Below are 54,058 nucleotides of genomic sequence, written 5' to 3' on the forward strand. Positions count from 1 at the left end.
GGATTTGTCTGTATCACACCAAACTCCTTTGGATAAGATACACCAACCAGATATAAACCATAAGGCGGTGCTGTTTCAGCACCCAATCGTCTATCTTTAGCCTGTAAAACTTCATTAACCCACTCTGTGGGCTTTTTACCTGAACCAACAGCAATCAATACACCAGCAATATTTCTCACCATATGATGCAGAAAAGCATTCGCAGCAATGTCAATCATAATCAAATCCCCCGTGCGCGTTACTTCCAGATGATGAACATTGCGCATCGGTGTATTGGATTGACATTCTACAGAACGAAAAGACGTATAATCGTTCTCTCCCAGGAGAAATTGCCCTGCCTCCTGCATGGCCTTGTGATCAAGCTGCCGATACTGCCATGTTACACTACTTCGCAACAGTGCGGGACGAATTGGCGTATTGTAAATAATGTAGCGATATCGCCGCGCCACAGCAGAATAACGAGCGTGAAAACTGTCTGGCATCTCACGCCCCCATTTTACACAAACATCTTTGGGTAAAAATGAATTGGCACCATGTATCCAGGAACGGATGGTCCGCTCTTTCTCGCAATCAAAGTGAACAATCTGGCTCGTGGCATGAACGCCAGTATCTGTCCTGCCAGCACAGACAACACTGATTCGAGTATCCGCCACCTTTGTTAAAGCTTGCTCTAACACATTCTGTATCGTATGCAAACCAGTCTGTGCCTGCCAACCATGATATTGGCTACCATCGTATTCAACCCCTAAGGCAATACGCATTAGCATTTCCTGCTGAAAACGGCCAATGTATAATACCGTGATACATTTGTCTAGTGGGATCCATAATGCCAACAGGGCCTACATACCCTGTTTAGACCGCAATAAATTGATTTGAGTTCGCCATTATTCAAAGCGCCTTGATGAGAAGATATACCTGTTCCATCAAGTACTGCCTTAACTGCCTCTTTTTTCTGTTTGGCAGAATAGCCATAGTTAATAGTATAACCGAAAGTCCTAAAAGACTTAGTCATCTCGCTAATATAATCAGTCTAAGTAATAATTATATAAAAATGTCTGCTATAATGCCGCTCATCTGATTTTAATACCAAATAAGTACATGACCGCACTCCTTCTCGATGGTAAAAAAGCAGCGGCAACGCTTCAGAATGATGTCAAACTAACGGTTGACAATAGGTTAGCTCAGGGACAGCGAGCGCCTGCATTAGCTGTTGTTTTAGTAGGAAATGATCCCGCTTCTCATATTTACGTTAATAATAAACGTAAAGCCTGCCTTGAAGTGGGAATTAGCTCCCATGCTTATGATCTTCCTGAAAATACGTCAGAAGAGGAATTATTACAGTTAATCCATACTTTAAATCATTCTGATGAAATTGATGGTATTCTAGTCCAATTACCCCTTCCCGCAACAATTGATACGAATAAAGTAATCGAGTGTATTAATCCAGCCAAAGACGTGGATGGCTTTCACCCTTATAATATGGGACGGCTTGCTCAAAACAATCCTCTATTAAGACCCTGTACGCCCTTTGGGATTATTAATTTACTCGAATTTTACGAGATTCCACTGAGAGGGAAGCATACGGTAATTATTGGTGCCTCAAATATTGTAGGTCGGCCTATGGCATTGGAATTTTTATCAGCAGGAGCGACTGTTACTATCTGCCATCGTTATACCTCCAATCTGGAACAACATGTAAGAATGGCCGACCTGATAGTAGTCGCTACGGGTGTACAAGATGTTATTGATGTAAAATGGCTAAATTTAGAGCAAATTGTTATTGATGTAGGGATGCACCGCTTACCCGATGGCACATTACGTGGTGATGTTGATTTTTCGAGAGCAAAAAATAAAGTGGCCTGGCTCACCCCGGTGCCTGGTGGCGTAGGACCAATGACCATTGCTACATTATTGAAAAATACACTCATAGCAGCGGATAGATAAATTAATAGAATGCCCACGCAAATCAGATTTAACGATTAAGCTCTTCCCAATCAAAATCATCATTTAATTCATCAAATTCATCTTTAAATTCTTCTTTTAAACGCTTGCGCTCCAGGTGCTCTTCCAACATTTTCCGTACGCGCTTTTTATGAGTTAATTGCTCTGCGTCCTCTTCATAAGAATAATCTGAAAAAGAAGCATTTTCTTCATAGTCTTTTTGTAAGCTCATCACTGCCTCCAGCTGGACTGATTCTCGCTCAGCTTAAGTATAGTTCAAGAGATTCTATATTTTGATAAAAATTTTCCTGCGGTAAAGAATAGTGAGAACCAATAACCAGATTAACGTGTAACTTAAAGCATACAATAAGGAGCCATTTTTTAAAGACATCCCGCCAAAAAAATACGCCGTAATAAATACGCGCAGATTATCGGTAAAGCCATCATGCGGAATGGAAATCATGGCTTGTATTTTTAAGAAAAAAACATGGAGCACATAAGCCGCCATCGCATTAACACCAAACATTTCAAAAAGTCTGGACCATTTTTTCCAACCTTTTATTTCAATCAGCCAATAACAAAAAGCTAACCCAATAAGAGCAAATCCTCCCGTCCATAACACATAGGAGCTTGTCCACAAGGTTTTGTTAACAGGAAACCATAATCCCCACACACCCCCTATTAACAGTGCTAACAGACCAGCAAAGGCCATTCTTGTCATTTTTTCCCAGGCACTATAAGAAGAAAGCAACCACATTCCTGTTAAATTTCCTATTAACGTCGTAGCAATAGCTGGAAATGTACTCAATAATCCTTCCGGATCATAAATTTTCCCATATAAATGAGAAGGAGAAAAAAAGAGTCGATCGAGGTAAGCGGCTAAATTTCCCTCCACCGTCAATTGATTGGTACCATAACCCGGCACAAAAACGAACGTCATTATGAACCAGTAACCAATAAGCAGAAGTCCTGCAATAGCTGCCTGAATTTCCATGCGTGTCGTCAAAAACAGTAACGACGCACAAAAATAACAAATTGCTATGCGTTGTAAGACACCCAATATTCGAAGAGTAGATAAATCAAAGTGATAAGGAAAGGCATTAAGAAAAAGCCCTATCGCAAACATAAAAATGCTGCGCTTTAGCACTTGAATAATTAATGAATTTAAAGATAAATCAGGGTTATTTTTTGCCTTTGTTAAACTAAAAACCGCAGAAATACCGACAATAAAAATAAAAAAAGGAAAAACGAGGTCAGCAAGCGTACAGCCATTCCACGTAGAATGCTTCAACCAGGGGTACACTACATGATTTCCCGGGCTATTTACTAAAATCATTAATACTATTGTAATTCCCCGAAAAACATCGATGGATAATAATCTGTTTATATGCATAACACGAGCTGAGTTCTTACCAGAAGTTCCTAATTTATTTATTCGAAATAGTATATTAACTGCTGATTAATCAAATCTATAATGTTTTAATTTAAAACATGTAGACTAACATTTAAACTGTTAGTCTACATTATTTTTAAGATTTTTTAAACCACGTACTGGAATATCAATATGATAAATATAATGCTGAATAATCTGCTTGGCTTGCTCGCTCGTTAGTGGCTTGGTAAGCGCACCTTCCATGCTATAATCGATACAATCATATTTAACAATGTCTGCTTCATAGCCAGTTAATGCAATAATAGGAACATGATACGAAGTACCTTTCTCCAACTGACGAATTTTTTTTGAGATGACATAACCTGAAGTATCTTCCAGACCAATATCCATAAAAACAAGATCATACTTGCCTGGCGCAAAAAGTGCTACTGCTTTATCGCCTGAATCAGCAATATCCACATGACAGTCTAATTGCATTAATAAAGATTGCGCTGCTTTTTGTGCAATAGAGTTATCTTCTACCATTAATACCTTGGGCGGTTTCTGATCCTCTTTATTTTCTTTTTCATGGGTTTCCAATACCGCTTTCGTTTCCGTCTTCATATTATTTAATTGCAATTGTTCCTTAATTTTTTTCAATTGCTCTTCCATTTTTTTACGTTCAGTAATATCCGTGAGAATTCCAACCAGGCCAATGATTTCATTATTTCGATCAAATAAGGGGACACGTGTTGAAAGATAATAAATAATCCTATCGTTTTTATCAAAAACAGGCGCTTCAACCACATCATAAGCAGGTTTGTCGGAAAGCAACGCATTAATATCGTCTTTTTTCAACATTTCAGCACGCTCTTCTGACCAATGCGCCAGAGAAACCAGTTTTTTATAAGGGGATTTTCCTATCAAATCATCCGCCTGATTAATGCCCAACATATCCCGAAAATTTTTATTACAGCCAGTCAGGGTGCAGTTTCTATCAAGCAGGTAAACAATATTTGGCATACAATCAACAACATCCTTATAATATTGATGTAAGTCATCAAGATCTTTTTGGTCCCTGGATTTTGTACGTGACATACTACATCTCCTTAGGATTGGTTGCATTTGAAGTATAGTACATCTATGGTATAGAAGAGCGTTTCCTCACGTCTTAAGTTATTATTAAATAAGCTATTATCAAAATTAACGCTTTATCGCTCCTTCAGTCAAATAGTCAACATTGTACTATATTGGATAGTAGTATACCCAATCTGTCATTGAACCAGACACATTAGCGTACTGATCCTTGTTCTGTTTATTGCAAAGGAGCTTACAAAATGAAACAGAATTATATTTTTAATGCTTCAAGTGAAGGCTATTACAAAATAGCCTATACAGAATGGGGATATTCTCATCCAGGATCAGCCGCAGTTATTTGTGTTCATGGATTAACCCGTAACTGTCGTGATTTTGATGCTCTTGCCAGATTTTTAAGCGTAAATGGTCATCATGTATTTTGTCCCGACATCATAGGACGAGGCGATAGCAGTTGGTTGTCCAATTCACAACACTATAATTTTAAACGCTATGCAATGGATATGAACGTTCTCATAGGCCGAACAGGAGCAACCCAGATTGACTGGCTTGGAACATCGATGGGTGGACTCATAGGAATTTTAATGGCCTCCTTACCCAATACCCCCATTCGTAGCTTGATTTTAAACGATGTAAGCCCTCAAGTCCCTATTCAGGCTCTATGGCGCCTGGCAAAATTTGCCGGGAAAGATCCTGAATTCAGCACTAAAGAAGAGGCCAAAAAACATTATAAAAAAATTTACGCGGAATTCGGTCATTTAACCGAAGAACAGTGGAATTACTTTACTGAACACAGTATTAAAGAAAAATACGCTGGTACTTACATTAGCAAATTTGACCCCAGCATCCATGATTTCGGATTTAAATGGCAGACTGTGAAAGAGTTATTTTATAGTCCCCATAAAGCCTTGGAAGGGGTACTATTTGATGTTGATTTATGGGACGTATGGCGGAATATTCACTGCCCGGTTCTGGTTATTCGAGGTCATCATTCCAGCCTTTTATTACCAGAACATATAAAAAAAATGCAGAGAACTCATCCACATGTTGATTTTTTTGAAGTAGAAGATGCAGGCCATGCTCCCGCTTTACTTAATGAAGAAGAGCATGAAAAAATTCTTGATTGGCTTGATTATATAGAAGATGAAATATACTCTTGAATGATTGCTTCACACAGGCAATGTCGAAATAAAACCGATTTAATTCTCTTTATTTAACATAAGCTTGGCTTTATTTCTCTAAAAAAAACGTTGCACTTAATTCTATTTCGTGTAAAATTTGTCCAGTTATGAAAAGAAAATTACTTTATCTGATTATTGGGACTGTTCTATTTATTCTTGGTTTCTTCTTGTGGCGTCATTGGTCACAACAACCAGCAGCTATTGTATTAAAGCAGAAAACATTTACTCAATTACCAGGTTGGGAAACAACAAAAGTTAAAAAATCGCTTCTTGCTTTTCAGGTGTCCTGTAAAACCTTTTTAAAGCAAAATCCTGAACAGTTTGTTGGCAGTCAGCATATCAGGTTAAAGGCAAAAGACTGGCAACCTGCCTGTCAAGCCGCTTTGGCAATTCACCCTGTCTCGGAGAAAGCTGCCAGACTCTTTTTTCAACAATGGTTTACTCCTGTTGAATTTAATGATCAGAAACCTGTTCGTGGTTTATTTACAGGCTATTACATGGCCCTGTTACATGGCAGCAAAACAAAAACCAAAGAATATAATGTGCCTATTTACGGTTTGCCTTCCAATCTGGTGACTGTTAACCTTGGTTTATTTGATCCTGCTTTAAAAAACCGACATCTTGTGGGACGCATGCAAGGAGAACGGCTTGTACCTTACTACAGCAGGGAAGAAATTAATAAAGGTGCTATTGCAGGCAAAGCACCTGTTCTAGTCTGGGTTAACAGTCATGTTGATAGACTTTTTCTGGAAATTCAAGGTTCAGGCACCATTGAACTGAATGATGGAACACGAATGTACGTGGGTTATGCGGGTGAAAATGGCGCGCCTTATACTGCCATCGCGCGAGTACTTATAGATAAAGGGGTGATGACGAAAGACAACGCTTCCATGCAACATATCAAACGCTATTTGGAAGCCCATCCTGAAGAAATGGATAACGTTTTAAACCAAAACAAATCTTTTGTATTCTTTCGCTATTTGAAAGATGATGCTGCTCAAGGGGCACAAGGCGTTGCATTGACCCCAGGCTATTCCCTGGCGATTGATCGCAAATGGATCCCGTTAGGAGCGCCTCTTTGGCTTCATACCACACGACCTGACAGGCATCAGCCCGAACAGGATAAAACGTTTCAACGCCTGATGATCGCACAGGATACAGGAGGTGCGATTCGAGGACTGGTAAGAGGGGATGTGTATTGGGGCGCAGGAGAAAATGCTACCTTTATTGCAGGCCATATGAAAAATCCAGGGCATTATTGGTTGTTATTGCCGCGTCACACGGTTACCCGCTTACAAAAAGAATTTGCTTAATTATAAACGAAGCGTCTCGGACACAGGATATGCAAATTTTCTCTTCCAGACTTTGTTCCATGACTTGTCTTTCCCGTGCAGGCGGAAATACATCCATAAAATTAGCACCGTGTCTAATTTGTAGATAGTTTCCCACCTGCGCAGGAAAGACATTGACGTTATATACTTCTTATTTACCTATTACGTGACACTTACGATTATTATTCAGATTTCAGATAATTTTTTAGCGTTAAATTCGAAACCGAAATGCTTGGGCCCAAGTGACTCTATAGCGATAGGAGTCCTGAAATTCTCTGGCGCTGCGATACCTAACACTATCACATTAGCACCCTCATATAGCTTACCAATAATAACTGGCTCAAACGTTGTTTGATCGATCATCGTAATTAAATCAGGACATGCAATATAGGGTTCATCATTTAACCAGGATAAAATATTTTCATTTTTAACCCATAGTTTAAATTGATCATTTTTGAATTTACCTAATCCATTAATAGTAACATGACCTACGTAATATCCATCTTGAACTTCTGCCTTACGCTCGGTCACTTTGCCAATAAATAGAGTCTTGGCTTGAGTTAATTCAATTACTGATCGAAAATTATGATCTTTCGCTTTTCTTGCTTCTCTCAGTGCCATGCCTACAGATAATGCTCCTGACAAGGTATTAAATAACATGAACGATTTAACATGTTTCAGTTGTTTTAACAATGTTGCCTGACCTACCAAACCTAATGATGCCACCGCCATAATTTTACCTAATCTTTCGGTCATAGAGAGACCGGTTGTTTTTTTTATAATGACTTGATTACCATAAGAGTCACAACTTGCGATAGGTAATAAATTAACATCATTAATTGCCGGTAAAATCTGAGCAACCTCAGGTAATGCACGACCCGCATAATCACCATCGATGACAGGCACCCCGAGCCAGGCAGCGGTAGCAACTGCGCTGGAAGTCGCCGCGGCCCCCAGTTCGAGAGGAATCACAGCATTAAGTTTAATATGTGCTTCTTCAAGCAACAGTTGCGCGGCAGCTGCGGGCATGTTTGATACGATTTCTTGTGTAAGACCATAATTTTTTCTTGCCTGTTTTACTTCTTCGGATTCAGGGCCTGGTGCTGGTCCCATTAAATAGGGACATATCGTCCAATCATCGTTAGAAAACTCTTTCACATCAAGAATGCGAATTTCTTTCCTGGCATTTAGCGCTTCACGTAACATTTTTTGTCCAAAAAGAGGATCTCCCCCACCTCCCGTTGCGAAAAAGCAACATCCAAGCGTGAAATCTTCAATTTGTTCATTAGTGGTAATTGTGATCATATCTTCCTTAATTTTATTATCGTGAAAATTGCTCACTTGATTTTACTGTAATTAAATCAATTTTTCCCTCTGGATCAAGATGCATGATTCCTATGTTTTCCGCTTTTTTAATAGAATTTGCTTTGTTGGTAAATTGAAATTGAATACGAAAGGCGATCTTATTATCTGCCGCCACAACATCAACAAACGCAAATTGGGTAATTTTTTCATTATCTTTTCCCCAGGCGCAGTGTTTTTCCAACTCCGCCCGAGAAAGAACCTCCCCATTGAATTCTCCTGTGACCGAGGCGGCATAATAACGTCCCATATTTTCTACGGAAGATAAAACCCATACATCATAAAACCACGACTCAAGAAATCGCTTCGCAATAATACTCATATTAATCCCTTATTAAATAACTTTAGCAATACCTTTAAATGAAGCAAATAAGAGGCCACTGAATTTTGACGTCTCATTGTTTTTTAATATAATTCCAGCCATTGTAATTGCCATAATTCAAATAAAAAATTCAAGTTGTTTTTATCTTTCAAAAAAGGATGCAGTGTTTTGCAGGTCAAAAAACGATTGTTCGCAACCCATTTAATTAAATCAGGAGAAACGCCCTGTATATTCCATTCCTTACCATTTATAAATAAAGTAATAAAATTCTGCTCCTGGTGGTAAGCAAAACGACAAACCGCGTTGCGCATAAGCCCGTTATTGCCAGCTAGCTCGCTAACGAAATTCTCTTTATTGCATTCACTGGCTAATGGGCCGGGTAATAACGTTTCAGCCTGCTCATCAAGCTGGGTAATAAAACAGCCAAACCAGGATTTTAACAAGTTTTCATCATTAAGCGACTTTTGCAGCAGATCTCTTGCATTAAGCCAGGCTTGGCGGGGTAATTCAGCAGGATTATGCATGTCACTCCAATCAGGATCCTCATACAAAACAGTTGATGATCTTTCGGTTAAATAATCCGCGAAGCTGTTCCACAACTCCTGCCCCTGATAACTTCGATAACCAAACGAATAAGTCATACAATCTTTAGTGGTCGCTACACCATAATGACCAACATGAGGAGGAAGATAGAGCATATCACCTTCTTCAAGAAGATATTCTTCTTCAGTGTCAAACTCTGCCATAATACGAAGCGCTGTGTCAGGCAAATAATTCGTTTGTTGGCAGTTTTTAGTCGTTAAAGACCACCTACGCTGTCCGATAGCCTGATATAAGAACACATCATAATTATCATAATGAGGCCCTACACTGCCATATCGGGCCGCGTAACTAATCATGACATCATCCACACGCCACTGAGGAATAAAATTAAAATAATCAAGCATGGCAGCAACTTCAGGTATAAAACGATCGACTCCTTGCACAAGTAACGTCCAATGTGTTTCAGGTAAACCTGTGAAATCTTTTTCTATAAAAGGCCCTCGTTTTAACCGCCATGATGGCATTTGGTTAATCGCTTCAAGCACAATCCGGCTTTCAATTTCTTCTTCCATAGCCAATCCTGCCAGTTCATCCGGTGTCAGTGGATTAATGAATCCCGGCAAAGCCTTTCGAATAACCAAAGGTTTTTTTTGCCAGTATTCCCGCAAGAATTGCTGGCTATCTATTGATCCAAAATTAACCCTCATAATCGCTATTACCTTCATGAAAAAGATTTTTTTTTATACAAAAAGAACTTTAAATGTCTATAATTTTATTTATCCAAGGGAAAGAGCAAGGATAGTAACTATGGAAAATCGTTCTGGCAAATACATTAAATTTTTACCTGCTTTTGCTATCTCATTGTTAATACTGGCTTTAAGTATTACTTCAACTGCCATAGCAGCACCTTTGAATAAACCATTTCAATCAAAGGTAAGCAACACGATTGAATTAGCTTATTTTAAAGTTTACCGCGCTAACCCACGATGGGGGTACAAACGACCTGCTTATCGAGGTCGAGGCTATTTTAACCACAGACCTGTTTGTAAAAGACGTTGTCTGGTTAACCAATACGGCACTCCAATTCGTTGTAAAGTCCGTTGTTATTAATCGACAACAGGCGTTATACATGCACCTTTCTCATGCGAAATAATCAACAAGCCCTTTACTGGATTTACTTATGCGGGGTAAAGGCTTATCTTCCTCTCTATCCGGTCGCTCTTCCGTTGCACGTTGTAAAGAATTGTGCGATTCGGGCTGCTTCTGATTATTATTTGAATCAATATTAACCTGAGACAGGTTGAGACCTTGTTCGCTCATCATCTCGCGTAACTGAGGGATAGTATACTCAATTGCATCGCGTACAAGAACAGTATGAGTAGTAATATTAAGTGTCGCATTCTCTTTAACGACATTCACGCTTACTTCTATAGGACCTAGTTCCTGAGGATTTAATTTGATGATCGCTGTTTTAATGTTCTGATGACCCAACCAGACAATCTGTTGATTAAATTCATTAGACCACTCAGGATCGGTAATATTTTTGGCCAATTCAAATTTGCCTGATTCAGGGACATACTTTGGGACTGTGATCTCCTGACTCACCATTGCAGGATGAGAAGATAATGCAGGCGATGAATCTACTTTTCCTGTCAGAATATTTTTTTCAATCATTGCTATCAATTGGCTATTATCTTTTTTTATAGTTGTTGCGGATGATTCGGTTGCTTTCCAATTAGAAACAGCATTCAGGTCGACTGGAAGTTCATTGATTTTGTGAAACTCGCTCAAGTCTGTAACAATATCCATGCTGTCAATCGATAGCTTGTTCTTACCATTCTCTGATACAGAACTTCCAGAGAAGGGTACTGGTTCTGAATACACAGTCTTGTCCTTATTAAGATCCACATTACCCTTACTATCGGGGCTAACTAATTCGCCAGCCTCATTTTTTTCAAAATTCACCTGTGTTTCTCTGGCAGAATTCTCTTTCTGCTCGTCCTGTTGCAGTCCATCAGACTTTGTTTTTGAAGGTGGCTCAAACAATTCAGCAGTAAACCAGGCGAGTTGAACAGGCTCATTGATTGGCAAATCCATTTTATGATCTAATGACGGATCGTCATCCGTTTCTTCAACCTCTTCCTGTAGCGAATGGCATTCCTGCATCTGCAAATTTCCAATGTCTGTTTCATCCTGATTAGCAAGCTCGGGGAGAGCAACCTGTTCGGGCAAAGAGGCAGAAATTGGCTCGCTTTCCAAAAGAGTCTCCATAATTAATGGAAACGCGGCATCGTCCTGCTGACTACTACTTTCATTAATCTCCATCAGATTTACACTGACATCTTGAGGAGTCACCTGAGCAGGCATTAACTGAATTAAATCCATATTCTTTAGCTCCGTAGTCAAGTAAGTCATTAAACGATAACCATATCTCCGTTAACTGAACTCAGGAAAGATATTTCTTACCCTATGAAAATTTACTCAATTTCAGCTATCATTACCGTTTTGCAGACAACGGAGTCGGTATATGAAAGTGGGTCAAGACAGTCTCTCAACTAAATGTCAGTTAAAAGTAGATAATAAAACCTATCACTACTATAGCCTTAAAGAAGCCGAGAATAAACATTTTAAAGGAATCAGCCGTTTACCCTATTCTCTTAAAGTACTGTTTGAAAATTTATTACGCTTCGAAGACGGTCATACAGTAACTACGGAGGACATCAAGGCTATCGCTGACTGGCTGCATACTAAAACATCACAACATGAAATTGCTTATCGTCCCGCTCGTGTCCTGATGCAGGATTTTACAGGTGTTCCTGCAGTAGTGGATTTAGCCGCCATGCGTACTGCGCTTGAGAAAATGGGTGGTAAAGCCGAAAAGATTTCCCCTCTTTCACCTGTTGATTTGGTCATCGACCATTCAGTAATGGTTGATAAATTTGCCAGTCCTGATGCACTTGAAGTGAATACCGATATTGAACTTCACCGTAATAGAGAGCGCTACGAATTTTTACGCTGGGGACAAAAAGCATTTACTAATTTTCAGGTAGTTCCCCCGGGAACAGGAATTTGCCACCAGGTCAACCTGGAATATCTGGGTAAAACCGTTTGGTCCAGTCAACAAGATGATATCTGGTATGCCTATCCTGATACCCTGGTAGGCACCGACTCGCACACTACCATGATCAACGGGCTGGGTATTTTGGGCTGGGGCGTAGGAGGTATTGAAGCAGAGGCTGCCATGCTTGGCCAACCTGTTTCCATGTTAATTCCGGAAGTGATTGGTTTTAAATTAACAGGGAAACTTCGCGAAGGTATTACCGCAACCGACCTGGTATTAACAGTCACTCAAATGCTCCGCAAAAAAGGAGTGGTCGGCAAATTTGTTGAATTTTACGGCCCTGGTCTTGCTGAGCTACCTCTTGCAGACCGTGCTACTATTTCCAATATGGCACCTGAATATGGCGCCACCTGCGGCTTTTTCCCTGTTGACAAAGAAACCCTTCATTATCTCGAACTCACAGGTCGTGATGCCCATACCATTGCTCTGGTGGAAACTTATAGTAAAGCCCAGGGACTGTGGTATGACAGGGAAGCAGAAGATCCTGTCTTCACCGATAGCCTCAGCCTTGACTTGTCCAGTGTTGAACCATCCCTTGCCGGCCCCAAACGTCCACAAGATAAGGTTAATTTAAAAACTTTACCGCTGGAATTTGATAACTTCCTCCAGGAAACAGGCAAAGCAGAAGAAAAAACGACACAATTTCCTGTTCCAAACAAACCATATACGATGCAACATGGTCATGTCGTCATTGCTGCAATTACCAGTTGTACCAATACGTCAAATCCCAGTGTTCTTATGGCTGCCGGTTTACTGGCCAAAAAAGCTGTTGAAAAAGGACTGACTCGCAAGCCTTGGGTTAAATCATCACTGGCACCTGGCTCAAAAGTAGTAACTGATTATCTCAAAAATGCAGGCTTACAAACTTATCTGGACAAACTGGGCTTTAATCTGGTCGGTTATGGCTGCACTACTTGCATTGGTAATTCCGGTCCTTTACCTGACGCTATTGCGCAAAGCGTGAATGATCATGATCTGGTTGTATGTTCTGTTCTTTCAGGTAATCGTAACTTTGAAGGGAGAGTCCACCCTCAGGTACGTGCTAACTGGCTAGCCTCCCCTCCTCTCGTTGTTGCGTATGCTTTATGTGGAACAACCTGTATTGATTTAAGTACGGAGCCACTAGGTCAGGATAATCAAGGTAATGATGTTTATCTTAAGGACATTTGGCCAAGTAATGCCGAGATAGCTGCAGAGGTAGCTACAGTAACAGGTTCAATGTTTCGTAAAGAATATGCGGAAGTTTTTCAGGGAGATGCCCATTGGCAAGCGATTGAAACCGGTAGCGGTTCGACTTATAAGTGGGATAGTAACTCTACCTATATTCAGCATCCGCCTTTTTTTGATAATCTTTCAGAGAAGCCTCTCTCTATAACGCCTATAGACAAAGCTTATATCCTCGCTCTTTTAGGGGATTCAATTACCACAGATCACATTTCGCCAGCCGGTTCCATTAAAGCAAACTCACCAGCCGGTCTGTATTTAAAATCCAAAGGAGTCAAGGAAGCTGATTTTAATTCTTACGGTTCAAGACGAGGTAATCATGAAGTAATGATGCGGGGCACCTTTGCCAATATCCGTATTCGTAACGAAATGACTCCCGGTGTTGAAGGTGGCGTCACTCGTTATGTTCCTTCTGGTGAAATCCTCTCTATTTATGATGCATCCATGCGTTACCAAAAAGACCATCAGCAGCTGGTAATCATTGCAGGGAAAGAATATGGGACCGGTTCTTCTCGTGATTGGGCAGCAAAAGGTACTAATCTATTAGGAGTAAAAGCAGTAATTACAGAAAGTTTTGAACGTATTCATCGCTCCAATCTTATCGGTATGGGCGTATTACCTCTCCAGTTCCAGGAAGGTACTAATAGAAAAACCTTACAACTGGATGGCAGCGAGCGAATAAGTATTGACGTGGATGACTCATTAAAGCCTGGGGCAAAATTGAATGTGATTATCAGCAGACAAAATGGTCAGGAAGAGAAATTACAGGTAATTTGTCGGATTGATACGACCAACGAGCTGGAATATTATCGCCATGGCGGAATATTGCAGTATGTCCTTCGTAATTTAATTTAAAATCTGATTTTTTCGATAAATCTTACTCTATCCAATAGAAAGTCGATGATCCCTGCCCAAGTGGGGATCTATTTTTAAATAGAGAATTAGCCATGCCTGATCAGAACTACTATCTTCGCATTTTAAACAGAATCTGTCGTTTTTGGCTTTGTACCGGATAAACCATTTAAAGAGTGATTTCCTTTTAAATCCTGTACAATTCAATTGATTTTGCTTAGTTAAACTGCTAAATTGCCACGTTTGTTAATTTATCAGTTTATCTGCATGGCTGGCATTCAGGTTTCTTTATTACCAGTTTTTGTCTTAGGTTCTGTTATTTACTCTTTAGTAAGGACTTTGCATGCACCCTTCTAAAAAAGTTTTGTCGGTTTTTTCTTTAGTGATGATCAATGTCATTGCTGTCGATAGCCTACGGACTCTCCCCATGAGTGCAAAACTGGGTTTACCGCTGGTCTCTTATTATCTGGTCGCTGCCTTTGCTTTTTTTATTCCCGTGGCACTGGTCGCTGCTGAACTGGCCACCGCCTATCCGAATACAGGAGGACTTTATGTCTGGGTACGGGAAGCATTTGGCAGAAGGGCCGGGTTTATTACCATCTGGCTTCAATGGATTTATAATGTAGTCTGGTATCCGACTATTCTGGCTTTTATTGCTGCAACGTTATCTTATCTTTTTGCTCCTCAGCTTGCCAATAATAAATTTTATATTTTAGCGACTGCTTTAAGTCTTTTCTGGCTTTTTACTCTGCTAAATTGTTTCGGAATGAAAATATCCAGTATCGTTAGCATTATAGGCGCCAGCATAGGAACTATCCTGCCCATGGTGGGTATAAGTTTTCTGGGAGCCCTTTGGGTTTTTCAAGGGAAACCCATTTCCATCAATATGCCATCCACCTGGATACCCGATTTTGGTTCTATAGGAAATTTATCGCTTTTTTCAGCTGTTTTATTTGGTCTTATTGGTATGGAAATGTCAGCTGTACATGCCGAAGAAGTAAAAAATCCACAACGCGATTATCCTCGGGCCATTTTATATTCCACTATACTTATTTTCGCCACCTTGGTTTTTGGCTCCCTTGCAATCGTCATAGTGGTACCTAATCAACAACTAAGTGTAGTTTCCGGCCTGATTGATGCTTATACCGTTTTCTTTGCTGCCTACCATATGCCCTGGATGACTAAATTAATTGCTGTTTTAATTATTCTTGGTGGTATAAGCGGAGTTTCTGCATGGATTATTGGCCCTACAAAAGGTTTACTTGTTTCTGCTCGCGATGGCTCTTTACCGGAAGTATTTGCCAAAGTGAATCGTTATGGTGCTCCCGTAGCTATTTTGATTACTCAAGGCGTAATTTTTTCTCTATTAAGTTCTGTGTTTATCTTGCAAGATTCTATTAACGCGGCTTATTGGCTTTTAAGTGATCTTAGTGCCCAAATGGCTTTATTGGTCTATGTTTTTATGTTTGCTGCCGCGATTAAATTACGTTATAGTCAGCCTGATCAACCTCGCAGTTATAAAATACCAGGAGGTAACCTGATCATGTGGCTGGTTTCAGGTACTGGCATCTTATGTTGTGTTGCCGCAATGCTTATCGGTTTTGTGCCGCCTACTCAAATTCCCATTGAAAATATTTATTTCTTTGAAACTTTTTTAATTGGCGGCCTGTTTTTATTCGTTGTCCTGCCGTGGCTATTTGCCAAAAAACATGAAGAAATTTTTGATAGAGAACATGGGATTGATTCAAAAGAATTCGATTTACACGGAAATAGTACTATCGACTGATCGGAGAAAATACATAGGCATCATTTTATCTATTAGCCAGACCGCACAGTAGTCTGGTGACTTTGTACTATTCCATCTAGCTAATAGTCATAAACTTATCAACGCAAGCAGCAACAGGAGAATAACTTTTACGATGAATGGCACAGGGGCCTATTTCTTGCAATCGATGAAGATGAATCGCAGTAGGATAGCCTTTATGGGCAGCAAAGCCGTAGCCGGGATATAGCAAATCCATCTCTTCCATTTCTGTATCACGTAATACTTTGGCCAAAATAGAGGCAGCGCCAATCGCTTGTACCAAGCTATCCCCCTTCACAATTGCCTGACAGGGCATCATTACAGCAGGAACATGTAAACCATCCACTAAAACGCTGGCAGGCTGTATTGGGAGTGCCTCTATAGCTCTTTTCATTGCCAGCAACGTGGCATGATGGATATTTAATCGATCAATCTCCTCCACTTCGGCGCGCCCATAGGCAAAACAAAGCGCTTCCTGTTTAATTTTTATTGCCAGTTGCTTACGTTTCGCTTCTGTTAATTTTTTTGAATCAGTAACTCCCTCAACAGGAGCTTGCAAAATTACCGCAGCCGTTACAACAGGTCCTGCCAAAGGCCCTCGCCCTACTTCGTCCACACCAGCTACCCATTGCTCCATTATTTTAATTCCCGTCCGGTAAAATAAACTGCGATAATACCTTTTTCAAATTGATTTATCACCTGGAAAATGAGATCATGCGCACAAATTATTACCAGTTATTGGACTATGAGTATTTTAAAATGTGCCGTTATTGGAGTTGGCTATCTGGGACGATTCCACGCCCAAAAGTACCAGATGCTTCCAAATGCAGACTTGATTGCTGTCTGTGATGTGAATGAAGAGGTTTGCAAAGCGGTAGCAAAAGAACTTCAGATACCTGCTTATTCTGACTATCAACATTTATTTGGCAAAGTTGATGCAGTAAGTATTGTCGCAACAACGAGTAAACATTATGAAATAGCTAAGGATTGTCTGAAAGAAGGTATCCATGTTCTTATTGAAAAACCCATCACAGAGACAGTAGAACAAGCCAATGAGTTAATTGCTTTGGCCAGACAGTATCATTGTAAATTACAGGTCGGTCATCTGGAACGTTTCAATGCTGCTCGTTTGGCTCTCGATGAATATCTTGAACACCCTCTTTTTATTGAATCTAACCGATTAGCACCTTATAACCCACGAGGTACGGACGTTAATGTCATTCTTGATTTAATGATTCATGATATTGATCTTATTCAAACCATAGTGCACTCACCCATAGCTGGCATCGAAGCCCAGGGCGCCCCCGTTTTATCGAAATCCATTGATATTGCCAATGCGCGAATCACCTTTGAGAATCATTGTGTTGCAAATGTCACAGCCAGCCGTGTCAGTTTTAAAACAGAGCGTAAAACTCGCATATTTCAACCGAACTCTTATATTTCCATTGATTATCAGAACAAACAATTTGCGGTATTCCAAAAGGGAGAGGGTGAAATGTTTCCCGGTATTCCTGAAATTACCCGTCATCAATCTATTTTTGAAAAAGGCGATGCCCTACTGGAAGAAATCAAAGCATTTTTATCCTGTATTGAGAACAATACTACTCCTCTTGTTACAGGTGAAGAAGGCCGCGATGCATTGGCAACAGCCGCTAAAATTACGTCCTTAATTGATTCTAACCTGCTCTCACGATACGTCACACATGCTTAAGCGTCTCGTCATTGTTGCAGGAGAAGAATCAGGAGATTTTCATGCCGCCTCTCTGGTAGAGCAGTTACGCATTAAAAATAAGGCTCTTGCTATTAGTGGTGTCGGTGGACGGCATATGGAAAAAGCAGGTGTTCATCTTGTAAGTGATTTAGCTCGCTATGGTGCCACTGGACTTTCTGGAATTGTTCGCCATTCCCGGGTAATTTATAAAGCGTTTAAGGCCATTAAGAAACACCTGCAAACTACTAAACCAGACTTATTGGTTTTAGTGGATAGTCCCAGCTTTAATTTACGCTTGGCCCAATTTGCCAAAAAGCTCGGCATTCGAACCGTCTATTATATTAGTCCACAGATATGGGCCTGGAAGGCTAATCGTATTGAAATAATTCGTGCCTGCGTTGATCACATGGCAGTTATATTACCATTTGAAAAAGCAATCTATCAACGCGCCACTATTCCTGTCTCTTTTGTTGGTCATCCTCTTATTGAGAAAGTAACTCATTGTGAGGACATTAGCAAAGCACGCAACCTGTTTCATTTACCCGTTAATAAACGCTTAATTGCACTCCTGCCAGGCAGCCGGGTCAATGAAATAGAAAAACACATGCCTGTTTTACTGAAAACAGCAGAAATACTAAGCCAGCAAACAAACGATTTACATTTTGTTATACCAATCGCCGGTACGTTAGATCCTGCTGTCATTAAAGCTTATTTTACTCATTCCCAAGTCAATATATCATTTATATCGGGTAAGGCTACCGAGATTGTTGCCTGTAGTGATTGTGCTGTTGTTGCATCAGGTACTGCCTCTCTTGAATGCGCGTTGCTGGGAAAACCCATGTGTATTATTTATAAAACCTCCCTGCTTTCCTATGTGATTGCAATGAAGTTAATCAAGGTAAAATATTTGGGTTTGTGTAATCTTTTACAAAATGAAATGATTGTTCCAGAATTGTTGCAATATGATTGCAACCCTGACGAACTGGCACGAACTGTCAATGAGTTACTTTGTGATAAAGAAACTATCGCTCGTATGCAAAAACGCCTTGGCGCCCTGAAAGAGTCGCTTTCATCCAAACAAGCCGATTGCTCCATCGCTGAACTTATACACACCGAATTAACTTTTTCTCAAGATCCCTCCATTCCTTTGCGAAGGGAGTAGATTATCAATTAACCTTCATGTACAATTAATTTTGCTTTCATCCTCTGAAAGCAATTGGATAAAATGATTTAACTAGAATAAGGAAGTTACGATGAATGTTATTGAAACACAAACATCCACTCAAATTACAAAACAAGACCAGGGCCTGCAAGATCTGGTTTATAGTTTAGTAACTCGCTTTCTTGCTGAGAATAAAGGCAAGTCTATTGATGATCTCTATGACATGATTCTTTCTGAAGTTGAACCACCCCTTTTACAGGCTGTAATGGAAAAAAGACGCGGTAATCAATTGCAAGCAGCTAAAATGCTGGGAATTAGCCGTGGTACAATCAGAAAAAAATTACAACGTTATTTTGGTACCAAATATTTTCGTTTAACTGATGAGTAAACTTTTCCATAGTTTATAATTAAATACAAACTGCCGTCATTGCGAACGAAGTGAAGCATCCAGTACAGAACTTGAATAAAATACCAAACTGGGTTGCTTCGCTAGCGCTTGTAATGACGCCTGCCACACAACATTGGAAAAATGACTAAAGTTGAGCCTTCCATGTCTTGTCTATCTCCGGGTTGGTGATTTCTAACTACATCTTAAAATGATCGACAGCCAAATACTCCATAAACCCCTCTTCAGTTGTTGTTTGTTGTAGAGCATATTGTTTGTAATTATTACGATGAGAGTGAACTGGATGAGTATGGTTATTATTTGAATGAGCCGTGCATTCAGTTGTGTTAATTAGCTCAATCTTATTGTTTAATTCTTCTGTAATATTATTTAAATTTTCTTGCAAATTTTTTTCTATCTTAAATTTTTCAGATCGGAGGAATTTTAAAGCAATCGTCACAGCGACTATTAACAAAACACAGACAGGAATAATCAATAAAGGCAAAGACAAGAAAGGCATAAAACAAATTGCAACAATAGCCCCTATAAAGATTGGAAAAAGGATAGCAGTAAAGATGCCGTTCTGACGTAATTTGTTATTAGCCCGGTGTTTCACGCGCTCTTGCTCTATCACTGCCTCTTTTTGTAACCGCTTTTTTTTATCCTCTCTCTGAGGAAAGGCCGTAGGGTCAACATAACCTGCAATCTGTTTACGCAACTCACGAGGCAAATTTTTCATGTATTCACTCTGTGAAGCCAGACGAAAAAGTGCTCTGTCAAAAGGTTTGGAGAGGGTTGCCAGTGCGTTTGTGAGTTCTTCTTTTGAGTGAAACAACGCGGGTGGCAAGACTAAATGAGTTGTGACAATGTCTTTGCGCCAGTCTATAATATCATTATTTAAATGGGCCAGTTGATAATAGTGTTCTTCGTATATATAATTAAATCCAGTTTCATAATTTGTGATAATTTTTCCTGCATTGTTTAATTCTGGCTGAATTGCCGGATAAGATTTTGCTTTTTCATATAAACGATTTGCAATCGTCCCTATAAATTTCTCTTTTGGATATTCATCTAATCGTTGGTAAACTTTATGTAGATTGGTTTTAAGAACTGCAGATAATGCAATACTTGCTTCATTAATATCGAAAATTGATGCCTCTTTATGTCCGTCAATTTCAGCTATACGATATAGAATTTTAATTGCTGTATCTTCTTCAGAGGTAGATAAAAACTTAAAAAATCTCATTGAGCATTGATGTATACAAAATTATCCATCCATTAGACATAAAAAACATACAATTTGTCAACTATTATAACATTATTAATTAGTAAGCGTCACGGATATGCAAATTTTCTCTTCCATCCATAAAATTAGCACTGTGTCTGATTTGCAGATAGTTCTCCACTTGCGCGGGCAAGACATTGACGTTATATACTTCTTAATTATATATTCCGTGAACACTTACCATTATCAGGTATCTTTTTCATCAATCTTTAACTTGAACACAGGTAGTTAGAAAAGCTTTGTCCCGGACAAAAAATAACCATTGACGCGAATTGCCGACGAAAATCGACAATTCGGTATTTTTTGATTTCTTGTCCGGTACAAAATAGAAAAAGATGACTTGCAACTCTTCTTCCAAATTAAGCTTCTAATAATAAATTATTAACTCGATTGACAAAATCAGCAGGATTATCCAATTGACCGCCTTCAGCAAGAACAGCTTGTTCAAAAAGAACAACCACCCATTCAGCAAAACGATTATCGTCCTGAATTCCGTGTAAGCGTTTTATTAAGGCATGTTCCGGATTAATTTCAAAAACAGGTTTAGAAACAGGCACCTGCTGGCCTGCGGCCTGTAAAATACGCTGCATTTCCAATCCCATATCCTGCTCATCCGCAATAACACATGCAGGTGAACTTGTCAGGCGATGAGTAAATTGAACTTCCTTGACTTTATCACCCAACACCTCCTTGATTTGTTTAAGCATTGGCTCCAACGCTTTTTCCTGCTCTTTAACTTCTGGCACATCTTCTATATCCAGATCAATTTTTCCCTTGCTGATTGACTGTAATTTTTTACCTTCAAACTCACTGAGATAACCTGCCAGCCACTCATCGATCCGGTCACTTAATAATAAAACTTCAATACCTTTTTTCTTGAAGATTTCCAGATGAGGGCTATTTTTAGCGGCATTGTAGCTTGAGGCAGTAATATAATAGATCTTATCCTGCCCTTCTTTCATTCGGGCAACATAATCAGTCAAAGACACTGTCTGCTTGTCAGACCCGCTCGTAGATGTTGCAAACCGCAGTAATTTAGCAACCGCTTCACGATTTGCATAATCTTCAACAGGTCCTTCTTTAAGCACCAAACCAAATTCATCCCAAAAACGCTGATAGGTTTCAGGTTCCTGATTACTTAGTTTTTCAAGTATTCCTAAAACGCGTTTGGTACAAGCCGTTTTTATCGCCTCTACCTGTTTATTATCCTGTAGAATTTCACGAGAAATATTTAATGGTAAATCACTTGCATCAACGATACCTTTTACAAAGCGCAGATAACGTGGCAGAAACTGCACGGCATCGTCCATAATAAATACACGCTTGACATACAATTTTAATCCGTGTTTCGATTCCTGCTGCCATAAATCAAAAGGAGCATGAGCAGGAATATAAAGCAAGCTGATATAATCCTGTTTACCTTCAACGTGATTATGGGACCAGGTTAAAGGATCCTGATAATCATGAGAAATGTGCTTATACAGTTCTTTATATTCCTCATCACTTATTTCAGATTTTTGCAAAGTCCACAATGCGGTCGCTTTGTTGACTGTTTCAAACTCATTAGCTTCCTTGCCTTCTTCAACCGCTTTTTTCATTACTATTGCCCAACAAATATGATCAGAGTATTTGCTGATGATCTGACGTATTCGCCAATCGCTTAAGAATTCTTCGTCATCCTTTTTTAAATGTAAAATAATTTCTGTGCCTCTATCCGCTTTCTTTTCCTGAGCAATAGTAAATTCACCATCACCCGTTGATTCCCACACAATACCATCATCTGCACTTAAACCTGCACGTCGGCTCTTTAATGTTACTTTGTCTGCCACAATGAAAGCAGAGTAAAATCCTACTCCAAACTGACCAATCAAGTGCGAATCTTTCGCCTTCTCGCCGGTCAGATGACTAAGAAATTCTTTAGTCCCTGATTTGGCAATAGTACCCAGATTTTCAACTGCCTCATCCCAGTTTAAACCAATCCCATTGTCTTTAATCGTGAGTGTTTTCAGTTTTTCGTTATGTTCAATCGTAATCCGAAGATCGGAGTCATTTTCGTATAAAGAAGCATCGGCAAGCGCTAAAAAACGAAGTTTGTCCAAAGCGTCAGACGCGTTGGAAATCAACTCACGTAAAAATATCTCTTTATTTGAATAAAGCGAATGCACGACAAGATGTAACATTTGCTTCACTTCAGTTTGAAATCCCATGGTTTGTTGCTTTGCCACCATTTAACTCTCTCCCACTAATAAAATCACTTATACCTTCTCGTATATAGGGATCTAATAATAAAATTCAAGAGATAAATTGTATTATTAATTAAAAATTAATAATACAAAAATTATACAAGGTAGAGTTAAAAAAATGCTTTATGATCAAAAATTTAAACAACAAATTGATGAAGAATTTTCAATTATAAAAGAAAATGTCAGGAATTCTGCCATCCAACAAATCAAGAAAAAATTTAAAGAAGGAGAATTCCAGCCAATACTTCAGCCAACCATGGAGTTTTTGAATCATAAACTATCATTAACTGTAAGTATTTTAGATGAATATCAAGCGTTTTTAAAAAAGAGCAACTTACTGGAACGCGATCTTGCCTTAAAAATAGCAAAAAAATTATCAGAGGCTATCCGTATTATGTCAGATGAAAAGGCTAGTTCTGAACAGATAAAACACGCCGTTCTTGCATTCGAGCAACAGACAAAGTCACCTACAAAATTAGCGATATATAATTCGCTACTAACTTTATTACTTTTTATTGCCAGCCTGATAATAGTAGTCATAACAGCATTTTTCCTGCCTTTTTCTGCTCTACCATGGGTAGTCGGGTTACCACCGGGGCTCTTATTATTACGTACAATGATAGATTGTATCGACACGTGCTGCCAACGAAAAGAAGGTCATAATAAAATTATTTTACACATGAAAACCGCAAGAAAAGATGAACCTTCACGGAAAAATAACTACATCCTGAATCATAAACCAAGTAAAGCAAGTACTGTTAAAAGACGTTCTTTATCTTCAATTGATATAAATAACACATCCCCAACAACACACTCCCAACAAGATCTGGTAGAAGAAAATTTATTGCAACATACCTCTCCATTAAAGAACGCAAAATCATACTTGCTTTTTCTAAATTCAAAACCTGTCATCCCCGCGAAAAGCGAGGATCTTCTCTTAAGCAAAGTGATGAGGTAAGTTGAGAATAGATTCCCGTTTTCACGGGAATGACTCCATTTGTGCCGATGGCATGTATTATTTTAATTTAAAATGATCTGATATTGCCCTGCCCATTAAAGACTATAATACAGTTCAAACTCATACGGATGTGGAAGCGCTCGAAGCTGCGCGATTTCAGTTTCTTTCAGCTCGATATAGCTTCGCATAAAATTGGGAGTAAACACATTCCCTTGTAATAAAAATTCGTGATCGTCTTTTAAATGTTGCAATGCCTCTTCCAAAGAAGAACAAACTGTCGGTACATCAATTAACTCCTCAGGCGGCAAATCATATAAATCCTTATCAATGGGTTCACCGGGATGGATTTTCTTTTGAATACCGTCCAATCCCGCCATCATCATCGCAGAAAAAGCCAGATATGGATTTGCCATCGGATCAGGAAAACGGACTTCGATACGGCGTCCCTTGGGATTGTAGACATGAGGGATACGAATAGCAGCCGAACGGTTACGAGCTGAATAGGCCAAAAGCACAGGGGCTTCAAAACCAGGAATCAGGCGTTTATAACTATTCGTTGCGGGGTTAGTAAACGCATTCAAGGTACGAGCATGTTTAACAATTCCACCAATGTAGTAAAGTGCCGTTTCTGATAAACCCGCGTATTGATCACCCGTAAAGAGATTCACTCCATCTTTCATTAAAGACTGATGACAATGCATTCCATTGCCATTGTCCCCCACTAGAGGTTTAGGCATAAAAGTCGCTGTTTTACCATAATTATGGGCGACATTGTGAACCACATATTTCAGAATCTGGAGTTCATCTGCCTTATGCACCAAACTATTAAAACGGGTAGCTACTTCACATTGGTTTGCTGTAGCAACTTCATGATGATGCGCCTCAATGACAATACCTAATGATTCCAAAGTTAAACACATTGTGGAGCGTATATCCTGAGATGAATCAACAGGCGGTACAGGAAAATAACCGCTTTTAATACTGGGGCGATGACCAATATTCCCTCCTTCAATGACCTTACCTGAATTCCAGTGTCCTTCTTCAGAATCCAATTTGTAAAAGGAACCGCTCATACCTGTTTCTGAACGAACATCATCAAAAATAAAAAACTCAGGCTCAGGCCCGAACATGGCTTCATCCGCAATACCGGTGGATTTCAGATAAGCCTCGGCTCGCTGAGCAATAGAGCGGGGATCACGCTCATACCCTAACATCGTTTGTGGATCCACCACATTACAACGTACAATGAGAGTATTATCCTGATAAAAAGGATCAGGAAGTATTCGGCTCAGGTCAGGAACGAGAGCCAGATCAGATTGATGAATTTTCTGCCATCCTTTAATGGACGAACCATCAATCATTTTACCATTTTCAATAAAATCATCATCAATGGCGGAGACAGGAATAGTAATATGTTGTTCTTTACCGCGTGTGTCCGTAAAACGCAAGTCAATAAACTTGGCATCATGTTCTTTTATTGATGAAATCAAATCACTTTTACTCATTATCATCTCCAAGATTGATTACAGACAGTCTACCCTAAGTGACTTATTAAAACCAATAGATTAAACTGGAGTCTGTTGATATTTTTACTATTTTGGCTCAAGTCAGCAAACCTCAACAGACCCTGACTTGGAGTAAACTTCAGGTTAAATAATTATGAGCGCCTATCATTATCAAGCGCTAACCAAATCAGGCTCTTCAACCAAAGGAGTTATAGAGGCTGACTCTGAACGCCAGGCGCGTCAATTATTGCGCGAGCAAGGTTTGATACCTACGCAAATTCGTACGTTTGCAAAACAACAATTACGCAATAAAGATAAATTATCAGCGCAGGATTTAGCCTTGCTAACCCGTCAACTGGCTACTTTACTGGCAGCTGGCATCCCTGTGGAGGAATCTTTACGCGGTGTCAGCGAACAAACAGAAAAAAACAAAGTGCGCAGCCTGATTATTGGCGTACGCTCTAAAGTGCTTGAAGGCTATGCTCTGGCCCAGGCGATGGGTGAGTTTCCCAATGCGTTTCCCGAATTATATCGGGCGACAGTGGGTGCTGGCGAACAGACAGGGCGTCTGGATATAGTTCTGGAAAAATTGGCCGATTATACCGAAAATCAGCAAAAGACTCGGCAAAAAATTCAACAGGCTCTTATTTATCCCACTTTAATGATTATTGTTTCAACAACAATTATCAGTTTTCTACTCGCTTTTGTAGTTCCCAAAATTATTGAAGTGTTTAGCAACAGTGGTCAAACACTGCCAGTCATGACAACGCTGTTAATTAACCTCAGTGAGTTTATTAAGACCTATGGCTTACTGGTTCTTTTGGCGATTATTGTTTTTACTGCTGTTTTTAGAAAAAGCCTTGCCAACATGAAAATTCGTACTGCATGGCACAATATTTTATTAAGCCTTCCTGTCAGCGCTTATCTGGTTCGTTCAGTCAATGTAGCCCGTTATATTCATACCTTTGGTATATTATTCGCAGCAGGAGTGAGTGTTCTGGAAACCATGCGCGTATCAGCAAGTCTGGTAAATAACATCGTTATATGTGATGCGTTTGACAAAGCAGCTATTCGCGTGCGCGAAGGCAGCGCAATCAGTCAGGCATTAAAAAATACGGGTTATATCAGTCCCATGGCAATCCATTTAATTGCCAGCGGTGAAAAAAGTGGCCAGTTATCCCTTATGATGGAACGGGCGGCATCTCATTTGGATAATGAAGTCAAACGATTGATTGATACTGCTTTAACACTTCTCGAACCAATGGTTATTTTAGTAATGGGTGCAGTCGTTTTGTTTATTGTGTTAGCAACCCTGCTTCCGGTCTTCTCCATGGAGCAATTGGTGTAGAACAAACCCGGGCGTATTTCCATATCAAGAAGTGCTACCTTGTAGTAGAATCTGTTTCTGTATTTTCTTACAGGAGATTTAATGAATAAACAAAGTGGTTTTTCTTTAATTGAAATCATGGTAGTCGTTGTCATTTTAGGTATTCTTGCCTCTATTGTAGTACCTAAAATTATCAGCCGCCCCGATGAAGCTCGTGTGGTCAAGGCAAAACAGGATGTCCTCGCCATTCAAAATGCTCTGGATCTCTATAAATTAGACAATGGTTTTTACCCTGCCAGCGATCAGGGTTTAATCGCTTTAGTTGAAAAACCAACCACAAATCCCATACCAGGAGATTGGAAACAATACCTGAAATCGTTGCCTAAAGACCCATGGGGGCGAGATTATTTATATTTGAATCCCGGACAGCATGGTGAAGTGGATGTGTATACGTTAGGTGCTTCCGGTGAGCCAGGAGGAACCGGCATCAATGCAGAAATAGGCAATTGGGATGCACGCTGAGCGTGGATTTACCTTGATTGAGATTTTGGTGGTGATTGTTATTATTTCCACCACCATTAGTTTTGCTCTTCTTGCTTTTGGCGATTTTGGTACTGGCCGCAAGGCCATTGTAGCGGCCGAAGAATTCTCTTCTTATTTAAAACTTGTCCAGCACCGCGCTTTATTGGAGGCAAATGCATTGGGTCTTGTTGTCAGTAAAGATCATTACGAAACTTATCGTCTTATCGATAACACTTGGCAAGCCATGCCTGTAAAAAGCCTTTTTCATAGGCGAAACTTACCTGCCTCCATTATTTGTACGCTCCATGTACATACTAAAAATCGACGGGGAAAGCCGGACATTGTTATCAATACTGCCGGTGATATGACAGAATTTACAATGGATTTTGGTACACTCAATCAACCAACTATAGTTACTCTACTAGGCAAACAGAATGGTCAACTCATCCTCCAATCTCAAAAATAGAGGGAAATATCTACCCGGGAAAAAATATTCAGGCTTTACTCTAGTCGAAGTGCTGCTGGCTCTATCTGTGATTGCGATAGCATTAACCGCTTTATTAAAAGCAACCGCTCAAAATGTTTCTAATACTCAACGTATAAAAGAAAAAACAGTCAGTCACTGGATTGCCCTGCAAGGTGTAACCATGATCCAGCTTGGACTGGTCCAGGTGCCTCCTAATCAGACCATTACGAAAGTTACATCAATGCTTGGACAACGCTGGTACTGGCGTGCCAGTAGTAGTCAGACACCGATAAAATTCATGCAACAAATCACCATTACAGTCAGTAAGAATCAGGCAGGACCTTTTACTGACCCTTTGATTGCCTTTTGGTATCCCGCATGAGAAAACAAACAGGCTTCACGCTTATTGAAATTTTAATCGCATTGGCAGTTTTTGCCCTTGTCGCAACCATGACGTCCTCGGTGATGTTTTATGCTTTTAATACACGAGCACGCGTTGCTGAGCAAGCCGATCAACTCAATGATTTACAACTTACCATAACGCGCATGATGCAGGATACCGAACAGGCCGTACCCAGACCTGTACGCGGTAATGACATGCAGAATTTCCCCCCATTTATAGGTGAGTCTCACTATTTCGAATTAACACGAGGCGGACTTGTCGGAACAGACCTGGAAGAAAAACGTAGCACCATGCAACGTATTGCCTGGGTATGTCATAATAATCAATTAATTCGCCGCAGTTGGGCTAATCTGGATACACCAGACCGAGAAAACCATGATACCAGAATCATGCTTGACGGATTGACTCATTGTCAGTTTACTTATTTAAATCATAATTTACAGGTTTTGTCTGAATGGCGAGCCAACGCCATACAACAAAATCAGCATGCAGAACCGTTACCTGAAGCGATACAAATCAAATTAACACCAAAGCATGGGGGAAAGATGAGTTTTCTTTTCATTATTCCCGGAGCATTCTATGCAGAAAAATAATAGCATCTCCAAGGGTAGCGCTCTCCTTTCGGCTCTTTTCATCATGACACTGGTTGCAATTGCTGCTATTGCAATGACTACCCGCTTACAGCTTGATATTTATAGAACCCGATTAACCATTGTCAGCGACAAACTTACCCTGGCTTCACAGGCAGTAACTTTTTGGGCGATGAGCGAGTTGACCAATAAAAATCAGGTTACTTTAAGTAACAGACAGGGCAAGCTGTCGGATTTTCCTGATAAATTCAGCACTATTTATCCCAATGCTCTCATTCGTGGCAGTTTATATGACTTACAAGCACGATTTAATTTAAATAATTTAGCCGATAAAAAGTATCGGTTTCTTTTTTTTAAGTTGATTGAAAATACAGTGAAAAACTTGCCACCCGCCACCCATCGCATACTGGTTCTCGCGCTGGAAGACTGGCTCAGCCCTTATCAGCCTGGACGTGGCTCCCAATCGTTTTTCAATTATTATTTAAAACAAAAACCCCCCTACTACCCTTCTCACCAATTCATGCAAAAAGTATCTGAATTCAGATTGCTGCAAGGAATGACTCCTTCAATCTATCAGGCCCTTCTTCCTTATATTACAGTGCTTCCCGACTCCCCTACGCCTATCAACATCAATACCGCATCCAAACCGGTTCTCATGGCACTTGGTAATGGTTTGAATGAAAACCAGGTTGATGAGCTAATAGAAGCTCGAGGAGAAAAAGGTATTCAGGATCTCAATCGTATTAGCCTTTTGCTCCAAAAATTAAACATTCGCCATGAAGATATTACCGTCGAGAGCCAATACTTTATGAGTGTGGCAAAAATTACTATGGAAGATTTACATCTCACCACTTATGCAATACTTAAACGAAGTAAAGATAAAAACGGTAAAATTTCTGTAAGTCTGATTAGCCAAAGCCGCAATTCATTTGAGTAAACCATTTATTCAATAGCACCATCCCCTACAGTCCCCTTTTATCTTATAATCATAGTCGTCTTTTCTGATTCCTCATGATCAACACTGATTTTTTCTTCTTCGGAACAGGATTTCGATAATGTTTTTCTATCCCAGGTAACATTTTTCTGAGCATGGATAGAGGAATTGGATTGCGTCATCCCGCTTAAACCCTCTATCATTTTTAGAGAAGAATCCTTCTCTGCCTTCTTGTCGACGTTAATAGCGGGCTCAGCTGTTTTTGTAGCTTGAAGATCAGCATCTAATTGCTTTGTAATCCCTTCTAAATTGTTCTGTAGCTCTTTATTAATCGAAGAATTGGATACTTTGAGCACTAACGTTTTAATCGCATAAACGGCCACAATTGCAGCTATGCAACCAACCGTAACAAAAAGTGCAGGAGGAAAAAAATTCCATACAGCTATCACACCCACTATGCAAACCGCAGCAGTGAAGTTGGTGAAAAAAGATCGCCAGTGGAGTTTACTATTGGCTTCATGTCGTGCGCGGGCTTTATCTATCAACGCTTCTTTATTTAAAGCTTCTGCCTTGTCTACAGGCGTTTTGCGAAAGCCCAGGGGGTTTATCTTCCACTCATTCAATTTCTTGTATTCTTCCTGATATTGTCTTCGCTCTCTTATTAAGGAAACGACTTCTTTAAAAACGCTTACTGAGGAAGCAGCAACCGATAAACCGGCCACTAAAGGAGTCATTATCGCCGTGGCTGCCGCTATCCATAAACCATAGCTGGCCACATTGAATGCATTTTCAGCAATTGAAAATACATTATCCACTACACGCCTCCAGAAAGGTTTGGTAGGATTATAATTGTATTGAACCAAGGTAACCGCAAATAATGAAACGGTACCCACTAAACCTATGACAGGCAGTCTACCGACAATTGCAGGAATCAGTCCTTGAACAAAATTGGTTATATTGGTCAATAATCCTTGAGAAGTCATTAAACCTGACACTACTGTAACAAACACCGTACCCGCAACCAGCCCCATGAGCGCAAATTTTAATTTTTGTGTGGTTTTTACACTCTGAATGACTGCTACAATGTGCTCAAATTGTTGGTGTGTCTGACACAGGTTATCGTCCATTAACTGATTAAATAATTGATGAACAGTCAATTGTTGTTTACGATAATTTTCTCGTTGACCAGATGTCGCGCCTATTGCATCAAATAACTTATCAATATCAGGAATATCATTAATTAATAGCAGATCATAATCTTTATGAAACTTTATTGGATTGGCATAGTGTTGCTTTATATTATCTTCCAGTTCTGCAAGATTATTTTTACCTATAAACTCAACAAAGATCTCAATGAATGTTTTCATTTTATTAACCATTTAGTGTCTTTATTAACCAGTATAAGGTAATATTATTAATAAAATATTAAATGGTTTAGATTAATAAATGATTAACTTGGTACCAAACAAAAAATTCAAAAAGTCGGTTTATTTTTTATAAGTAATTGCCCGGTGAAACTACTACGTAAATAAAAACCGCGAGGAAGCGTCAATATTTTATTTCCATCGTTATCAAAGCCATAACAAAGAGAGCGGCCATTGGCAGCCTTGGGCCTTACTTGAAGATACTGTCCCATGCTTGCATTAACCTCATCCAATCGCCCTGTACTCATCATTGCAACCAATTCTTGCCAGTCATTTGCTAAAATTGCTTCCTCCTGCTTATCAGGTGACCATAAAAAGCCTCGACCTATTCGGCGATGCTCAAAGGGGATTGTTTTATCTCCTTCAACAGGTAACCAAAGCACGCGTTTTAATTTGCTATAACATTGAGAAGTTAACCAGCGTTGTTGGTGAATGGTTAACAAAGGAATACTCGTAACAAATGTTGATTCTGAGGGGTTGCCCTTCGCATTAAGCGGCAATGTTTTAAGCTCAATACCAAGATGAATAAAATCGGGAAGTTGCTTCGTGCCGGCTGTGGTGCCAAGGGCCAATTCCATGGCAAGACCTGCCCAGCCCTTACGTTTTTGCGGTTCAGCAGGCATTTTTAAATCCAGGGAAGCCGCTAGCTGACTGAAACTCATTCCTTCAATATGCTGACATCGCCTTATAAGTTCTGTCTCATTATTCAGCCTTTTTTTTGCTGATAACAGGTTCATATTCACCTTTTTTTAATTCAATACTGAAGGGTGGTACTGGCGCTTGCACACCGGCTGCTTTAAATTGAGCCATAATTGCAAATAGAACTTTTGAACGCACCTCAACCCGAGTATGAATTTGCACATTGATAAAATAACGAATCTCAAACTCAATGAGTGCGTCATCGATTTGTTTTAAAAGAACCTGAGACGGTGGGTCTTCAACGATTTCGGGAATAATAGCCAGCACATCCAGGATTAATTGCTGGATTATCACCGGATCGTCCGCACGGCTGACTTTAACCGGAATAACGGTTCGTACAATACTATCCTGATGAGTCCAGTTAGTAAAAGGTTTATTAAAAGTTTCCGCGTTAGGGATAAGTACTTCCATATTATCCCAGGAAGATACACGCATGGAACGGATACCGATATGTGAAACTCGCCCTTCATGCGTCCCTAAGGTAATTAAATCCCCTTCCCGTACCGGTCTTTCAATAAGTAACATAAGTCCGCCAATGATATTCGATGCAAAATCGCGCAGACCAAAACCCATACCCACAGCAAGGCCACCAATAACCATTGACATACCACTGAAATCCAACCCTAAAACCCGTAAAGTAATAAATCCGCCAATGAGAATCACTGCATATTGAGTAAAAACCGATAAACTATTGCGAATGCCTGCGTCTCGAGCATCTCGATATAGCCAGCGATAACAAAATTCGCGTGTCCATTTTGAAGCCCAAATGAAGACAGAAAGTAAAATAAGAAACTCAAGTATACTGACCGGCGTAATATGTATCCCTGATAGATTCACTAATGGATACTCGCCAAACTGACGTATTCCTGCTCTTATCGCAGAATCGGAATACCAGCCCAAAAGCTGGAAAACAACAAAAAGACTGGTAATAAATAAAGTAACTCGAAGTATTTTATCCAGAGGTTTCAATACAACTTCGATCCATAACCAACCATTACGCAGTGATGAGATCATCCACTCTGATAAAAGATCCAATGCATCAAAAATTAAACCATGAATTAAGACATAACCGGTAATAATTAAAAGAACTTGTATCTGGTAACGGCTCATTGTCCAGGCTAAATTGATATAACCGATTAAGCCAATAATTGCAGTAGTAAATATTGTTAAAGGAATAAGAACAACTAATAACATAATTGCATTACGGAAATATCTTTTTTTACTTTTTAATAAAGGATGAAGCAAATGGGTAATCATCTCTTTACTCTTCCATCCTACTATCGAAACAGCCAGCAAAAACAGCATAAATAAGCGGCTAAAAATATCCTGTAACAGTAAAGATAAAGGTAACTCATGACTGATAGTCATTAATGTGGTTGTCCACCCGCCAATTAAGAGAAGCCATTTAAGCCGATGATAGAGATTGACATCCTGACCTGAGGCATCGCTGATCCTTTCTAACAATACAAGACGAGCGATAAGGATTAATGCTCGAAAAGTCAACCAGATAAAAATGAGATTGACTAATAAATGGTAATGCACAAAAGGAATATGATTGAGATGAAGCAAAACGATGATTGCAGCAGCAATAGCTAATTGCGAAATATTACGGCTTATCAGAATTAAAATACCATCGTATAAATGCCCTGATAAACGTGAACGCTCTTTGTCATGGGTCAAGCGTTTCAGTAGTTTATGCAAACTGACCGCCACAATACCAATAACCCCCAGAGCAAGCCAGATAAAGGTAGCAGGCAATATATCCTGCCACAAATAATTATCCCGTACTTTAAGCGTCAGGGACTTAACATAATTATAAAATTGGCCAGGAATTCTTGTGAATTGCTCCAGAATAGAAGTCCAACTATCCAGACGATATTCTGATAAAGTCTGTCTTACGGACAATTGTTTTTTGAGTTCTTGCTCATGATTTTCAAGATCTTCCTGTAGGGTTTGCTGTTGGATAGTAATTCCTTCTATTCTGGAATTAACGATACGGATTAGCGCTGAATATTGCTGCTTTAAACGGTTATCAAATAAATGACGTTGACCATTGCTTAACAGAAGCACCATTTTTTTTAGTGCCTGCTCTATATCCGATAACTGGCCAATTGCATTTTTATAGGTTTCAGTTACTGCTTGTAAAGTTCTTATGTCCGGACTTTTTTGAAGTAAATAATCAGCTTTGGCAAGTTTTTTCTGTAGATCAACTTCGGCCATTTTATGCTGAGTTAAATTGATAATCTGATCATTTAATAATAACTTTGCCTCAAGCGTAGAGTTTGCATTGGATTCCTGCTGTAATTTAATACTACTTTGATAAAGCTTATCCAATGATTCATTAAGCCTGTTTTCCTGATCACGAAGTTTTTCTAATTGCTCATGAAGATGGCTTTTGGATTTCCACAAATCGAGTTGTTGATTTTGTAAAATTAATGCATCCTGATAACGTTTAGCTAAAACCATATTCTCATTGATTAGATTGATGGTCTTTTTATTGATCTCATTAAGGGTATTAATTTTGCTGATTCGTTGCTGTGAATTAATCGGTGTTGTAGCCGCCAAAGGCGTTTGCTGCAAACGCTTTAAGCGCTGGGTAAAATCATCCTGTAATTTTTTTTGAGTAGCAAGAAAGTTTTCAAAGCTAGTGATTTTTCCCTGATTTAAAACAATCATTGCCTGATTTTCATGCAATCGCTTAGTGTATTCTGCCTGACTTTCTGGCGGCGGCAATAATTTTGATTCGTTCAGAACCTGGGTTAAATTATTCTTTTCCTGTACCAGGTATTCAATTAGTTTATTGGCGCCAGCATCTGGCTGGGCAGAAACCGCTACAGTACTTGTTAACAGGAATAACGCTAAACAACAAACAATCCACCATTGCGCATGAGAAAACAAATTGCCTGGACCAATTGTCAGGCAGGCAGATAATAAATTTTTTTTAACCGCTTTTTGTTTCAATATTACTCACTCTCATAACCTGCGTGCCACGGCCTACCTCAGCACCAAGGAATGCTGGTATTGTGCCTCAAGCGCCGGATACAGGGACAAACCGCGGCATATATCGTTATAAAGTCAACTAAAACTGAGAAAGTTGCACAAACTGAGACAATGGAATTAGATACTACATCATACTCCTTGAATACTTATCTGCCAAGACCTATCATGTCTTCCTACCCTGGATAGTTCGAATAACGTCAATAAGCTATTTCAAAAAAATAGCTTATTGACGAATTTATTTCGCTGTCGGTGCAATACGAATAGCTAATTCATTTAATTGAGCATTACTTACCGCAGCAGGTGCATTTGTCAGAAGACAAGAGGCTGATTGTGTTTTAGGAAATGCAATAACGTCACGAATTGAACTGGAATCAGTCAATAACATTGCCAGACGATCCATACCTAAAGCAATACCTCCATGAGGAGGACAGCCATATTGTAAAGCATCCAGTAGAAAACCAAATTTCTCTTTGGCCTCTTCTTCTCCAATACCCAGCATATCAAATACAGCTTGCTGTAATTGCGGTTGATGAATTCGGATGGAACCGCCTCCAATCTCATAACCGTTAATAACGATGTCATAAGCTTTAGCCAAGGTTTTGGCAGGATTTTGCCTTAATGAATCAATAGATAACTCTTGAGGGGAAGTAAAAGGATGATGCATGGATTGCAATTGATGAGTTTTGCCATCCCGTTCAAACATTGGCCAGTCAATAACCCATAATAACCGCCACCCTGCTTCAACTAATTGGCGATCATGCCCCAATTTGACACGTAAAGCCCCCATGGATTCATTAACCAGTTGTTCATGCCCGGCACCAAAGAAAATAACATCACCCGTTTTAGCATCAACCCTATCCAAAATTGCATTCACACTGGCTTCTGACAGAAATTTCAAAATAGGGGATTGCAAGCCCTGCATTCCCTGTGATTTATCATTAACTTTGATATACGCAAGCCCTTTTGCACCATAGATAGCAACAAATTGTCCATAATCATCGAGCTCTTTCCGACTCAAAGTACATCCATCAGGCAATTTTAAGGCAACTACTCTACCGTCCTGATTATCAGCTGCCTCCGCAAAAACATTAAACTCAGAATTTTTAACCAAATCAGCGATATCAATCAACTCCAAGGGAATACGCAAATCGGGTTTATCGCTCCCAAAACGTCGCATCGCCTCGGCGTACGTCATTCTTGGTAGTTTTTCAGGCAACTTCACCTGTAAAATGTCATGAAAAACTTTTTGCAACATGCCTTCAATAAGATGTTGAATGACGTCTTCATTGATGAACGCCATCTCAATATCAAGTTGAGTAAATTCAGGCTGTCGATCAGCCCGCAAATCTTCGTCACGAAAGCAGCGTACAATCTGATAATATTTATCAAAACCGGACATCATCAGTAACTGCTTGAACAATTGCGGTGATTGAGGTAACGCATAAAATTTACCGGGATGCACACGGGAAGGGACCAGATAATCCCTCGCTCCTTCTGGGGTTGCTTTGGTTAACATCGGTGTTTCAATGTCAACGAACCCCTGTGCATTAAGATATTCACGTATACAACGAATCATATTGTGTCTTAAAGTGAGATTACACTGCATCTCGCTACGTCTTAAATCGAGATAACGAAAACGATAACGCAAATCTTCATTAACGAACTGGTGATCATCCGGTAAAAAAGGTGGGATCTGAGCTTGATTTAATATTTCAAGTTCACTCCCAACAATTTCAATGGAACCTGTCGCCATATTTTCATTAATCATACCTGCTGGTCGCTTGCGAACCGCTCCTGTCACACGCACAACAAATTCATGGCGCAATTTTTCCGCACTGGTAAAAACTTCAGCAAGTTCTGGCTCATAAACAACCTGAAGCAGACCCGAACTATCGCGTATGTCCAAAAATATAACACCACCGTGGTCACGACGGTTATGAACCCAACCACAAATACGAACGGTTTGTCCAATCATGGTTTCATTAACATTGACACAATAATGTGATCTCATAAACTACCTGTTTAAAAAATTAGACGTTTACTTCCGTCATTGGAGGGGTTGGAGGAGCCACGACACCTAAAGAAATAATAAATTTTAATGCTTCCTCGATTGACATGGATAACTCGATAGCATTTTCTTTGGGAATCATCATTAAAAAACCCGACGTAGGATTGGGTGTTGTTGGCACAAAAAGAGATAACATTTCCTCGCCTGTTCGCGAAAGCACTTCAGGATGCGATGTACCTGTGAGAAACGCAAGACTCCACAACCCTTTACGCGGATATTCGATTAATAACACCTTGCGAAATGCCTGGCTGTTAGTTGCAAATACAGCCTGTATCACCTGCTTGGACGCATTGTATATAGAACGTACTAAAGGTATTTTTGCTAATACGGCCTCTCCCCAGGCTACCAGATGCTGTCCCAAAAAATTGGTGGCCAGAACGCCGGTTGTTATCAATAAAATCAGCGAAATGATCACACCCAAACCAGGAATATGCATGCCAACCAGCTGCTCAGGTCTGTACGCCGCAGGCAATAAAGCCATCGTACCATCAAGAAGCTCCACAATAAAACGCAGCACTACGATAGTCACCAGAATGGGTAACCAAACTATTAAGCCAGCCAGGAGATACCGCCGTAAGGATTTTGAATTCACTCTTTCTCACCTTTCGTTTTACTTGCTGACGACGTATTCGACTCAGATTCTTTTTTTGCCGCAGGTTTCGCTTCACTTGTTACAGCCGTATCAGAACCGGTTTCTTTTTTATGTTCGGATCTACCCTTATTTTTAAAATCAGTGACATACCAACCACTTCCCTTTAATTGAAAACCCGCTGCAGAAACCAGCCGTGTCGCTGTATCTTCACAACAACGAGGACATTGCTTAACCGGTGCGTCATTTATTTTTTGCATTAAATCAAAATGATGATGGCAACTGGTACATTCATATTCATAAATTGGCATCAACTTATCTCCTTGACAGATAAACTCGAAAAAAAACGGATAGTAATAATTCTACTTGGTAGCTATTACCTATTCTCTTCTCATGAGTTATGAAGAATAAACCAGGGATTATAGCTAACATGCGAAATATGGACAATCCATCTGATTCTGAATTTAGTTTCTGGTCAAACTCTATACATTGCTTATAATTATAATCAGATAGAAATATCACAATTGTCCAGGACTTATTTGAGATTGATTGAATACTTCAGGATGCTCTTCTCGGAAAGCTTTGATCTTCTTTTCCATATCCTCATCCTTTTTAAGAACATCTTCAATGTTTTGATATTCATGCATTTTTATACGGTTAATTGGTGAATCTCTACGTAGAGATAAATGCTCCATAATGGCCTTTTTCTCATAAGTTCTTTTGTCCATTGATAAAATTACTGGCTCTTTCATAATTTCCCACGTGATAAGACAACACAATTCATCGGGGATCTCTTGCACTGATTTTTCGGAGAAAGAAGTTGTGGTTGTTGTCGTGGTGGTGGTGGTAGCTTTTGCTTCCTCTCTATTGAATTCAGAAAAATCAGGTTCAGGCAAAGAAATAGGCCAACGAAACTTCGAAATGATGGATCTCGATATGGAGAAAAAAGAGTGCGAATTAGCATTGGCAACAGACATTCGTTCAGTGGATTGTGAAGACCAGGGACTATTGTTGTTTGATTCAACTCTTTTTTCTTTATCTCGACCTTCTTGTTTTTGAACGTTCTGCATAATTTGATCGTGAATACGCTGTTGTTCTTCTATGTAAGCTTGCTCGCTTGCTTCAAGCGCCCACTTAAGTTCTTTGTCTTCTTCTTCAAAAACGCCGTCCGGTTTCGCGTTGGTGTCAGATACTGCCTTTTGGGAAGAAGATTTGATTTCCTTTTGCATCATCTCGTCTGCTGAAGGAGGCTGCATGTATTCTGTTGTGTATTGGATTCCCTTTATATGGGGTCCCTTTACTAGCTTGCGGACTTCGCGCTGATAAATTACAGGCGGGTCCAACCGATACATCTCTTGAGCTTCTTCCATTGAACAAAAACCAAGGATTCTCACCTGTTTATCATCAATGTTTTCGTATTCTAAAATGTACCAATATTTTCGCCTGTTTGGCCATTTCATTGTATGATCTTTAGCATCCTGGATCGAACTAAAATCTAACAAAGTGTTCCTTGTAAAAGTCTCTCCGGCCGTAATCTTTTTGACACAATCTTCGTTTGTAAATTTCGCACCTTTAAAGTCTATTTGAGCAACAAAAAATTTAGAATCAGGGCTTATAGGGGAAATGGAAGGCATTATTTTTTCCTCAGTATGTTAATAAACCATTTGAATACAAAAATACATCTTCATAACAACATGATGACTTAAAAAAAGCGATTAAAAATCAATAAATACTCCAGTTAATCAAAGTTGTTAATCCAACTTCCTTCATAAGAAAGCGTCGCTAAAAGAGGTCCATACATTTTTGCCGATAATGTTGAAATATTATCAGACAAAGCCAGCATTTCTTTATCGAGGCAGTTAGCCACCCAACCAGCATAATGAATCTGATTGGTCTTTAATACTGAATCCGTGAGCAATGCATGGTTTAAACAACCAAGACGCATCGCTACGACTACAATAACCGGTATTTGTGTCAACTTTAAAAAATCAAGCCAGGTTTCTTCCTCGTTCAAGGGCACCAATAAACCACCGGCTCCTTCTACCAATAAATAATCTAATGAGGAAAATTGCTCATTGCAACAAAAATCAGCGATCTCCTGACTGCTTAATCGCTTGCCAGCTTCTTTTGCAGCGAGATGAGGTGAGACAGGCGAAACAAATTGCCAACCATTAATCGGATAGTTGGCATGATTATATTGCTGTAATTTTAACAGATCTGCGTTTTCCAATTGATCGTTATTTACCAGACAACCACTTGCTACGGGTTTTATAGCCAGAGCACTTTTTTTCTTTTGTTGTAAATGCTCCACTAACCGGCAAGTTACGTAGGTTTTACCGCAATCGGTATCCGTACCAGTAATAAAATAGGTTTTCACAGGAGCCGCCTTAAAACAGTGATCAACTCATCCGGATGCGATAAAAAAGGGAGGTGAGCTGCTTTTGTAAACATGAAATAATCAAACGCAGAATAACGCTTTTGCATTGCTTCCATGGTGGTTCGCGGTACAATAGCATCCAATTGTCCGAAAATAAAACAGGTCGGCCTGTTGAAATCTTGCAAAGACACTCTCAGATCCCATTGCGCTAAAATTTGCAAACCTTGTTGCAGACTGTGCGGTGCAAGTTTTTGCTCATGGGGATACTCATAAGTCTGGCCATTCAACTGTAATCGAATAAATTCAGACAAGGTTGCTTGCGGGTTTTTTATCAAATTAGAGTAAAAACCAGCAAAAACAGTTTTAGTAATACCCGGCCAATTTTGTTCTTTTATAAAATAAGGCGAAGTCGCGATATTCATCAGATGACTTATCCGGGAAGGTTCTTCAATAGCCAGCCTTGTGGCAAACAAACCGCCCATAGACCAGCCAATGAGTGCAAAGGAATCCGGCAATTGTTGCAACAATTTTTGTTTAAAAAAAACCCAATCCATGGGCGAGCTAAGACCAAACCCGGGTAAATCCACCAAATAAAGCTGATATTCTTTTTCAAGACGAGTAGCCAGCGGTAACCAAACGCGATGATCAAAACCCCAGCCATGAAAAAGTACCAGCGGTTTTCCCTGTCCTCTAATTTCAATATGTAGATTCATAAATTTGATGAAGTTGTGAAAATAAATAATCAATCTGATCAGAGTTATGATGATAATTGATTATTATTCTTAAGCCTGTGTGTTTTTTAGTGACGGTAGGTTCACGTATAGCCTGACAAAAAATACCTTTACTCCGCAACACCTCTGCATAGTGTAACGCTTTATGAGGACAGCCTAATTGCAATTGCTGAACAGGCGTTTGCGAACAAACCCATTTTAAAGGTGAATGACTACAGGCTTTCTGAAAATAATCAATCAATTGATGGAGTTTTCGTCGCTTATCATCAGACTTTCGAATAATAGTTAACGTTTCTAATAAGCCATAAGTAAAAGCAGGACTTATCGCTGTCGAATAAATAAAGGAACGTGCAGATTGCAGCAACGCATCAATCCATTCTTCAGAGCCTGCTACTACCGCACCCTGCGCTGCAAATGCCTTGCCAAGCGGTATAATTCGTAAGGGAATATGCCGTTGCGATAAACCATAATGCACCACAGCTCCTAAACCCTCGCGACCCCATACACCAAAGGCATGCGCTTCATCAACAAGGCAGTCTGCACTATGAGTAGCACAAAGCGTTGTCATTTCATGCAGGTTGGTCATTTGACCACTCATGCTAAATACACTTTCCGTAATAACAACGGGATTAGAAGGCCGTTTTTGTAATTTTAACGCAAGATTTTGAAGATTATTATGCAAGTATCGCGTATAACGAACATTCGTCAAACGTAAACCATCATAGAAAGAAGCATGTAGCGCTTTATCAAGGAGCAGATGCGTTTCAAATTGGCTTAATAACGTGATGATAGCCAAATTAGCTGCATAACCTGAACTAAATAAAAGCGCATCATCTACTTTTAAAGCCTTTGCAAAAGCTTGCTCCAATTCTTTATGAATTCCATGATAACCGCACACCACCATTGAGCCACCGCTCCCTGATGGGTAGTCAGCAAAACCTTTTTGAAACGCGTTGCTAATACGCGAATCAAGGCTTAACGATAAATAATCGTTGGAACTGAAGTTCAACCAATCATCATAAACAGACAAACGTTTACGATGTAAGCCTTGTTCTTTCAGTCGCGCTGTATGATCAATAAGCCGGGAATTTATCATATTTCGGTAAAAGCCTTTAATCCTAATTTATCAAAAAGGATTTGATCGTCATCTTGTTCTGGATTAGCTTCTGTTAATAGCTTGCCACCAATGAATACAGAGTTAGCCCCCGCGAAATAACATAAAGCCTGTAACTCATCACTCATTTCGGTTCGCCCGGCTGTTAAACGAATAACACTGGTCGGCATGATTATCCGCGCTGTAGCAATGGTTCTTACCAGCTCAACGCCTTCAACCTGTTTAGCTTTTGCTAAAGGCGTACCTTCCACCGGAATCAGGCGATTAATCGGTATGCTTTCAGGAGGCGTTTCCATAGTTGCCAGAGTCCATAAAAATTCAATTCTATCTTCGCGGCTTTCACCGAGTCCCAGAATCCCGCCACAACAAACCCCAAGCCCCGCTTGCCGTACATGATCCAATGTTTCCAAACGTTCGCTAAAACGGCGCGTAGTCACTACCTTGTCGTAATAAGAAGGAGAGGTATCGATATTATGATTATAAAAATCCAGTCCTGCTTCCTTTAAAGCCTGAGCCTGTTCAGGCTTTAACATACCTAACGTCATGCAGGCTTCCATATCCAGTGCTTTCACGCCCGCAATCATTGCAGTTAAGTCTGCCATGGCCTTCTCAGGAGGACAACGCCAGGCTGCTCCCATACAAAAACGTTGGGCACCATTGGCTTTCGCTTCTCTCGCCTTAGCCAATACCTGTTCAACCGACATTAATTTTTCTTTTTCAACACGTGTCTTATGATGACCACTTTGTGAACAGTATCCACAATCCTCAGGACAAGCTCCTGTCTTAATGCTAAGTAACCTGGCTAATTGTAACGTATTTTCAGCATGATTTTGCCTATGAACAGCATGAGCGTCATAAAGCAGATTATTAAAGGGCTGAGTATAGATACGTTCTATTTCCTCCAAATTCCAGGGCTTATTGTTTTTGGTCATTGTTTCTCACATTCTTTTATTTTAGCGAACATGATAAAGTGACATCAGTTCTTGTCAACCAAAAAATTAAATGATGGTTAACGTTAATCAACTCATTGAAAATGATTTAAATCATATCTGGCATCCTTGCACACAGATGAAAGATTTCCTGGAGACTCCCCCGTTAGTAGTTCACAAAGCGCAGGGCAGCTATCTTTATACTGATAAAGGGCCAGTTATTGATGCCACATCAAGTTGGTGGTGTAAATCTCTTGGTCATGGCCATCCTGCGGTTATCGAAGCCATTAAAAAGCAACTGGACTGCTTTGAGCATGTTATCGCAGCCAACACCACTCATGAGAAGCTGGTTGAGTTAGGAGAAAAACTGGCCAAAATCAGCAACAAACAACACCTCTTTTTTGCGTCTGACGGTTCCAGTGCCGTGGAAATTGCCATGAAACTGGCTTTGCATGCCAGCCAATTAAAAGGACAAGCTCATCGTAATGAATTTATTGCATTGAAAAACAGTTATCATGGTGAAACATTGGCCACTTTAAGTGTTAGCGACACAGGACTTTATAAAAAACCTTACGAGGGTTATGGGGTAACTTGTCATTTCATTCAATCCATTCCTTATGTCTCTGGCAGTGATGATCCCTTGTGGCAAGATGCTGGTGTTTATTGGCCCTCAATGTTGACCGAACTTGAAAAAATCAAGGAAAATACGTGCGCACTTATTGTGGAGCCTCTTGTGCAAGGCGCTAACGGCATGAAATGTTATAGCGCTGATTTTTTAACTAAACTAGCGCATTGGACTAAAGAAAATAATATTTACTTCATTGCTGATGAAATTATGACGGGACTGGGAAGAACAGGACAATGGCTTGCTTCTCATCATGCCAACATAGATGCCGATTTGATCTGTTTATCCAAGGGACTCACATCAGGCACGCTACCGCTAAGTTGCGTTCTTATTGACAAAGCGATTTATGAATTATTTTATGATGATTACGATAAAGGAAAATCTTTTCTTCATTCCCATACATACAGCGGCAATGCCTTGGCGGTTAGTGCAGCACTTGCCACATTGAAAATAATGGAAAGCGAGGGAGTGAATGATCAGGCAAAAAAAACAGGTCAATTAATGCGTGATAACATTCAGCAAATCGCTTCTATAACCAGTAAATTAACTAATATAAGATCTCTGGGGGCAATCGTTGCGGCCGATTTACAAAAGGATGATGTGAAACGTCCCGGCTATAGACTTTATCAGGAAGCACTTCATAGAGGCGCGCTGTTAAGACCTTTAGGCAATACACTCTACTGGCTACCTCCTTTAAATACTGAATCATCAGTTATTGAAGCATTAGCAGAAATTACTTTAAACTCAATAAGAGCCGTTTATCAACAGTAATTGGTATGAAGCATGCAGATAATCTACCTCTGATAATTAGATAACTGGAAAGAGAAAATGAGTAAATTATTAACAGTAATTCTTCTTATAGGCTCTTTTATTTTCCACAGTGCAGAAGCGGAAGAGATCAATGCTTCCGGCAATTATTGGCGTTGTACCTCGTTTGATGGGGAAAATAAAGAATGGACGGTGAATAGTAACTATGAACTATCGGCAATTAATAAAGCACTTGATGCCTGTAAAAAGCAAAGCAATCGGCCGACCAGTTGCAAGACAGCCAAAGAAACTTGTGAAGTATTTATCAATGGCACATCAACCCGCCCAATGTGGCGCTGCACTGCTCTGGACCAAATGGCTAAAACATGGCCTGGCAATATCTACGCGCATAGGGACGATGCGGCAATTGCCGCAAAAGCTTATTGTCAACAAGAGAGTTCCTTTCCGGACACATGTTATATTAATCTAATAACTTGTAAAAATTTAAATTCAAGAGAATAATCACTTATGTATTGTGTAGGATTAACAGGCAACATTGCCAGCGGCAAGACAACTGTAAGTCGTTTTTTTAAAGAAAGAGGCGTTACAGTAATCAGTGCCGATGAAGCAGCGAGAGAATTAACGGCGCGCAAGCAGGACGCTTTGATTGCTATTGAGCATTATTTTGGCAAATCTGTTATTCTGCCATCCGGTGAGCTTAATCGGGCCATGCTGCGGCAAATCATCTTCAGCGCCCCTGAAAAAAGGCAATGGCTGGAACAACTATTACATCCTCTTATAAGGCAATATATTGCCAATAAAGTCAGAGAAACAAAGTCTCCTTATTCCATGATTGAAATTCCTCTTTTGATTAAACGTTCTGATTATCCTTACTTAAATCGCGTATTACTTGTTCAGGCCGAACGGGAACAGCAAATCGAACGTGTCATTCACCGCGATAACTGCTCCAAAGAGCATGCGGAAACAATATTAACCCTTCAGAACAATACTATGGATCAACAAAAATTGGCCGATGATATCATTAATAACGATGGTTCGATTTTCGAACTGGAAAAAAAAATTGAAAGTTTACATCAGCGGTATTTACAATTAGCTACCCAAAAGTCATGATAGCATTGTTTTTTCTAATTATTATTTCCTCTTAATTATGGTAGACTGCGCTCAAAGCAGGCTAAGGACAGCATTTTTTTATGTATGAAGAGACTATTACTTTTGAGCTAGCCACTCATTTTTTACCCAAAATCGCATTAAGATTAGAATATCTGCATCAAACTATCAATCAAGCCTGTGAAGAAACCCATCCCATTATTCATCACTACGCCTTAAAAAATGTGATTGAAATTATTAAATTAATCGAGAAACCTGAGCTTAAAAGTCGTTTTTTAAAAGAACTAATGCGCATAGAACACACGCTAAACAAATCCAACACTAAAATTTCTGCCGACCTCTACGATACTCTGTACACGCAAATTCAAGTATTAAATCATGTAGCCGGTCGATTTGGAGAAAATATTCACAGTAATCCTTTTTTGCTATCTATAAAACTGAGTCCCTCTCCTCATAATATTGATTGCGAAAGCTACTCGCCCCAACTTTTACTCTGGCTGGAATCTAACCCGGCCATGAGACAACGTGATCTGGCTATGTGGTTAGATAAACTCAGACCCTTACACCGCACTGTTAGTCTTTATTTGTCTTTATTAAGAAATACGGCACAATTTGAGGAAATAAATATGGTTAACGGATTTTATCAACGTCCATTACCTCCTAAAACATCCTGTCATCTTATTTTGCTACGAATTAATAAATCATTTGGCATTGTTCCACGAATGCAGCTTGGACATCATGGTTTAAGTCTTCGATTATGTGAGATCAGTACCATGCGTGAAGTGCGTGAAACTGAAGCCAGACTGGATTTGGCGCTTTGCCAATTATAAGTTTTTTCCATAAAATTCTTTTTCCAGTACGCAATGATAGTTAAAATTAATTAATTATAGGAATGAAAATGAAAAAAAAACTGATGATTGGTTTGAGTCTTCTTCCCTTGTTTGCCCAATCCTCTGAATTAAAAACTTTCTCTGAAATAAGACATGCCTTTTCTCAGGGTTCAGAATTAACTTTTGTCATCTCTTTAAAAAAATGCCAATCAGACCGTTCGCTGGGTGACATTACCATTTCCACAAAGCCTGAAGCGATTATGCTTATTCAGAATAAAAAGCTAACCGCCTCCAATAAGCATTTTACGCTTAATGATCCGTCTTTCTCAGGCTCACCTGTTATCGAATACAACAAATATACTATTAATATGAAAGGTGACGCTGAACTAATGACGACAGTAATGGACGCTCGTGATTATCACCCACTCGCTAATCATAAAATAAATTGTGAGTTGGGCAAAGGATTTCTCGTATTTGATAAAAACGAATAACTCAGCCAGAAAGGAACGGGCAACGACTTCGAGACGATGCATTGCATCCTCCTCAGGCCGAACGGTATAATGTCCCAAGTCAATAATCTTATCTTATTTCAATAATTATTAGCGAATAATTATCATCTTGACTAAACTATTAATGGAAGTATTAAACTATTTTCACCTAAAAAGAAGGATAAGAAAACATGAATAATACTAGAAAGATAGCGATAGCTTGTTTCCTCTTAACGACTCTGGGTCTATTGAGCGCCTGCGGTACAATTAAGGGCTTCGGTCAGGACGTTTCAAGAACCGGTCGAGATATTCAAAGAGCCGCCAGTTAATACGAGTTTTATGAGATGGCCCGTTTTAAGCGGGCTTCTATAGTTGTAGTTGATTAGAATTTAAGTGGTCCAATTAATTTATATTAGGATCTTCTCTCAAGCAAAGTGATGAGGTAAGTTGAGAATAGATTCCCGTTTTCACGGGAATGACTCAAAACAATGTGAGGCCATCCCGCGAAAGGGGTCTGAGTTTATTATTGACATCATCGCTGACAATATCCGATTGTATCACTGCCAGGCAAACATTCACAATAATGTCTGCTTTCAATCATTAAGCTCAGTAATAGATTCCGCGCAAAGCGCGGAAATAGATTATGGTTTTGCCTTTTTTTATTAATTCATCGCTTATGAAATTGCGCTTCCTCGGTGCTACCTTTTAATGCAGTCGTTGAAGACTCTCCTTGCATGATGGTATTTTGCACCGCATCGAAATAGCCTGTTCCTACGAAAGCCTGATGTTTGGTTGCTCTAAACCCATGGCCTTCCTGAGCGATTTCTTTTTGCTGCATACGCGAATAGGCGATCATTCCCTCTTCCTTGTAGGCTTTAGCTATTTCAAACATACCGACATTCAGACTATGCCAGCCTGCCAGCGTAATAAATTGATAATTATAACCCATTTCAAATAATTGCTCTCTAAATGTCCTTAAATCATGCTCGCTTAAATTTGCCTGCCAGTTAAAAGACGGTGAGCAATTATAACAAAGCAGTTTACCTGGATAACGCTCATGAATTGCCTCAGCAAATCGACGTGCCTCAGCAAGATTGGGTTTTGATGTCTCGCACCAAATCATATCAGCATAAGGAGCATAAGCCAGCCCACGGCTTATTGCCTGCTCCAGACCGCTTTTTACATAATAAAATCCTTCGCTGGAACGTTGACCCGTTAAAAATACTTTATCAACGTTATCATAGTCACTGGTTATTAGCGTAGCGGAATCTGCGTCCGTTCTTGCAATAATAAGAGTAGGAACTCCATTAATATCAGCAGCCAAACGAGCAGCTATTAATTTATTAATCGCTTCAAATGTAGGAATCAAAACCTTGCCTCCCATATGACCGCATTTTTTTGCTGAAGACAATTGATCCTCAAAATGCACAGCTGCGGCCCCCGCTCTAATCATGTGTTTCATTAATTCAAAAGCATTTAAATTACCACCAAAACCAGCCTCAGCATCGGCAATAATGGGCGCGTACCATTTTGTTGTTCTATCACCATCAAGACAATGAATTTCATCAGTTCGCTGCAAAGCATTATTAATCGATTCAACCAGATTAGGAACAGAATCAACTGGATATAAACTTTGATCGGGATACATTTGCCCAGAAGAATTATTATCGCCCGCTACCTGCCAACCGGAGCAGTAAATTGCCTTAAGTCCTGCTTCTATCGCCTGAATGGCCTGATTACCGGTGAGACAACCTAAAGCAGTTACAGGCGTATTTCCCTGGAGCAGGGTCCATAATTTTTCGGCGCCGTGCCTGGCTAGACTGTATTCAATTTTTAATGAAGGTTGCAGCCTTACTACTTCTTCAGCACTATAGGGACGTTTGATACCCGCCCAACGGGCATTCGTTTTCCATTCCTTGTTCAATTGATTAATCTGTTCTTGCTGGTTCATGATTTTCCTTCCTTCTCATTATTAATTAATATCGAATAGGCAGGTAAAGTTAAGAACTCATCAAAACCAGGATTGGTAATCATTTCTATGAACAATTGCGAAGCCTCTTCCAATCTGGCTTGTTGAACCTTATTCCCGTCTATAGCAAGTCTTATCTTTCCGGATTCATCATCCATCAGAGACATAAAAAGAGCCTGATTTAACTCTCTGTTATCTGAAAGTCTGGCTTTAAATTTAAGCCATTGCCATAATTGAGCCCGGCAAATTTCGGCTGTTGCGGCATCCTCCATTAAATGATTAATTGGAACACAGCCATTTCCAAGCAACCAGGCATGTAAATATTGAATACCTACACTAATATTGTTTCTTACACCCTGTTCTGTTATTTTTCCCTCAGGAACGGTTAACAAATCTTGCTGGGTAATTATGATGTCAGCGTGTCTCTTATTGATTTGATTGGGCTCAGGCATGAGCTTGTTGAACGCTTCAAGCGCTACGGGAATTAACCCGGGATGCGCAACCCAGGTACCATCATGACCCGCTCTCGCTTCACGTTCTTTATCAGCAAGAACTTTAGCCATGGCTTCTTCGTTTGCTTCTTTATTTCCTTTAATAGGAATTTGTGCGGCCATGCCGCCCATGGCGTGCACACCACGATGATGACAGGTTTTAATTAATAAACTTACATAAGACTGGAGAAAATGGCGAGTCATTGTTACCTCATGCCGGTCAGGAAGAACAAAGCGCGCATGGTTTCTGAATTTTTTAATAAAACTGAAAATATAATCCCAACGACCACAGTTTAAACCCGCTGAATGATCTTTTAATTCATATAAAATTTCATCCATCTCAAAGGCGGCTCCAATCGTTTCTATCAAGACGGTTGCCCGAATGGTTCCTTGAGGAATACCTAATAGCGTCTGCGCTCGAATAAATACATCATTCCAAAGCCTGGCCTCCAGATGGGACTCCATTTTCGGCAGATAAAAATAAGGCCCACTTCCCTGAGCTATCAATTTCTTTGCATTGTGGAAAAAGAAAAGAGCAAAATCAAAGAGAGAAGCTGATACCGGCAAATTATCGATTAACACATGCTCTTCCTTGAGATGCCAACCTCTGGGTCTAACCATTAAGGTCGCTGTTTTATTATTCAGTTTGTATTCTTTATTGGTTTCCGGATTTTTAAAACAAATGGTTTTATCTACTGCATCACACAAATTAATTTGGCCTTGAATGCAGTTATCCCAGGTTGGTGAGTTGGAATCTTCAAAATCAGCCATAAAGACCTTGGCGCCACTATTTAAGGCATTAATTATCATTTTACGCTCTACGGGGCCTGTAATCTCAACCCGCCTGTCAATTAAATCAGGAGGAGGCTCTGCCGCTTTCCACTCAGACTGACGCACATTCTCCGTTTCCTTAAGGAAATCCGGATAAATACCTTCATCATATTTTTTTTGCCTTTCCTGCCTTAACGTTAATAAATAGTCACGTTGCGATCTGAATTCCAACTCAATTTTTTTAACAAAATCAAGTGCTTCATCATTTAATATTCGATTATAATCCTGGTTCAATTTCTGTGTTATTATCACCGCTTTTTTATTCATATGTTTTTAGCCTGTTATTATGAAGTTAAACTTATGTTCTGTTATTCAGCAAAAAATATGCCATTGGTAGAGTTAAATTGTATTAATTTCGCTGGGTTTTGACGGTTCCCGGAGAAACTATAAATAATGAAAGCCCCTTTTACTATAATTAGAATAGGCTTAATAAAAGGAGCGTGTTATGAAAAAACACATAAAAACCCAAACAAACAAATCAGGCATTAATAAATCGGTTACAGATGAGGAGAATAAAAAAATTCGCAGCAACAAAAAAGAAAAAGCTTTGGATAAAACCATTGAAGATACATTTCCTGCCAGCGATGCAGTAGCCAAATATTAATTTTAAATTCGTTAAATAGAGGTATTTATTAATGAACAAACAATTTGTGTATAACCGGAGGTAATATGGATTTTACTATCCTTTTGGTCGAGGATAATACGTTACAACAAAAAATTATCGAACGGCACTTATCCAATCTCTTTGACTGTGCACTGGAAATAGCGTCCACTGGAAGCGATGCCATCAATTATTTGAAGACAAATACGCCTGACTTAATTATTCTTGATGGCAATCTGCGCCCCAAGAATAAAAAATGCCCTATTAACGGCCCGGATGTGGCTCAAGTTATTAAAACTCAAAAACCTGATGTTCCGGTGGTACTTTGGACTGATGATGCTAAAATGTTGAACGATTTTGATGTGGTATTCGAGGGAGAAAGATGCCCTGAAATAGAGAAACCCTGCCGTCGAAACAATATTGAAGCGGTTTTAACACCTATTGTTGAGCGTATTATGAAGACGAAAGAAGATAAAAGAATGCAAATGAAATAACTGTTATTAATTAAATACTGGTAATTAAATGACTTGCAAATTAACCCGCTTATAAACTATTCTCTTAATATATACCCAAAAAAACAGGTTATTTTTGAGCAGTACACTACATAAAAAAACATTTTTTCTTCCTCCTATGAATTCACGCCAGTTGGCTAATTTATGCGGTGCTTTGCATGAAAATATTAAATTACTTGAGGTTTTTTTTAATATAACAATTAAAATTAATCATGATAAAATAACTTTATCTGGCTCCTCTCATGCCAATTTAGAAAGAGCCGAATTAATAATAAAACAGCTTCATCAGCGTACCGGTCAACCCATTCATGCTGAAATTGTTAGTTCATTGTTACATGCTCAGGATAAGGAGCCTCACTTTGCTATGCTACAACCTGTCCGATTAAGTCGAAAAACGCTCCTGCCCCGCAATAACAAACAGGCTGATTATTTGGCCAGCATCGATAAATACGACATTGTTTTTGCAACAGGACCTGCTGGAACTGGAAAAACATATCTTGCTGTATCCAAAGCAATTGAATTGTTTGAAAAAGGCGAAGTACAACGCCTGGTGTTTGTGAGGCCGGCTGTTGAAGCCGGGGAAAAATTAGGATTCCTGCCAGGTGATTTGGTGGAAAAAGTACTGCCTTATTTACGCCCTGTTTATGACGCGTTATATGAAATGATTGGTTTTAAAGAAACCCAAAAACTAATCCAGACTGACGTTATTGAGGTATTACCTCTTGCTTTCATGCGAGGGAGAACCCTTAATGAAGCATTCATCATCCTTGATGAAGCACAAAATACGACGGTTTTACAGATGAAAATGTTTTTAACCCGTATGGGTTTTGGCTCAAAAGCAGTGATTACTGGCGATATGACCCAGATTGATTTACCGAAAGGAACTTATTCAGGCTTATCTCATGCCGTTCATTTACTTGCTGATATTGAAGAAATCAGTATTCACACCTTTACAAGTCGTGAGGTGGTCAGGCATCCTCTCGTTTCCCGTATTGTCGATTGTTATGATAACAATCAAAAGGATAAAAAATAATGGGCTATCATATCGATTTGCAACGAGCATCCACCGAGCCTCTTTCAATTTCGGATGACTTGCTTATAAAGTGGGCCACTTTACCTTTGATAGATCATAAAGAATTTGCCGAGTTAACCCTTCGTCTGGTGGATGAAAAAGAAATTATCCAGTTAAACCGACAATACCGACAACAGAATAAACCAACCAATGTGTTGGCTTTTCCCAGTGTTATTCCTGATATTATTACGCTGGAGTATCCTTTATTAGGTGATGTTATTATTTGTCCTTCTGTTCTGGAGAAAGAGAGTCTTCAACTTGGGAAACCACTCACAGAACACTGGGCGCACATTGTTATCCATGGAGTATTACACTTGTTAGGCTATGATCATATTAAAGAGAGTGATGCCGAAATAATGCAGGCACTTGAAATAAAATTACTGGCAGAACTTGGTTTTGCCAATCCTTATCATTTAGAGGATAACTGCATTGAGTAAAGAGGATGAAAATGGTTCTCTCCTTACGCGCCTCAGGCAATTTTTACAGGTAGAACCGCAGAATAAAGAAGAGTTAATTGGTCTGTTACGAGATGCCCACAGTCGTTCCCTCATTGACTCCGAAACCCTGGGCATGATCGAAGGCGTTATTCAGTTTACGCAAATGCGAGCGCGTGACATTATGTTACCCAAAAAACAGATGACCAGCATTTCGCAAGAAGCGGGGCTTGAAGAAATTATCGAAATAGTTACAAACTCTGGTCATTCTCGTTTTCCTGTCACGGGAACCCATAAAGATGAAATCATTGGTATTTTACATGCTAAAGATTTACTGCGTTTTCAAGCCCGCCAAACTATGGATTTTGATTTACAGGATATCGTTCGTCTTGCTACTTTTATACCGGAAAGTAAACGCCTCGATTTATTATTAAGCGAGTTTCGCAATAATCGCAATCACATGGCAATTGTGGTGGATGAATATGGCGCTGTGAGCGGATTCGTTACCATTGAAGATATTATTGAACAAATCGTAGGCGACATTGAAGATGAATTTGACATTGATGAAGAAGCTTACATTAAAGCGCATGGTAATAATTATTACATTGTCAAAGCCCATACTCCTATCGAAGAATTTAATGAGCAATTGCATGCTGATTTCAGCGATGAAATGTATGACACGATTGGGGGTATAGTAATGACCAATTTTGGTTACTTACCTAAGCGCGGCGAAGTCATTACAATTAATCAATTTGAATTTAAAGTAATAAATGCCGATGCCAGACGGATTAAACTTTTAGCCTGTTATGATAAACGTCTCCATCATAATAACTAAATTACCAGGACAATGAAGTAATGAATAGTAACATCCTGATTATAGATGACGATACCGAATTAACCGATTTGCTGGTTCAATATCTGGAGCCTGAAGGATTTAATGTCGTCTGCGTGCATGATGGTGAAAGCGGGGTTAAAAAAGCACTGAATCAAATTTTTGAAGCCATCATTCTGGATGTGATGTTGCCCAGGTTAAATGGTTTTGAAGTATTAAAGGCGATTCGCGAGCATTTGGAAACGCCTGTACTCATGCTAACGGCACGAGGTGATGATATTGATCGTATCGTAGGTCTTGAAATTGGTGCTGATGATTACCTGCCCAAGCCCTGTAATCCGCGAGAACTCGCAGCAAGATTGCGAGCTATCCTGAGACGTACCCAAAAAATTCCTGTTCAACGCCCTGTTATTGAGCATCAGGGAATAATTGTAGATTGCTCCAAACGTTTGGTCACCCATAATGGCGAGTTGATGGAATTAACCAATGCCGAGTTTAATATTCTCGAAATGTTAATTAAATCCCCCGGTCAGGCTTTTTCCAAGGAAGAATTAACGGAATACGCTTTAGGTAGAAAGTATACTGCTTATGATCGCAGTATAGATGTGCATATCTCAAACTTGCGTAACAAGTTGGGAGGTAATCCGCCCACAAAATAGTTGATGCCAAAAGTAGAATTTTCTCGTAATGTATGTGCAAGGAGATTCTGCATGAAGAAATCAAAATTTAGTGACAGCCAAATCCTGTCGATATTGAAGCAAGCTCAAAGTGGTGTTGCAGTTCCAGATTTATGTCGAGAGCATGGTATAAGCAATGCGACATTCTATAACTGGCGAGCCAAGTATGGAGGCATGGATCTTCCAATGATGGCTCGGCTAAAGGAACTTGAAGCAGAGAATAGCCGCTTAAAGAAGATGTACGCTGAAGA

The 54,058-nt window shown here is 39.6% G+C and carries 54 protein-coding genes (1 of these 54 running past the window's edge); 29 read left to right on the plus strand and 25 right to left on the minus strand.

Going from position 1 to position 54,058, the window contains the following annotated elements; translation table 11 throughout:
* A protein-coding gene (gene truA, locus T345_RS0100750) for a tRNA pseudouridine(38-40) synthase TruA (RefSeq protein WP_028387650.1) crosses the window boundary here: on the minus strand, positions 1–761 show its 5' portion. It extends 28 nt beyond the left edge of the window; only the first 761 of its 789 coding nucleotides appear in the window; it begins with the start codon at positions 759–761; its stop codon lies beyond the left edge, outside the window.
* A gap of 337 nt (positions 762–1,098) precedes the next feature.
* Between truA and folD the strand changes: the two genes are divergently transcribed.
* A complete protein-coding gene (gene folD / locus T345_RS0100755; RefSeq protein ID WP_028387651.1) occupies positions 1,099–1,944 on the plus strand; it encodes a bifunctional methylenetetrahydrofolate dehydrogenase/methenyltetrahydrofolate cyclohydrolase FolD in 846 nt (281 codons plus the stop codon).
* Positions 1,945–1,972: 28 nt separating this feature from the next.
* On the opposite strand, the gene T345_RS0100760 is transcribed toward folD, so the two are convergent.
* The 3 genes from T345_RS0100760 to T345_RS0100770 all read right to left on the minus strand — a co-directional run bounded on the left by T345_RS0100760 (position 1,973) and on the right by T345_RS0100770 (position 4,411).
* Entirely contained in the window at positions 1,973–2,173 is a 201-nt protein-coding gene (locus T345_RS0100760) for a PA3496 family putative envelope integrity protein (protein WP_028387652.1), read from the minus strand.
* Between the two features lie 54 nt (positions 2,174–2,227).
* On the minus strand, positions 2,228–3,334 hold the full coding sequence (locus tag T345_RS0100765) for an acyltransferase family protein (RefSeq protein ID WP_028387653.1): 1,107 nt from the start codon (positions 3,332–3,334) through the stop codon (positions 2,228–2,230).
* A gap of 120 nt (positions 3,335–3,454) precedes the next feature.
* Entirely contained in the window at positions 3,455–4,411 is a 957-nt protein-coding gene (locus T345_RS0100770) for a response regulator (protein ID WP_028387654.1), read from the minus strand.
* 239 nt (positions 4,412–4,650) lie between these two features.
* On the opposite strand from T345_RS0100770, the gene T345_RS0100775 reads away from it, so the two are divergent.
* Together T345_RS0100775 and mltA are read left to right on the plus strand one after the other, a co-directional pair.
* Positions 4,651–5,568 (plus strand): alpha/beta fold hydrolase, encoded by a 918-nt coding sequence (locus tag T345_RS0100775; RefSeq protein WP_028387655.1) that lies wholly within the window; start codon positions 4,651–4,653, stop codon positions 5,566–5,568.
* 128 nt (positions 5,569–5,696) lie between these two features.
* Complete coding sequence (gene mltA, locus T345_RS0100780) at positions 5,697–6,902, plus strand: murein transglycosylase A (protein ID WP_028387656.1); 1,206 nt, start codon at positions 5,697–5,699, stop codon at positions 6,900–6,902.
* 204 nt (positions 6,903–7,106) lie between these two features.
* Here the strand turns inward: mltA and T345_RS0100785 are convergent, their stop codons facing one another.
* The 3 genes from T345_RS0100785 to T345_RS0100800 all read right to left on the minus strand — a co-directional run bounded on the left by T345_RS0100785 (position 7,107) and on the right by T345_RS0100800 (position 9,854).
* On the minus strand, positions 7,107–8,225 hold the full coding sequence (locus T345_RS0100785; RefSeq protein WP_028387657.1) for an S-methyl thiohydantoin desulfurase family protein: 1,119 nt from the start codon (positions 8,223–8,225) through the stop codon (positions 7,107–7,109).
* A 16-nt stretch (positions 8,226–8,241) separates the two neighbouring features.
* The gene (locus T345_RS0100790) at positions 8,242–8,604 is read right to left on the minus strand and encodes a hypothetical protein (protein WP_028387658.1); all 363 of its coding nucleotides are present in this window, start codon (positions 8,602–8,604) and stop codon (positions 8,242–8,244) included.
* An 83-nt stretch (positions 8,605–8,687) separates the two neighbouring features.
* Complete coding sequence (locus T345_RS0100800; protein WP_035917854.1) at positions 8,688–9,854, minus strand: cupin domain-containing protein; 1,167 nt, start codon at positions 9,852–9,854, stop codon at positions 8,688–8,690.
* Between the two features lie 100 nt (positions 9,855–9,954).
* Here T345_RS0100800 and T345_RS0100805 point away from each other — a divergent pair, with 100 nt between their 5' ends.
* On the plus strand, positions 9,955–10,257 hold the full coding sequence (locus T345_RS0100805) for a hypothetical protein (RefSeq protein WP_028387660.1): 303 nt from the start codon (positions 9,955–9,957) through the stop codon (positions 10,255–10,257).
* A gap of 30 nt (positions 10,258–10,287) precedes the next feature.
* Here the strand turns inward: T345_RS0100805 and T345_RS14435 are convergent, their stop codons facing one another.
* Complete coding sequence (locus T345_RS14435) at positions 10,288–11,562, minus strand: flagellar hook-length control protein FliK (protein WP_084273697.1); 1,275 nt, start codon at positions 11,560–11,562, stop codon at positions 10,288–10,290.
* Between the two features lie 112 nt (positions 11,563–11,674).
* Here T345_RS14435 and acnA point away from each other — a divergent pair, with 112 nt between their 5' ends.
* Entirely contained in the window at positions 11,675–14,347 is a 2,673-nt protein-coding gene (acnA, locus tag T345_RS0100815) for an aconitate hydratase AcnA (RefSeq protein WP_028387662.1), read from the plus strand.
* Positions 14,348–14,687: 340 nt separating this feature from the next.
* Positions 14,688–16,130, plus strand: coding sequence for an APC family permease (locus tag T345_RS13175; RefSeq protein ID WP_084273698.1), 1,443 nt, complete (start codon positions 14,688–14,690; stop codon positions 16,128–16,130).
* A gap of 76 nt (positions 16,131–16,206) precedes the next feature.
* Here the strand turns inward: T345_RS13175 and rnhB are convergent, their stop codons facing one another.
* A complete protein-coding gene (gene rnhB / locus T345_RS0100825; RefSeq protein ID WP_028387663.1) occupies positions 16,207–16,785 on the minus strand; it encodes a ribonuclease HII in 579 nt (192 codons plus the stop codon).
* A 108-nt stretch (positions 16,786–16,893) separates the two neighbouring features.
* Between rnhB and T345_RS0100830 the strand changes: the two genes are divergently transcribed.
* The 3 genes from T345_RS0100830 to T345_RS0100840 all read left to right on the plus strand — a co-directional run bounded on the left by T345_RS0100830 (position 16,894) and on the right by T345_RS0100840 (position 19,409).
* Positions 16,894–17,859 carry a Gfo/Idh/MocA family protein gene (locus tag T345_RS0100830; protein ID WP_028387664.1) on the plus strand — a complete coding sequence of 322 codons (966 nt, stop codon included), beginning with the start codon at positions 16,894–16,896 and terminating at the stop codon, positions 17,857–17,859.
* Complete coding sequence (lpxB, locus tag T345_RS0100835; protein ID WP_028387665.1) at positions 17,852–19,021, plus strand: lipid-A-disaccharide synthase; 1,170 nt, start codon at positions 17,852–17,854, stop codon at positions 19,019–19,021. Before T345_RS0100830 ends, lpxB begins: the two co-directional genes overlap by 8 nt.
* Before the next feature lie 91 nt (positions 19,022–19,112).
* On the plus strand, positions 19,113–19,409 hold the full coding sequence (locus T345_RS0100840) for a helix-turn-helix domain-containing protein (RefSeq protein WP_028387666.1): 297 nt from the start codon (positions 19,113–19,115) through the stop codon (positions 19,407–19,409).
* A 196-nt stretch (positions 19,410–19,605) separates the two neighbouring features.
* Here the strand turns inward: T345_RS0100840 and T345_RS0100845 are convergent, their stop codons facing one another.
* Both T345_RS0100845 and htpG read right to left on the minus strand, forming a co-directional pair.
* Positions 19,606–20,652: a hypothetical protein gene (locus tag T345_RS0100845; RefSeq protein ID WP_028387667.1), complete on the minus strand. Its 1,047-nt coding sequence runs from the start codon at positions 20,650–20,652 to the stop codon at positions 19,606–19,608.
* Positions 20,653–21,050: 398 nt separating this feature from the next.
* Positions 21,051–22,919, minus strand: a complete 1,869-nt coding sequence (gene htpG / locus T345_RS0100850; RefSeq protein WP_028387668.1) for a molecular chaperone HtpG — start codon at positions 22,917–22,919, stop codon at positions 21,051–21,053.
* Positions 22,920–23,052: 133 nt separating this feature from the next.
* Between htpG and T345_RS0100855 the strand changes: the two genes are divergently transcribed.
* Positions 23,053–23,892: a hypothetical protein gene (locus T345_RS0100855; RefSeq protein WP_028387669.1), complete on the plus strand. Its 840-nt coding sequence runs from the start codon at positions 23,053–23,055 to the stop codon at positions 23,890–23,892.
* A 95-nt stretch (positions 23,893–23,987) separates the two neighbouring features.
* On the opposite strand, the gene glnA is transcribed toward T345_RS0100855, so the two are convergent.
* Positions 23,988–25,397: a type I glutamate--ammonia ligase gene (gene glnA / locus T345_RS0100860; protein ID WP_028387670.1), complete on the minus strand. Its 1,410-nt coding sequence runs from the start codon at positions 25,395–25,397 to the stop codon at positions 23,988–23,990.
* A gap of 154 nt (positions 25,398–25,551) precedes the next feature.
* Between glnA and lspF the strand changes: the two genes are divergently transcribed.
* The 6 genes from lspF (at position 25,552) to gspK (ending at position 29,642) form a co-directional block, all read left to right on the plus strand.
* The gene (gene lspF, locus T345_RS0100865; protein WP_028387671.1) at positions 25,552–26,745 is read left to right on the plus strand and encodes a GspF family T2SS innner membrane protein variant LspF; all 1,194 of its coding nucleotides are present in this window, start codon (positions 25,552–25,554) and stop codon (positions 26,743–26,745) included.
* 81 nt (positions 26,746–26,826) lie between these two features.
* The gene (gene lspG, locus T345_RS0100870) at positions 26,827–27,246 is read left to right on the plus strand and encodes a GspG family T2SS major pseudopilin variant LspG (RefSeq protein ID WP_028387672.1); all 420 of its coding nucleotides are present in this window, start codon (positions 26,827–26,829) and stop codon (positions 27,244–27,246) included.
* Positions 27,236–27,712 carry a prepilin-type N-terminal cleavage/methylation domain-containing protein gene (locus T345_RS0100875; protein WP_028387673.1) on the plus strand — a complete coding sequence of 159 codons (477 nt, stop codon included), beginning with the start codon at positions 27,236–27,238 and terminating at the stop codon, positions 27,710–27,712. The genes lspG and T345_RS0100875 overlap by 11 nt, the downstream gene beginning before the upstream one ends.
* Positions 27,681–28,094, plus strand: a complete 414-nt coding sequence (gene gspI / locus T345_RS13180) for a type II secretion system minor pseudopilin GspI (protein WP_051555067.1) — start codon at positions 27,681–27,683, stop codon at positions 28,092–28,094. The genes T345_RS0100875 and gspI overlap by 32 nt, the downstream gene beginning before the upstream one ends.
* Complete coding sequence (gene lspJ, locus T345_RS0100885) at positions 28,091–28,708, plus strand: GspJ family T2SS minor pseudopilin variant LspJ (protein WP_028387674.1); 618 nt, start codon at positions 28,091–28,093, stop codon at positions 28,706–28,708. The genes gspI and lspJ overlap by 4 nt, the downstream gene beginning before the upstream one ends.
* Positions 28,695–29,642, plus strand: coding sequence for a type II secretion system minor pseudopilin GspK (gene gspK / locus T345_RS0100890; RefSeq protein ID WP_028387675.1), 948 nt, complete (start codon positions 28,695–28,697; stop codon positions 29,640–29,642). Before lspJ ends, gspK begins: the two co-directional genes overlap by 14 nt.
* A gap of 38 nt (positions 29,643–29,680) precedes the next feature.
* Here the strand turns inward: gspK and T345_RS0100895 are convergent, their stop codons facing one another.
* From T345_RS0100895 to bioB, 11 genes are all read right to left on the minus strand, one after another.
* Positions 29,681–31,006, minus strand: a complete 1,326-nt coding sequence (locus T345_RS0100895; protein ID WP_131777755.1) for a hypothetical protein — start codon at positions 31,004–31,006, stop codon at positions 29,681–29,683.
* A gap of 107 nt (positions 31,007–31,113) precedes the next feature.
* The gene (gene mutH, locus T345_RS0100900; RefSeq protein WP_028387677.1) at positions 31,114–31,800 is read right to left on the minus strand and encodes a DNA mismatch repair endonuclease MutH; all 687 of its coding nucleotides are present in this window, start codon (positions 31,798–31,800) and stop codon (positions 31,114–31,116) included.
* Complete coding sequence (locus T345_RS13185; protein ID WP_242604590.1) at positions 31,766–34,723, minus strand: mechanosensitive ion channel domain-containing protein; 2,958 nt, start codon at positions 34,721–34,723, stop codon at positions 31,766–31,768. The genes mutH and T345_RS13185 overlap by 35 nt, the downstream gene beginning before the upstream one ends.
* 274 nt (positions 34,724–34,997) lie before the next feature.
* Positions 34,998–36,773, minus strand: a complete 1,776-nt coding sequence (gene aspS / locus T345_RS0100910) for an aspartate--tRNA ligase (RefSeq protein WP_028387678.1) — start codon at positions 36,771–36,773, stop codon at positions 34,998–35,000.
* Positions 36,774–36,792: 19 nt separating this feature from the next.
* Complete coding sequence (locus T345_RS0100915; protein ID WP_028387679.1) at positions 36,793–37,422, minus strand: DUF502 domain-containing protein; 630 nt, start codon at positions 37,420–37,422, stop codon at positions 36,793–36,795.
* Complete coding sequence (locus T345_RS0100920) at positions 37,419–37,730, minus strand: FmdB family zinc ribbon protein (protein ID WP_028387680.1); 312 nt, start codon at positions 37,728–37,730, stop codon at positions 37,419–37,421. The genes T345_RS0100915 and T345_RS0100920 overlap by 4 nt, the downstream gene beginning before the upstream one ends.
* 207 nt (positions 37,731–37,937) lie before the next feature.
* The gene (locus T345_RS0100925; RefSeq protein ID WP_165476856.1) at positions 37,938–38,879 is read right to left on the minus strand and encodes a U-box domain-containing protein; all 942 of its coding nucleotides are present in this window, start codon (positions 38,877–38,879) and stop codon (positions 37,938–37,940) included.
* 278 nt (positions 38,880–39,157) lie between these two features.
* Positions 39,158–39,796, minus strand: a complete 639-nt coding sequence (bioD, locus tag T345_RS0100930; protein ID WP_028387682.1) for a dethiobiotin synthase — start codon at positions 39,794–39,796, stop codon at positions 39,158–39,160.
* The gene (locus tag T345_RS0100935) at positions 39,793–40,509 is read right to left on the minus strand and encodes an alpha/beta fold hydrolase (protein ID WP_028387683.1); all 717 of its coding nucleotides are present in this window, start codon (positions 40,507–40,509) and stop codon (positions 39,793–39,795) included. The genes bioD and T345_RS0100935 overlap by 4 nt, the downstream gene beginning before the upstream one ends.
* The gene (locus tag T345_RS0100940) at positions 40,493–41,623 is read right to left on the minus strand and encodes an aminotransferase class I/II-fold pyridoxal phosphate-dependent enzyme (protein ID WP_035917857.1); all 1,131 of its coding nucleotides are present in this window, start codon (positions 41,621–41,623) and stop codon (positions 40,493–40,495) included. The genes T345_RS0100935 and T345_RS0100940 overlap by 17 nt, the downstream gene beginning before the upstream one ends.
* Positions 41,620–42,573, minus strand: coding sequence for a biotin synthase BioB (gene bioB, locus T345_RS0100945; RefSeq protein ID WP_028387685.1), 954 nt, complete (start codon positions 42,571–42,573; stop codon positions 41,620–41,622). Before bioB ends, T345_RS0100940 begins: the two co-directional genes overlap by 4 nt.
* A gap of 73 nt (positions 42,574–42,646) precedes the next feature.
* On the opposite strand from bioB, the gene bioA reads away from it, so the two are divergent.
* From bioA to T345_RS0100975, 6 genes are all read left to right on the plus strand, one after another.
* Complete coding sequence (gene bioA / locus T345_RS0100950; RefSeq protein WP_028387686.1) at positions 42,647–43,966, plus strand: adenosylmethionine--8-amino-7-oxononanoate transaminase; 1,320 nt, start codon at positions 42,647–42,649, stop codon at positions 43,964–43,966.
* Positions 43,967–44,023: 57 nt separating this feature from the next.
* Positions 44,024–44,464, plus strand: a complete 441-nt coding sequence (locus T345_RS0100955) for a hypothetical protein (RefSeq protein ID WP_028387687.1) — start codon at positions 44,024–44,026, stop codon at positions 44,462–44,464.
* Positions 44,465–44,470: 6 nt separating this feature from the next.
* On the plus strand, positions 44,471–45,073 hold the full coding sequence (gene coaE, locus T345_RS0100960; RefSeq protein ID WP_028387688.1) for a dephospho-CoA kinase: 603 nt from the start codon (positions 44,471–44,473) through the stop codon (positions 45,071–45,073).
* Positions 45,074–45,153: 80 nt separating this feature from the next.
* Entirely contained in the window at positions 45,154–45,900 is a 747-nt protein-coding gene (zapD, locus tag T345_RS0100965) for a cell division protein ZapD (protein WP_028387689.1), read from the plus strand.
* 68 nt (positions 45,901–45,968) lie between these two features.
* Complete coding sequence (locus tag T345_RS0100970) at positions 45,969–46,391, plus strand: VirK family protein (RefSeq protein WP_028387690.1); 423 nt, start codon at positions 45,969–45,971, stop codon at positions 46,389–46,391.
* Between the two features lie 188 nt (positions 46,392–46,579).
* Positions 46,580–46,717: an entericidin A/B family lipoprotein gene (locus T345_RS0100975; RefSeq protein ID WP_028387691.1), complete on the plus strand. Its 138-nt coding sequence runs from the start codon at positions 46,580–46,582 to the stop codon at positions 46,715–46,717.
* 338 nt (positions 46,718–47,055) lie between these two features.
* Here the strand turns inward: T345_RS0100975 and aceA are convergent, their stop codons facing one another.
* Positions 47,056–48,339 (minus strand): isocitrate lyase, encoded by a 1,284-nt coding sequence (gene aceA, locus T345_RS0100980; protein WP_028387692.1) that lies wholly within the window; start codon positions 48,337–48,339, stop codon positions 47,056–47,058.
* Positions 48,336–49,946 (minus strand): malate synthase A, encoded by a 1,611-nt coding sequence (aceB, locus tag T345_RS0100985; RefSeq protein WP_028387693.1) that lies wholly within the window; start codon positions 49,944–49,946, stop codon positions 48,336–48,338. Before aceB ends, aceA begins: the two co-directional genes overlap by 4 nt.
* Before the next feature lie 178 nt (positions 49,947–50,124).
* Between aceB and T345_RS14945 the strand changes: the two genes are divergently transcribed.
* The 7 genes from T345_RS14945 to T345_RS0101020 form a co-directional block, all read left to right on the plus strand.
* Positions 50,125–50,283, plus strand: coding sequence for a hypothetical protein (locus tag T345_RS14945; protein ID WP_156935616.1), 159 nt, complete (start codon positions 50,125–50,127; stop codon positions 50,281–50,283).
* 65 nt (positions 50,284–50,348) lie between these two features.
* Positions 50,349–50,774: a response regulator gene (locus tag T345_RS0100995; protein WP_028387694.1), complete on the plus strand. Its 426-nt coding sequence runs from the start codon at positions 50,349–50,351 to the stop codon at positions 50,772–50,774.
* Positions 50,775–50,868: 94 nt separating this feature from the next.
* Positions 50,869–51,825, plus strand: a complete 957-nt coding sequence (locus T345_RS0101000) for a PhoH family protein (protein WP_028387695.1) — start codon at positions 50,869–50,871, stop codon at positions 51,823–51,825.
* Positions 51,825–52,301: an rRNA maturation RNase YbeY gene (gene ybeY, locus T345_RS0101005; protein ID WP_028387696.1), complete on the plus strand. Its 477-nt coding sequence runs from the start codon at positions 51,825–51,827 to the stop codon at positions 52,299–52,301. The genes T345_RS0101000 and ybeY overlap by 1 nt, the downstream gene beginning before the upstream one ends.
* Positions 52,294–53,133 (plus strand): CorC family transporter, encoded by an 840-nt coding sequence (locus T345_RS0101010; RefSeq protein WP_028387697.1) that lies wholly within the window; start codon positions 52,294–52,296, stop codon positions 53,131–53,133. The genes ybeY and T345_RS0101010 overlap by 8 nt, the downstream gene beginning before the upstream one ends.
* A gap of 20 nt (positions 53,134–53,153) precedes the next feature.
* Positions 53,154–53,789, plus strand: coding sequence for a two-component system response regulator CpxR (gene cpxR, locus T345_RS13190; protein WP_035917893.1), 636 nt, complete (start codon positions 53,154–53,156; stop codon positions 53,787–53,789).
* Positions 53,790–53,840: 51 nt separating this feature from the next.
* A partial coding sequence (locus tag T345_RS0101020; RefSeq protein WP_028387698.1) for a transposase occupies positions 53,841–54,058 on the plus strand: 218 nt, incomplete at its 3' end.

It is taken from the genome of Legionella fairfieldensis ATCC 49588 (assembly GCF_000621525.1).
Classification (GTDB): Bacteria; Pseudomonadota; Gammaproteobacteria; order Legionellales; family Legionellaceae; genus Tatlockia; species Tatlockia fairfieldensis.

What these genes read in the sequence shown, in the direction of transcription:
- htpG (WP_028387668.1), bottom strand. Translation starts at nt 22,919, where the DNA reads ATGGTGGCAAAGCAACAAACCATGGGATTTCAAACTGAAGTGAAGCAA.
- ybeY (WP_028387696.1), top strand. Translation starts at nt 51,825, where the DNA reads ATGGGCTATCATATCGATTTGCAACGAGCATCCACCGAGCCTCTTTCA.
- T345_RS0100845 (WP_028387667.1), bottom strand. Translation starts at nt 20,652, where the DNA reads ATGAGATTTTTTAAGTTTTTATCTACCTCTGAAGAAGATACAGCAATT.
- T345_RS0100770 (WP_028387654.1), bottom strand. Translation starts at nt 4,411, where the DNA reads ATGTCACGTACAAAATCCAGGGACCAAAAAGATCTTGATGACTTACAT.
- T345_RS0100925 (WP_165476856.1), bottom strand. Translation starts at nt 38,879, where the DNA reads ATGAAATGGCCAAACAGGCGAAAATATTGGTACATTTTAGAATACGAA.
- T345_RS0100940 (WP_035917857.1), bottom strand. Translation starts at nt 41,623, where the DNA reads ATGATAAATTCCCGGCTTATTGATCATACAGCGCGACTGAAAGAACAA.
- T345_RS0100955 (WP_028387687.1), top strand. Translation starts at nt 44,024, where the DNA reads ATGAGTAAATTATTAACAGTAATTCTTCTTATAGGCTCTTTTATTTTC.
- T345_RS0100775 (WP_028387655.1), top strand. Translation starts at nt 4,651, where the DNA reads ATGAAACAGAATTATATTTTTAATGCTTCAAGTGAAGGCTATTACAAA.
- T345_RS0100855 (WP_028387669.1), top strand. Translation starts at nt 23,053, where the DNA reads ATGCTTTATGATCAAAAATTTAAACAACAAATTGATGAAGAATTTTCA.
- aspS (WP_028387678.1), bottom strand. Translation starts at nt 36,773, where the DNA reads ATGAGATCACATTATTGTGTCAATGTTAATGAAACCATGATTGGACAA.
- bioA (WP_028387686.1), top strand. Translation starts at nt 42,647, where the DNA reads ATGGTTAACGTTAATCAACTCATTGAAAATGATTTAAATCATATCTGG.
- zapD (WP_028387689.1), top strand. Translation starts at nt 45,154, where the DNA reads ATGTATGAAGAGACTATTACTTTTGAGCTAGCCACTCATTTTTTACCC.
- glnA (WP_028387670.1), bottom strand. Translation starts at nt 25,397, where the DNA reads ATGAGTAAAAGTGATTTGATTTCATCAATAAAAGAACATGATGCCAAG.
- T345_RS0100975 (WP_028387691.1), top strand. Translation starts at nt 46,580, where the DNA reads ATGAATAATACTAGAAAGATAGCGATAGCTTGTTTCCTCTTAACGACT.
- acnA (WP_028387662.1), top strand. Translation starts at nt 11,675, where the DNA reads ATGAAAGTGGGTCAAGACAGTCTCTCAACTAAATGTCAGTTAAAAGTA.
- T345_RS0100995 (WP_028387694.1), top strand. Translation starts at nt 50,349, where the DNA reads ATGGATTTTACTATCCTTTTGGTCGAGGATAATACGTTACAACAAAAA.
- T345_RS0100830 (WP_028387664.1), top strand. Translation starts at nt 16,894, where the DNA reads ATGAGTATTTTAAAATGTGCCGTTATTGGAGTTGGCTATCTGGGACGA.
- T345_RS0100935 (WP_028387683.1), bottom strand. Translation starts at nt 40,509, where the DNA reads ATGAATCTACATATTGAAATTAGAGGACAGGGAAAACCGCTGGTACTT.
- T345_RS0100840 (WP_028387666.1), top strand. Translation starts at nt 19,113, where the DNA reads ATGAATGTTATTGAAACACAAACATCCACTCAAATTACAAAACAAGAC.
- rnhB (WP_028387663.1), bottom strand. Translation starts at nt 16,785, where the DNA reads ATGGAGCAATGGGTAGCTGGTGTGGACGAAGTAGGGCGAGGGCCTTTG.
- gspK (WP_028387675.1), top strand. Translation starts at nt 28,695, where the DNA reads ATGCAGAAAAATAATAGCATCTCCAAGGGTAGCGCTCTCCTTTCGGCT.
- gspI (WP_051555067.1), top strand. Translation starts at nt 27,681, where the DNA reads ATGGTCAACTCATCCTCCAATCTCAAAAATAGAGGGAAATATCTACCC.
- T345_RS0100785 (WP_028387657.1), bottom strand. Translation starts at nt 8,225, where the DNA reads ATGATCACAATTACCACTAATGAACAAATTGAAGATTTCACGCTTGGA.
- folD (WP_028387651.1), top strand. Translation starts at nt 1,099, where the DNA reads ATGACCGCACTCCTTCTCGATGGTAAAAAAGCAGCGGCAACGCTTCAG.
- T345_RS13175 (WP_084273698.1), top strand. Translation starts at nt 14,688, where the DNA reads ATGCACCCTTCTAAAAAAGTTTTGTCGGTTTTTTCTTTAGTGATGATC.
- T345_RS0100790 (WP_028387658.1), bottom strand. Translation starts at nt 8,604, where the DNA reads ATGAGTATTATTGCGAAGCGATTTCTTGAGTCGTGGTTTTATGATGTA.
- T345_RS0100765 (WP_028387653.1), bottom strand. Translation starts at nt 3,334, where the DNA reads ATGCATATAAACAGATTATTATCCATCGATGTTTTTCGGGGAATTACA.
- cpxR (WP_035917893.1), top strand. Translation starts at nt 53,154, where the DNA reads ATGAATAGTAACATCCTGATTATAGATGACGATACCGAATTAACCGAT.
- coaE (WP_028387688.1), top strand. Translation starts at nt 44,471, where the DNA reads ATGTATTGTGTAGGATTAACAGGCAACATTGCCAGCGGCAAGACAACT.
- T345_RS0100800 (WP_035917854.1), bottom strand. Translation starts at nt 9,854, where the DNA reads ATGAGGGTTAATTTTGGATCAATAGATAGCCAGCAATTCTTGCGGGAA.
- T345_RS0100805 (WP_028387660.1), top strand. Translation starts at nt 9,955, where the DNA reads ATGGAAAATCGTTCTGGCAAATACATTAAATTTTTACCTGCTTTTGCT.
- lspF (WP_028387671.1), top strand. Translation starts at nt 25,552, where the DNA reads ATGAGCGCCTATCATTATCAAGCGCTAACCAAATCAGGCTCTTCAACC.
- aceA (WP_028387692.1), bottom strand. Translation starts at nt 48,339, where the DNA reads ATGAACCAGCAAGAACAGATTAATCAATTGAACAAGGAATGGAAAACG.
- mutH (WP_028387677.1), bottom strand. Translation starts at nt 31,800, where the DNA reads ATGAACCTGTTATCAGCAAAAAAAAGGCTGAATAATGAGACAGAACTT.
- T345_RS14435 (WP_084273697.1), bottom strand. Translation starts at nt 11,562, where the DNA reads ATGACTTACTTGACTACGGAGCTAAAGAATATGGATTTAATTCAGTTA.
- lspJ (WP_028387674.1), top strand. Translation starts at nt 28,091, where the DNA reads ATGAGAAAACAAACAGGCTTCACGCTTATTGAAATTTTAATCGCATTG.
- T345_RS0100895 (WP_131777755.1), bottom strand. Translation starts at nt 31,006, where the DNA reads ATGAAAACATTCATTGAGATCTTTGTTGAGTTTATAGGTAAAAATAAT.
- T345_RS0100875 (WP_028387673.1), top strand. Translation starts at nt 27,236, where the DNA reads ATGCACGCTGAGCGTGGATTTACCTTGATTGAGATTTTGGTGGTGATT.
- T345_RS0100970 (WP_028387690.1), top strand. Translation starts at nt 45,969, where the DNA reads ATGAAAAAAAAACTGATGATTGGTTTGAGTCTTCTTCCCTTGTTTGCC.
- T345_RS0100920 (WP_028387680.1), bottom strand. Translation starts at nt 37,730, where the DNA reads ATGCCAATTTATGAATATGAATGTACCAGTTGCCATCATCATTTTGAT.
- T345_RS0100760 (WP_028387652.1), bottom strand. Translation starts at nt 2,173, where the DNA reads ATGAGCTTACAAAAAGACTATGAAGAAAATGCTTCTTTTTCAGATTAT.
- bioB (WP_028387685.1), bottom strand. Translation starts at nt 42,573, where the DNA reads ATGACCAAAAACAATAAGCCCTGGAATTTGGAGGAAATAGAACGTATC.
- T345_RS14945 (WP_156935616.1), top strand. Translation starts at nt 50,125, where the DNA reads ATGAAAAAACACATAAAAACCCAAACAAACAAATCAGGCATTAATAAA.
- lspG (WP_028387672.1), top strand. Translation starts at nt 26,827, where the DNA reads ATGAATAAACAAAGTGGTTTTTCTTTAATTGAAATCATGGTAGTCGTT.
- mltA (WP_028387656.1), top strand. Translation starts at nt 5,697, where the DNA reads ATGAAAAGAAAATTACTTTATCTGATTATTGGGACTGTTCTATTTATT.
- lpxB (WP_028387665.1), top strand. Translation starts at nt 17,852, where the DNA reads ATGCTTAAGCGTCTCGTCATTGTTGCAGGAGAAGAATCAGGAGATTTT.
- aceB (WP_028387693.1), bottom strand. Translation starts at nt 49,946, where the DNA reads ATGAATAAAAAAGCGGTGATAATAACACAGAAATTGAACCAGGATTAT.